48 protein-coding genes, 3 tRNA genes and 2 pseudogenes (1 of these 53 running past the window's edge) are annotated in these 56,336 nt (G+C 71.1%); 21 read left to right on the top strand and 32 right to left on the bottom strand.

What is annotated here, in order from left to right:
• Together ACWDR0_RS15335 and ACWDR0_RS15330 are read right to left on the bottom strand one after the other, a co-directional pair.
• Positions 1 to 2,743 carry the 5' portion of a PAS domain-containing protein gene (locus ACWDR0_RS15335; RefSeq protein ID WP_456352155.1) on the bottom strand. 1,493 nt of this gene lie to the left of the window's left edge, so the window shows 2,743 of its 4,236 coding nt (coding positions 1-2,743); it begins with the start codon at positions 2,741 to 2,743; its stop codon lies off the left edge, out of view.
• Between the two features lie 199 nt (positions 2,744 to 2,942).
• Positions 2,943 to 3,416, bottom strand: coding sequence for an SSI family serine proteinase inhibitor (locus ACWDR0_RS15330; RefSeq protein WP_456352154.1), 474 nt, complete (start codon positions 3,414 to 3,416; stop codon positions 2,943 to 2,945).
• Positions 3,417 to 3,751: 335 nt separating this feature from the next.
• On the opposite strand from ACWDR0_RS15330, the gene ACWDR0_RS15325 reads away from it, so the two are divergent.
• Both ACWDR0_RS15325 and ACWDR0_RS15320 read left to right on the top strand, forming a co-directional pair.
• Positions 3,752 to 3,842: transfer RNA gene (locus tag ACWDR0_RS15325), tRNA-Ser, on the top strand.
• Between the two features lie 234 nt (positions 3,843 to 4,076).
• Positions 4,077 to 4,149 (top strand) — tRNA-Arg (locus ACWDR0_RS15320).
• Positions 4,150 to 4,354: 205 nt separating this feature from the next.
• Here ACWDR0_RS15320 and ACWDR0_RS15315 read toward each other — a convergent pair.
• Positions 4,355 to 5,555: pseudogene (locus tag ACWDR0_RS15315) on the bottom strand (protein-L-isoaspartate(D-aspartate) O-methyltransferase).
• 626 nt (positions 5,556 to 6,181) lie between these two features.
• Here ACWDR0_RS15315 and ACWDR0_RS15310 point away from each other — a divergent pair.
• Positions 6,182 to 7,438: a transcriptional regulator gene (locus ACWDR0_RS15310; protein ID WP_456352182.1), complete on the top strand. Its 1,257-nt coding sequence runs from the start codon at positions 6,182 to 6,184 to the stop codon at positions 7,436 to 7,438.
• Here the strand turns inward: ACWDR0_RS15310 and ACWDR0_RS15305 are convergent.
• On the bottom strand, positions 7,419 to 8,081 hold the full coding sequence (locus tag ACWDR0_RS15305) for an HAD family hydrolase (protein ID WP_456352153.1): 663 nt from the start codon (positions 8,079 to 8,081) through the stop codon (positions 7,419 to 7,421). The two genes, ACWDR0_RS15310 and ACWDR0_RS15305, sit on opposite strands and share 20 nt — an antisense overlap.
• 122 nt (positions 8,082 to 8,203) lie before the next feature.
• On the opposite strand from ACWDR0_RS15305, the gene ACWDR0_RS15300 reads away from it, so the two are divergent.
• Complete coding sequence (locus tag ACWDR0_RS15300) at positions 8,204 to 8,677, top strand: NUDIX hydrolase (RefSeq protein ID WP_456352152.1); 474 nt, start codon at positions 8,204 to 8,206, stop codon at positions 8,675 to 8,677.
• Here ACWDR0_RS15300 and ACWDR0_RS15295 read toward each other — a convergent pair.
• Positions 8,665 to 9,234 carry an HD domain-containing protein gene (locus tag ACWDR0_RS15295; RefSeq protein WP_456352181.1) on the bottom strand — a complete coding sequence of 190 codons (570 nt, stop codon included), beginning with the start codon at positions 9,232 to 9,234 and terminating at the stop codon, positions 8,665 to 8,667. The two genes, ACWDR0_RS15300 and ACWDR0_RS15295, sit on opposite strands and share 13 nt — an antisense overlap.
• 201 nt (positions 9,235 to 9,435) lie before the next feature.
• On the opposite strand from ACWDR0_RS15295, the gene ACWDR0_RS15290 reads away from it, so the two are divergent.
• Positions 9,436 to 10,914, top strand: a complete 1,479-nt coding sequence (locus ACWDR0_RS15290) for an RNA-directed DNA polymerase (RefSeq protein WP_456352151.1) — start codon at positions 9,436 to 9,438, stop codon at positions 10,912 to 10,914.
• A gap of 9 nt (positions 10,915 to 10,923) precedes the next feature.
• A complete protein-coding gene (locus ACWDR0_RS15285) occupies positions 10,924 to 11,403 on the top strand; it encodes a hypothetical protein (RefSeq protein WP_456352150.1) in 480 nt (159 codons plus the stop codon).
• A 333-nt stretch (positions 11,404 to 11,736) separates the two neighbouring features.
• On the opposite strand, the gene ACWDR0_RS15280 is transcribed toward ACWDR0_RS15285, so the two are convergent.
• The 4 genes from ACWDR0_RS15280 to ACWDR0_RS15265 all read right to left on the bottom strand — a co-directional run bounded on the left by ACWDR0_RS15280 (position 11,737) and on the right by ACWDR0_RS15265 (position 17,174).
• Entirely contained in the window at positions 11,737 to 13,005 is a 1,269-nt protein-coding gene (locus ACWDR0_RS15280) for a hypothetical protein (RefSeq protein WP_456352149.1), read from the bottom strand.
• The gene (locus tag ACWDR0_RS15275) at positions 13,002 to 14,981 is read right to left on the bottom strand and encodes a hypothetical protein (protein WP_456352148.1); all 1,980 of its coding nucleotides are present in this window, start codon (positions 14,979 to 14,981) and stop codon (positions 13,002 to 13,004) included. The genes ACWDR0_RS15280 and ACWDR0_RS15275 overlap by 4 nt, the downstream gene beginning before the upstream one ends.
• On the bottom strand, positions 14,978 to 15,808 hold the full coding sequence (locus tag ACWDR0_RS15270; protein ID WP_456352147.1) for a toll/interleukin-1 receptor domain-containing protein: 831 nt from the start codon (positions 15,806 to 15,808) through the stop codon (positions 14,978 to 14,980). Before ACWDR0_RS15270 ends, ACWDR0_RS15275 begins: the two co-directional genes overlap by 4 nt.
• Positions 15,809 to 15,959: 151 nt before the next feature.
• Positions 15,960 to 17,174 (bottom strand): helix-turn-helix domain-containing protein, encoded by a 1,215-nt coding sequence (locus tag ACWDR0_RS15265; protein WP_456352146.1) that lies wholly within the window; start codon positions 17,172 to 17,174, stop codon positions 15,960 to 15,962.
• Positions 17,175 to 17,582: 408 nt separating this feature from the next.
• Here ACWDR0_RS15265 and ACWDR0_RS15260 point away from each other — a divergent pair, with 408 nt between their 5' ends.
• The 4 genes and pseudogenes from ACWDR0_RS15260 (at position 17,583) to ACWDR0_RS15245 (ending at position 21,890) form a co-directional block, all read left to right on the top strand.
• Entirely contained in the window at positions 17,583 to 18,458 is an 876-nt protein-coding gene (locus tag ACWDR0_RS15260; RefSeq protein WP_456352145.1) for a DUF2797 domain-containing protein, read from the top strand.
• 276 nt (positions 18,459 to 18,734) lie between these two features.
• Positions 18,735 to 19,049: pseudogene (locus tag ACWDR0_RS15255) on the top strand (winged helix-turn-helix domain-containing protein); the annotation flags it as partial.
• Positions 19,050 to 19,175: 126 nt separating this feature from the next.
• Positions 19,176 to 20,747 (top strand): MFS transporter, encoded by a 1,572-nt coding sequence (locus ACWDR0_RS15250; RefSeq protein ID WP_456352144.1) that lies wholly within the window; start codon positions 19,176 to 19,178, stop codon positions 20,745 to 20,747.
• 399 nt (positions 20,748 to 21,146) lie between these two features.
• Positions 21,147 to 21,890, top strand: coding sequence for a TetR/AcrR family transcriptional regulator (locus tag ACWDR0_RS15245; protein WP_456352143.1), 744 nt, complete (start codon positions 21,147 to 21,149; stop codon positions 21,888 to 21,890).
• A 34-nt stretch (positions 21,891 to 21,924) separates the two neighbouring features.
• On the opposite strand, the gene ACWDR0_RS15240 is transcribed toward ACWDR0_RS15245, so the two are convergent.
• Together ACWDR0_RS15240 and ACWDR0_RS15235 are read right to left on the bottom strand one after the other, a co-directional pair.
• A complete protein-coding gene (locus ACWDR0_RS15240) occupies positions 21,925 to 23,556 on the bottom strand; it encodes an MDR family MFS transporter (protein ID WP_456352180.1) in 1,632 nt (543 codons plus the stop codon).
• 146 nt (positions 23,557 to 23,702) lie between these two features.
• Positions 23,703 to 24,275 carry a MarR family winged helix-turn-helix transcriptional regulator gene (locus tag ACWDR0_RS15235; protein WP_456352142.1) on the bottom strand — a complete coding sequence of 191 codons (573 nt, stop codon included), beginning with the start codon at positions 24,273 to 24,275 and terminating at the stop codon, positions 23,703 to 23,705.
• A gap of 188 nt (positions 24,276 to 24,463) precedes the next feature.
• On the opposite strand from ACWDR0_RS15235, the gene ACWDR0_RS15230 reads away from it, so the two are divergent.
• Positions 24,464 to 24,706 (top strand): hypothetical protein, encoded by a 243-nt coding sequence (locus tag ACWDR0_RS15230; protein ID WP_456352141.1) that lies wholly within the window; start codon positions 24,464 to 24,466, stop codon positions 24,704 to 24,706.
• A 204-nt stretch (positions 24,707 to 24,910) separates the two neighbouring features.
• Here the strand turns inward: ACWDR0_RS15230 and ACWDR0_RS15225 are convergent, their stop codons facing one another.
• From ACWDR0_RS15225 to ACWDR0_RS15175, 11 genes are all read right to left on the bottom strand, one after another.
• The gene (locus ACWDR0_RS15225) at positions 24,911 to 25,249 is read right to left on the bottom strand and encodes a hypothetical protein (RefSeq protein WP_456352140.1); all 339 of its coding nucleotides are present in this window, start codon (positions 25,247 to 25,249) and stop codon (positions 24,911 to 24,913) included.
• 575 nt (positions 25,250 to 25,824) lie between these two features.
• The gene (locus ACWDR0_RS15220) at positions 25,825 to 26,850 is read right to left on the bottom strand and encodes an RNA polymerase sigma factor SigF (RefSeq protein WP_456352139.1); all 1,026 of its coding nucleotides are present in this window, start codon (positions 26,848 to 26,850) and stop codon (positions 25,825 to 25,827) included.
• 235 nt (positions 26,851 to 27,085) lie between these two features.
• Positions 27,086 to 28,153, bottom strand: coding sequence for an RNA polymerase sigma factor SigF (locus tag ACWDR0_RS15215; protein WP_456352138.1), 1,068 nt, complete (start codon positions 28,151 to 28,153; stop codon positions 27,086 to 27,088).
• Between the two features lie 216 nt (positions 28,154 to 28,369).
• On the bottom strand, positions 28,370 to 28,663 hold the full coding sequence (locus tag ACWDR0_RS15210; protein ID WP_456352137.1) for a Dabb family protein: 294 nt from the start codon (positions 28,661 to 28,663) through the stop codon (positions 28,370 to 28,372).
• Between the two features lie 55 nt (positions 28,664 to 28,718).
• Positions 28,719 to 28,883, bottom strand: coding sequence for a hypothetical protein (locus ACWDR0_RS15205; RefSeq protein ID WP_456352136.1), 165 nt, complete (start codon positions 28,881 to 28,883; stop codon positions 28,719 to 28,721).
• A gap of 343 nt (positions 28,884 to 29,226) precedes the next feature.
• A complete protein-coding gene (locus ACWDR0_RS15200) occupies positions 29,227 to 29,535 on the bottom strand; it encodes a hypothetical protein (RefSeq protein WP_456352135.1) in 309 nt (102 codons plus the stop codon).
• A 236-nt stretch (positions 29,536 to 29,771) separates the two neighbouring features.
• Positions 29,772 to 31,277 (bottom strand): ATP-binding protein, encoded by a 1,506-nt coding sequence (locus ACWDR0_RS15195; protein WP_456352134.1) that lies wholly within the window; start codon positions 31,275 to 31,277, stop codon positions 29,772 to 29,774.
• 252 nt (positions 31,278 to 31,529) lie between these two features.
• Positions 31,530 to 31,614, bottom strand: a tRNA-Ser gene (locus ACWDR0_RS15190).
• 79 nt (positions 31,615 to 31,693) lie between these two features.
• Entirely contained in the window at positions 31,694 to 32,122 is a 429-nt protein-coding gene (tadA, locus tag ACWDR0_RS15185; RefSeq protein WP_456352133.1) for a tRNA adenosine(34) deaminase TadA, read from the bottom strand.
• Between the two features lie 134 nt (positions 32,123 to 32,256).
• Positions 32,257 to 32,775 carry a tRNA adenosine deaminase-associated protein gene (locus ACWDR0_RS15180; protein ID WP_456352132.1) on the bottom strand — a complete coding sequence of 173 codons (519 nt, stop codon included), beginning with the start codon at positions 32,773 to 32,775 and terminating at the stop codon, positions 32,257 to 32,259.
• 181 nt (positions 32,776 to 32,956) lie between these two features.
• On the bottom strand, positions 32,957 to 33,268 hold the full coding sequence (locus ACWDR0_RS15175) for a hypothetical protein (protein ID WP_456352131.1): 312 nt from the start codon (positions 33,266 to 33,268) through the stop codon (positions 32,957 to 32,959).
• A gap of 48 nt (positions 33,269 to 33,316) precedes the next feature.
• Between ACWDR0_RS15175 and upp the strand changes: the two genes are divergently transcribed.
• Complete coding sequence (upp, locus tag ACWDR0_RS15170) at positions 33,317 to 33,952, top strand: uracil phosphoribosyltransferase (RefSeq protein WP_456352130.1); 636 nt, start codon at positions 33,317 to 33,319, stop codon at positions 33,950 to 33,952.
• A 165-nt stretch (positions 33,953 to 34,117) separates the two neighbouring features.
• Here upp and ACWDR0_RS15165 read toward each other — a convergent pair whose 3' ends face one another.
• Together ACWDR0_RS15165 and ACWDR0_RS15160 are read right to left on the bottom strand one after the other, a co-directional pair.
• Entirely contained in the window at positions 34,118 to 34,753 is a 636-nt protein-coding gene (locus ACWDR0_RS15165; protein ID WP_456352129.1) for a LytR C-terminal domain-containing protein, read from the bottom strand.
• 157 nt (positions 34,754 to 34,910) lie between these two features.
• Positions 34,911 to 35,207, bottom strand: a complete 297-nt coding sequence (locus tag ACWDR0_RS15160) for a type II toxin-antitoxin system VapB family antitoxin (protein ID WP_003955420.1) — start codon at positions 35,205 to 35,207, stop codon at positions 34,911 to 34,913.
• A 108-nt stretch (positions 35,208 to 35,315) separates the two neighbouring features.
• On the opposite strand from ACWDR0_RS15160, the gene ACWDR0_RS15155 reads away from it, so the two are divergent.
• Entirely contained in the window at positions 35,316 to 36,926 is a 1,611-nt protein-coding gene (locus ACWDR0_RS15155) for a helicase HerA-like domain-containing protein (protein WP_456352128.1), read from the top strand.
• A gap of 101 nt (positions 36,927 to 37,027) precedes the next feature.
• On the opposite strand, the gene ACWDR0_RS15150 is transcribed toward ACWDR0_RS15155, so the two are convergent.
• From ACWDR0_RS15150 to ACWDR0_RS15135, 4 genes are all read right to left on the bottom strand, one after another.
• Complete coding sequence (locus ACWDR0_RS15150; RefSeq protein WP_456352179.1) at positions 37,028 to 38,557, bottom strand: M28 family metallopeptidase; 1,530 nt, start codon at positions 38,555 to 38,557, stop codon at positions 37,028 to 37,030.
• A 326-nt stretch (positions 38,558 to 38,883) separates the two neighbouring features.
• Entirely contained in the window at positions 38,884 to 39,483 is a 600-nt protein-coding gene (locus ACWDR0_RS15145) for an HhH-GPD-type base excision DNA repair protein (protein ID WP_456352127.1), read from the bottom strand.
• Positions 39,484 to 39,662: 179 nt separating this feature from the next.
• Complete coding sequence (locus ACWDR0_RS15140) at positions 39,663 to 39,941, bottom strand: hypothetical protein (RefSeq protein WP_456352126.1); 279 nt, start codon at positions 39,939 to 39,941, stop codon at positions 39,663 to 39,665.
• 158 nt (positions 39,942 to 40,099) lie between these two features.
• On the bottom strand, positions 40,100 to 40,846 hold the full coding sequence (locus tag ACWDR0_RS15135; protein WP_456352125.1) for an HNH endonuclease: 747 nt from the start codon (positions 40,844 to 40,846) through the stop codon (positions 40,100 to 40,102).
• Positions 40,847 to 41,226: 380 nt separating this feature from the next.
• On the opposite strand from ACWDR0_RS15135, the gene ACWDR0_RS15130 reads away from it, so the two are divergent.
• Together ACWDR0_RS15130 and ACWDR0_RS15125 are read left to right on the top strand one after the other, a co-directional pair.
• Positions 41,227 to 41,841 (top strand): helix-turn-helix domain-containing protein, encoded by a 615-nt coding sequence (locus ACWDR0_RS15130; protein WP_456352124.1) that lies wholly within the window; start codon positions 41,227 to 41,229, stop codon positions 41,839 to 41,841.
• An 11-nt stretch (positions 41,842 to 41,852) separates the two neighbouring features.
• Complete coding sequence (locus ACWDR0_RS15125) at positions 41,853 to 43,094, top strand: MFS transporter (protein ID WP_456352123.1); 1,242 nt, start codon at positions 41,853 to 41,855, stop codon at positions 43,092 to 43,094.
• A gap of 244 nt (positions 43,095 to 43,338) precedes the next feature.
• Here the strand turns inward: ACWDR0_RS15125 and ACWDR0_RS15120 are convergent, their stop codons facing one another.
• Complete coding sequence (locus tag ACWDR0_RS15120) at positions 43,339 to 45,693, bottom strand: glycosyl hydrolase family 18 protein (protein WP_456352122.1); 2,355 nt, start codon at positions 45,691 to 45,693, stop codon at positions 43,339 to 43,341.
• A gap of 192 nt (positions 45,694 to 45,885) precedes the next feature.
• On the opposite strand from ACWDR0_RS15120, the gene ACWDR0_RS15115 reads away from it, so the two are divergent.
• A complete protein-coding gene (locus ACWDR0_RS15115) occupies positions 45,886 to 47,076 on the top strand; it encodes a LuxR C-terminal-related transcriptional regulator (RefSeq protein ID WP_456352121.1) in 1,191 nt (396 codons plus the stop codon).
• Positions 47,077 to 47,115: 39 nt separating this feature from the next.
• On the opposite strand, the gene ACWDR0_RS15110 is transcribed toward ACWDR0_RS15115, so the two are convergent.
• The gene (locus tag ACWDR0_RS15110) at positions 47,116 to 48,306 is read right to left on the bottom strand and encodes a DUF418 domain-containing protein (protein WP_456352120.1); all 1,191 of its coding nucleotides are present in this window, start codon (positions 48,304 to 48,306) and stop codon (positions 47,116 to 47,118) included.
• Between the two features lie 354 nt (positions 48,307 to 48,660).
• Between ACWDR0_RS15110 and ACWDR0_RS15105 the strand changes: the two genes are divergently transcribed.
• The 3 genes from ACWDR0_RS15105 to ACWDR0_RS15095 all read left to right on the top strand — a co-directional run bounded on the left by ACWDR0_RS15105 (position 48,661) and on the right by ACWDR0_RS15095 (position 52,097).
• Positions 48,661 to 49,485 carry a class I SAM-dependent methyltransferase gene (locus ACWDR0_RS15105; RefSeq protein ID WP_456352119.1) on the top strand — a complete coding sequence of 275 codons (825 nt, stop codon included), beginning with the start codon at positions 48,661 to 48,663 and terminating at the stop codon, positions 49,483 to 49,485.
• Between the two features lie 270 nt (positions 49,486 to 49,755).
• Positions 49,756 to 51,303, top strand: coding sequence for an MBL fold metallo-hydrolase (locus ACWDR0_RS15100; protein ID WP_456352118.1), 1,548 nt, complete (start codon positions 49,756 to 49,758; stop codon positions 51,301 to 51,303).
• A complete protein-coding gene (locus ACWDR0_RS15095) occupies positions 51,300 to 52,097 on the top strand; it encodes a TSUP family transporter (protein ID WP_456352117.1) in 798 nt (265 codons plus the stop codon). Before ACWDR0_RS15100 ends, ACWDR0_RS15095 begins: the two co-directional genes overlap by 4 nt.
• Positions 52,098 to 52,220: 123 nt before the next feature.
• On the opposite strand, the gene ACWDR0_RS15090 is transcribed toward ACWDR0_RS15095, so the two are convergent.
• Entirely contained in the window at positions 52,221 to 52,514 is a 294-nt protein-coding gene (locus ACWDR0_RS15090) for a metal-sensitive transcriptional regulator (protein ID WP_456352116.1), read from the bottom strand.
• 86 nt (positions 52,515 to 52,600) lie between these two features.
• On the opposite strand from ACWDR0_RS15090, the gene ACWDR0_RS15085 reads away from it, so the two are divergent.
• Complete coding sequence (locus ACWDR0_RS15085; protein WP_456352115.1) at positions 52,601 to 53,314, top strand: rhodanese-like domain-containing protein; 714 nt, start codon at positions 52,601 to 52,603, stop codon at positions 53,312 to 53,314.
• A gap of 195 nt (positions 53,315 to 53,509) precedes the next feature.
• Here the strand turns inward: ACWDR0_RS15085 and ACWDR0_RS15080 are convergent, their stop codons facing one another.
• Positions 53,510 to 54,289 (bottom strand): TetR/AcrR family transcriptional regulator C-terminal domain-containing protein, encoded by a 780-nt coding sequence (locus tag ACWDR0_RS15080; protein WP_456352114.1) that lies wholly within the window; start codon positions 54,287 to 54,289, stop codon positions 53,510 to 53,512.
• 245 nt (positions 54,290 to 54,534) lie between these two features.
• Here ACWDR0_RS15080 and ACWDR0_RS15075 point away from each other — a divergent pair, with 245 nt between their 5' ends.
• The gene (locus tag ACWDR0_RS15075; protein WP_456352113.1) at positions 54,535 to 56,205 is read left to right on the top strand and encodes an MFS transporter; all 1,671 of its coding nucleotides are present in this window, start codon (positions 54,535 to 54,537) and stop codon (positions 56,203 to 56,205) included.
• Positions 56,206 to 56,336 lie beyond the last annotated feature (131 nt).

The raw sequence follows: 56,336 nt of genomic DNA, 5'->3' as shown, positions 1-56,336 counted from the left end.
CGGCCGTCTCGTCGGCCGTTCCGTGCTCGGGACGGCCCCTGCGGCGCCCGGTCGGCGCCGGAACCTGCCCCTCCGCGCCCATTCGCCCGGCGCCCGGAACCGCGCCCGGGGACGGGGACGGGGACGGGGACGTACCCGGCACCACGCCCGGGAGAGGGTGCGGCTGCGGCGGGGTGTGCTGGTCGGCGCCCGGGCCGAGCCGGTGGTGGCCGGTGTCCCCGGCACCCGTACCCCCGCCGCCGAGGACGAACGGCGCACGGTCCGCTTCGGCGGGCGGGAGTGCGAAGGCCGTACGCGCCTGCGGATCCGCGCTCTCCACCGGCGCGGGCGCCAGCGCACGCCGGGCGCGCCGCCCTCCGGCCGGGACCGCCTGTCCTACGCCCTGTCCGACGCCCTGCGCGGGCACCGGCACGGGCCCGGGCGCACCACCGGGTACAACACCCGGCGCACCGCCCGGTCCCACCGCCGGAACCAGTCCGGGGGCCTCCGGCACCGGAGGAGCCGCGGGCCCCACCGGAAGCTCGGGCACACCACCGTGCCGTGCCCGGCGCCCCGACGGGACCTCCACCGGCACACCCTGCGGCGGTACGGCCGTTCCGGGCGCGGGCCGCCCGGCCGCAGCGGCGCCCTCGGCGGCGGTCACGACCGCGCCCTCCGCGGGGCTGGGCCGTCCGCGCCGCCGCCCGGTGCCGCCTCCGGCACCCTCGTCCGCGTCGCCGGCGGGCGCCGTACCGTCCTGCGCCCCGCTCCCAGGCCCGCCCGCCGGACCGCCCGCCGATCCGCTCACCGGACCACCCGCCGAACCGTCCGCCGATCCGCTGTCCGCCGCGCGCTCCGCCGCCAGCGGGCTTTCCAGGAAGGCATCCGTCGACCCGCGGCGGGCCCGCCGCCGGCCGCCCAGGGTCTCGCCCGACGCCTGCTCCGGCAGCGCCAGGGCCTGCCCGGGCCCGCCGTCCGTACCGTCACCGGAACCGGCACCCGTACCGTCGTCCCCACCGACACCGACACCGACACCGGCACCGGCACCGGCACCGACACCAGCACCGGCACCGGCAGTGGGCTCCGGGGCGGTCACCGCGCCCGAACCCCCGCCGAGCGGCACCTCCAGGACGTACGCGCTCCCGGCCGCGCCGGGCACCTCGTGCGTCTGCACCACTCCGCCGTGCGCCGTCACGATCCCGCGGACGATCGGCTGGTGCACCGCGTCGCCCCCGGTGAACGGCCCCCGGACCTCGATCCGTACGACCTCGCCGCGCTGCGCGGCGGCCACCACGATCGTGGAGTCCGCGTATCCGGCCGGACCGCCGGCCGCCGCCGACTGCCGGGTCTTCCCGGTCGCGTCGACCCCGGCGACATCGGCGATCAGATGCGCCAGCGCCGTCGCCAGCCGCACCCCGTCGACCTCGGCCTCGATGGGCGGCGCATGGACGGCGAACTGCGCCCGACCGGGCCCGATCAGCTCGACCGCGCCCTCGACGCCGGCCGTGACGACCGCGTCGAGCAGGGTGTTCGCCTTGTGGAGCCGCTCCTCGCCGGTGTCCAGCCGCTGATAGGCGAGGACGTTGTCGATGAGGGTGGTCATCCGGGCGTACCCGGCGGCGAGATGGTGCAGGATCTGGTTCGCCTCCGGCCACAGCTGCCCGGCGGGATCGGCGGCCAGCGTGCCCAGTTCCGTACGCAGCTCCTCCAGCGGCCCGCGTAGCGCGTCGCCGAGCACCGCCGTCAGCTGCCCGTGCCGCCCCGCCAGCTCCCGGTGGCGCTCGTCGCGGGCCTCGATGTCGGCGGTGTAGCGCTCGGTCTTGTCCGCGAGTTCGGCGGCGTACTCCTCCTTGGTCCGCTCGTGCTCGGCGGTCAGCTTCTCGGCCGTCTCGGTCAGCTCCGCCGAATGCCGGGCGGTGAGCGTGCTGAGCGCGGTCGTGTGCTGCGAGGTGAGCTTCTCGACCGGCCGGCGGTCGGTGAAGGTCATCACCGCGCCGACCAGCTGGTCCCCGTCCCGTACCGGCGCGGTGGTCAGGTCCACCGGCACCCGCGAGCCGTCCTTCGCCCAGAGCACCTGCCCCCGGACCCGGTGCTTCCGGCCCGACCTGAGGGTGTCCGCGAGCGGTGACTCGGCGTACGGGAACGGCTTGCCGTCCTCGCGCGAGTGCAGCACCAGCGGGTGCAGCTCACGGCCGCCGAGGTCGCTGGCGCGGAAGCCGAGGATCTGTGCCGCGGCCGGATTGACCAGGACGACGCGGCCCTCGGTATCCGTACCGACGACGCCCTCGGCGGCCGCGCGCAGGATCATTTCGGTCTGTCGCTGCGAACGCGCCAGCTCCGCCTCGGTGTCCACGGTCCCCGACAGATCCCGTACCACCAGCATCAGCAGCTCGTCGCCCGTGAAGTGGGAGTGCTGCGATTCGTACGCCTCGCGCCCGTCCTCCAGGCTGGCGCTCGTCACTTCCACGGGGAACTCGCTGCCGTCCGTGCGGCGGGCCGTCATCCGGGTCGGCTTGGTACGGCCGCGGACGTCGGCGCCTTCCGGACGCCGCATCGACCCCGGAATCAGCCGGGAGTCGAAGGCGGGCAGCAGATCGAGCAGCCCGCGGCCGACGAGTGCGGTGCCGGGAGTCTCGAAGAGTCCGAGGGCAATGGTGTTGGCGTTGACGACGGTGCCGTTGCAGTTGACGAGCACCAGACCGTCGGGGAGTGCGTCGAGTATGGCTGCGAGGCGAGCAGCGCCTCGGGATGGCCTGCTGCTCACGACGACGGTTCCTCCTGAACTACGGACATCAGCCTGTCACTGGAGGGAGTCTAGGGCAGGGGGTCTGCGGGAGCGGGGGACGAGGGGCACCTCGCGTACCGGGGGTGTGGGGGACCGGTGCACCCCTTGTGACCATTTGGGGTACGCACCGGCCCGCCCCGACCGTCTTCCGCCCGCCTTCCGGCCGTCTTCCGCCCGGCTACGCCCCGGCGCTGGGCAGTACGGGAGTGAGGTTGTTCCAGCGGTGGATCTCGCAGCCGTTCTGCCGGGAGAAGACGGCGTCGACCGGGCGGCCCTGCCAGGTGCCGGTGACCCGGGCGGTGGCGGGGCCGCCGGCCTGCTGGGTGCAGAAGACGTCCCGGTCGACCGGAGCGAACGGGTCCGCCCCTTCCCGCGCCAGCTCGTCGAGCCGGGCACACGCCCCCTCGGCCGCCGGATGGGTCCCGCCCGGGGTCCCCTCGGGCCCGGCGGGGCCGCACTCCAGCTCGTACCGCCCGTCGGTCCGGGCGTTCCCCGTCTCCGACACCACCACCGTCAGCCGGTCCTCGGCCTCCCCGAGCAGCGGCGGCAGCGGCACCGGCAGCAGGGAGACGGGGGCCGCGGTCGCGACCCCGGCGAAGGCGGCGACGGCGGCGGCGGACGCGGTGGCGGTGAGGGCGATACGGCGCAGCATGGGCGCTCCTGTTCTGCTCGTACGGACGACCTGGGGAACCGCCCCCGGCCCCCGCCCGCACACGGCGGCCGGACCGGGAGCCCCCACCGCTGTCTAACGCGCCCGCCCCCCGGGCGTTGCGCCCGGCCCTTCCACCGCCCTGCCCCCGGGCGTTGCGCCCCGCCCCGGCCACTGCCCCGCCACCCGTACCTTCGGCCCCCGCCGGGCCTCCCCGCGGCGGCGCCTTTTGTGCTTTGCCCTCGGCCCCGCGTGCCTAGTACCGTGGACGGCGATTGGTGACACGCCGCGTGACTGTGTCATCATCTGCACACCACTCGCGCCTGCGCGATGGTGCTGGAGGCGTCGCCTAGTCCGGTCTATGGCGCCGCACTGCTAATGCGGTTTGGGCTTTACCGCCCATCGAGGGTTCAAATCCCTCCGCCTCCGCCCTCAAGATCACCTGAGCCCCGGCCCCCGGCCGGGGCTCAGGTGTTTCCGTCCGGTGCCGCAGGGCTCCCCTTGCCTCACCCGTCCGGGGGATCCCCCGGCCCCCTCCCCTGAGGGTATCTACGCAGGTCAGAAGGGGTGCGGCTAATGGATTTCGCGTGACGGCGCAGGTCATGTAATGTTGTTCCCGCAACGCCGACCGGGAAGAAAAGCCCGAAACGCCGAGCAAAGCAAGCACTCGTAGCTTAACGGATAGAGCATCTGACTACGGATCAGAAGGTTGCAGGTTCGAATCCTGCCGAGTGCACATAGCCGAGAGGCCCCGGACGAAAGTCCGGGGCCTCTTGCGTTGCGCGATACAGCAGCGGAGTACGGCAACCGCGCCCATCACCGTCAGCTCCCGACGCCACCCACGGCGGCGGACAGCCGGCCGAAGCACGTCCCGCACCTCCCCCTCGTTCGCCTCGGCGGCTGTGGCCGCTCCCTGCTGGTGCTGCTCGTGCGTCAGCCCTTCACACCGGGGATCGGCACGGCGTCGCCGGGTCGTCCAGCCAGACGGTCTCCCCTTCCTCGGTGACCGTGAGTCCGAAGCGGTCGAAGCCGGGGCAGCCGTGGGCGTGCCACCAGTGGAGGGCCTCTTCGACCTCGGTCCACAGCCGCCGGGGTCCGGCTTGGCGGACGGTTGCGAGGCCGGTGGTGCCGCGGAACATCACGGCGGCCCAGGAGTGATCGGTGAGGCTGTAGAACCAGACGGGCTGTACGCCGTCGCGCTCGGTCCCGGCCGCGTGGACGCAGTCGGGGACCCGTACCCCGACGGCGAAGCGTGCGGCGTCGAAGCGCCCGGGGCCCAGCTCGGCGGCGGTGGTCGCGGTCAGGGACGCCGACGCCTTGTTGAAGGGATGCCGGGCGAGGTAGCCGTGGTGCTTGGGCGGCGCCAGCCGGTGGGCCCGGAGCTTGGTGAACTCCAGGGGCCCGAGGAAGCGGCCCGAGGCGTACTGGCCATCGCGGTCCACGGTGAGCAGGACGTTCACGTCCATGGGCGTGTAGTGGGTGCCCCACGGGACGAGGATCAGCCCGCCGCCGCAGGACTGCCGGATCCAGGCGTACGGAATCTTGCGCACCCCGCAGGTGGCGATGATCCGGTCGTACGGAGCCCCGGCCGGATGGCCGACCAGGCCGTCGGTTCCGATGACCGGGACCGGGAGTCCGATCCGCCCGAGACGGGCCCGCGCGGGCGGCGACGGAGGCGTCCACCTCCACACTGACCACATGGGACCGGCCGAGCCGGTGAGCGAGCAGGCCGGCCGACCAGCCGGTGCCCGTACCGATCTCCAGCACCCGCGAACCGGCTTCGACGTCCAGGTCGCGGAGCATGGAGGGGGTGATGCTGGGCATGGTCGACGAACTGGTCGGCTCGGTCAGCGGGGTGTGGGTGTCGCTGTTTTCGTCCCACTGCGTGACGACGGGGACGTCGGTGTCGGCGTACGCCTGCCACCGGGCGGGGTCGTCGACGCGGGAGACGTGGACGTGATCACCGCGGACGGGGTCGTACGGCCAGATGTCGTCGGGCAGGAACGCCGACCGGGGCACGGCGGCGAAGGCGGGCACCCAGTCCGAGGTCAGATCACCCCGAGCGAACAGGGCCTGCCCCAGATCCGCCCACCGGCCATCAGCGAGAACCGCTGCCTGGGCGTACTGACGCCGGGTGCTCATGCCTCCGCCTCCGCACCGTGATTCGCAAGGTTGGCACGGCAACGCGGACACCGGCAGGGCGGGTACTTCAGGGGCTCTGTCGGGAGATCTATGGCTTCTGTATCGCGTACGACCGTAGTCGGGCCCCACGTGCGGCCAGAGTCTCGGGATACTCGCAGGGTCATCCGTGTACGGCCCTCGTCTTCCGGGACCGCGTTGGGGGAGAACACCATCACTCGGGCCGTCCCATCTGTGCCTTGGGCAGCTTGTGTGTGAGGTTCCGTTGCTCGCAGGCGGGGTAACGCGGCCGGATCAGGGGCTCAGAGGCGTTGCCGAACGAAGGTAAGAACATGAGAGTTCCGGGGGAGCTCATCACGGCGGGTGCCATGACGGGTTGGTGGCGACCTAATGATTTGAGCTCCAGGAACCGGAAGATCCGGATGCAATGATCGCGCAGCGGCACGTCAGGACTCCTTCAGTCAGGAGGCGGGGTGTTACAGACTGACGGGCGCAACGGTCGCTTACGAGGGCTTCTATAGGGCTCCAGAGGTCACTGGAGAGGGCTTTCTCTCCCTACAAAGAGGGAAGGGCTAACAAAGGAGGACATGCTGTGGGACCTTCGTGTCACAACACGACTGGAGGTGTCCATGTCCCATCCGAGCGGGAACATCCGCTTGAAGAGCGCTCGTGTCGCTGCTGGATACGCCTCTCAACAGCGACTTGCTGAGGCCATGACTGCCACAGCAGCGGAGTTGGGGATCCGCGGACTGTCCGTGGGGGTACGCCAGGTACGCCGCTGGGAGTCGGCCGCCCCTCCGTGGCCACACCCGGACCACCGGAGGCTGCTCGCCCATTTGCTCCGACAGGACATGGAGCAGCTTGGCTTTACCCCGCCCCACGACCAGGGCGCAGAGCACCGCGCGGTGGTCATAGCCGGAGCGGCAGTGGGTCTTTCGCCGGTGCCGCGCCTGACGATGACACAAACCCAGCCCGATTCGGTGGGCGACGACTACGAGGCTGTGACACGGTCACATAGGCACCTGTACTGGAGCGTGGCCCCCGCGATTCTGCATCCGGTCGTCATGGCGCACGCAACGATGGGAATCGCCCTGCTGCCTGAGACCGCTGGGGCGACCCGTCACCGTGTGGCGGCGGCCCTGGCGGAGTCGTGCCTGCTCGCAGCCCGCATGGAGTTCTTCGATATGCGGCAGCCGGTGGCCGCCAACGACACATTGGTGAAGGCGCTCCAGGCGGCCGGTGAGGCGGACCACGCCCTTCTTGGCTCGGCGATCCTTGCCCACTCGGCGTTCATCCCGGGGTGGGGCGGACGCCGGGACGAGGCGCTTGAACGGATGGTTGCAGCAAGGACGTACGCCCGGCGCGGCCCCGCGTCGACGCAGTTCCTGGCGTGGCTGGACGCGGTCGAAGCCGAGTGCGAGACGCGATGCGGCGAGACCCGCACGGCGTTGAACCTGATCACGCATGCGGAGGACGTGCTGTCCATGGAGTCGGAGCACTCGAATCCACCGTGGATGGACTGGTTCAGCCCGGTGCGGCTTGCCGCATTCAAGGGGAACACCCAGCTCAAGGCCGGTCACCTGCCGCAGGCCCGGGAGACCCTGACCAAGGTCTTGGATGAGTTGCCCGAGTCCGACAACAAGCAGCGCACGGTGATCCTGGGCGATCTCGCGGCCGTTGAGGCAGCGGATGAGCGCCCGGAGGCCGCGTGCGAGTACGCGCTCCAGGCACTCGATCTCCTCGCGACGACGTGGTACGCGACCGGCATGGACCGGGTACGCGACGTACGGAGGACGCTCGCCCCTTGGCAGAACGAGCGGTGCGTTCGCGACTTGGACGATCGGCTCTACGGGTGGTCGACGACGCTCAGCGCTCTGACGCGTTGAACTTGGCAATCCGCTCCGGGAGTTCCAAGAGGCTGCTGATCCTCAGGGTCGGCAGCCTCTGTGCGTCGGGGGTGTTCCACTGGATGTTGGCCCAGGGCCCGCGGCGGATGAGCGCGGTGGGCATGCCGGCCGAGACGGCGGGACGGATGTCGTTGTCCACCCGGTCCCCGACGTACAGGATCTCCGCGGGAGCGTAGGGAACGGCCGCTGCGACGCGCTCGAAGAACGCGCTGTCCGGCTTGGAGGCGCCCCAGTCGTCGCTGGTGCCGATCAGATCCACGTCATCGGTGAACAGCCCACGCAGCAGCCCACCGGCCCGCACGGTCTGGTTCCCCGCGATCCCGAGCCAGAGCCCGTCCGCACGGAGCTGCGCCAGCGCGGGCCGCACGTCGTCGTACAGATCCTCTTCCCCGAAGTGTTCGGGCTGCCCCGCTGCTGCCCGCCGCTCGCGCTCCTGGTCCAGGTCGAAGCCGGGACGGACTTCTTGGAAGGTGTCGCGGTAGTCGCGTCCTTGGGCGATGACCGCGCCGAACACGGCGGCGAAGGTATGCCGGGGGATCCTCAGCCAGTCCGCCCAAGTGCCGTACTCGCGCGTCTCGTCCACGAGACATTCGCCGACATCGAAGACCACGGCACGAATCATGGAACCGATCCTACGGGGCGGAGGGATGGCTGGATGCTCGACTCGTACGCCGAGAGCATCGAGCGGGTGTGGGAGTCGGCCCGGCCGATCTCGTCGCCCAGCGACCTGGGAGGACTTCAGACATGAGCCGGATCGACTACTTCCGTGATCCCGAGGCCCCGGTGGCCAACTCGGTGGTCCCGTCGGTGACGGCAGTCGTCCAGGACGACGACGGACGGCTTCTGGTCATCCACCGTACCGACAACGACCTGTGGGCCCTGCCCGGAGGCGGACACGACATCGGCGAACGCATCGGCGAGACGGCGGTGCGGGAGGTGGAGGAGGAGACGGGGATCCGGGTCGAGGTCGACGGCATCGTCGGTCTCTACACCGACCCTGACCATGTGCTCGCATACGACGATGGCGAGGTCCGGCAGCAGTTCTCCATCTGCTTCCGCGCCCACCCGGTGGGAGGGACGCTGCGCACCAGCAGCGAGTCCAAAGAGGTCCGGTGGATCGACCCCGCGGAGTTGGACGGTCTCGACATCCACCCGTCGATGCTGCTGCGCATCCGGCACGGGCTGGACGCGTCGCGCCGGGAGCCCTACATCGGCTGATGGCCGCCCGCTGCCTCGGCCAGGCGGCGTTCGACCCGTGCGACAGCGGCGTGGATCTCCGGTGCGGCCCGCTGGATGAACCGGCCGACGATCGTGTCCGGCCCGTACCGGCTGATGATCTCCTCCAGGCGGGCGTCCGGAGTCGTCCGGCGGCCGTCCGGGGTGGTCGTCATATCGCAGAAGACCAGGGCGTCCCGGAGGTCCGGCCGTTCCTGGGCGAACTCCGCTTCCAGGTCGGTACGGAGGCCGCGCTCCTCGGCCTCCAGGACGGCGTACGAGTGGTGGGCGACGAGGCTGATGACGCGTTCGTCGGCCCGCTCCTTGTGCCGGAGGAAACGGGCCCCGTCGAGCGGATGGAAGCCCGTGGTGGCGATGGTCGGCGCGTACCCGATGTCGTGCAGCACGGCGGCGGACTCCAGCAGCGCGGCGTCCTCACCGAGGACCGGTGCGAGTGACCTGGCCCGCTCGGCCACCCCGAGGGAGTGCGCCCAGCGGCGCGGGAGCGGCTCGGACAGCGTTGATTCGGCGAGCGCATACGCCCACTGGGCCAGCTCCATGAGGATCAAGGCTACGGCGTTGGACGCGAGCGTGCGTTTCATCGTGGAGCGGAAGATGATGCTTCGATCGTTGACGACGGGCTGATTGCTATGGCTGGATCAGCGGTAGGGGCATCACGAAGTTGCCTCTGAGTGGTAGTTGGCTGATTTCTAGAGTTCCGTGGGTTTCGTCGCCAGCGACCGCAAAAAGGGGGAGGGCTGTTGGAGAACCTTTCAGTGCATCTCGATACCGCACTTAGACTTTTGATTTCTGGGCAAGAATTTTCTGAGATTCCTGATGTGGCGACCTATGCCGAGATCAAAGATCAGTGGAGTGTCGGGTGCAGAGATTCCCTTGAGGCGACAATTAGAGACGGCGACTATGGTCCCCAGCATACGGAGATCGTCGATTACCCGAAGAATGCTATAGCCGTTCGCCCGCTAACTCGCTTTTCGGCGCGGGATAGATTGATTTATGACTCCTTGGTGTTTGATCTAGCATCGGATATTGACAAGTGCAGAAATCGCTCTGTCTATAGCTATCGATGGAATCACAAAGCTGGAGAGCCTCTATTTTGGAGCCATTCATGGAGCCTCATGCGTCACAGGGCTCTGTCCACCCTGTCAGGCAATCGAAGACTTCTAATGGCTACACTTGATGTCTCGTCATTTTATGAACATGTTGACGTCGAGCTCCTTTCTGAAGACTTGTACATGATGGCGAAGAATGAGGCGCATGTGCAAAAGGTCTCGAACTTTCTTCGCAGGTTCCAGAACATCAATCACGCCTGGGGTCTTCCTCAAGGTTCTGATGCCTCCGGAATATTGGCGAACGCCTATCTTGCTTCGGTAGACCAGTTCTTGACACAGCAACGATTGCCGTTCGTTCGATACTCAGATGACATCATGATTTTTGATGAAAGTTGGAACTCTTTGCGGGATGTGCTTGTCAGCGTGAACAGGATCTTCCGGGCTAGGAAGCTTTCCATGGCGGGCCATAAGACTTCCATACTGGGACATGAGGAGGCGCTAAATCGCTTGAGGAGTGCCGAAGAGGCCTCTATTGATTACGGGGTCAAAGTGGGGGACCCTAAAGCCCGCCTTAGCGCCCGGACCTACTTTTATGACACCTGCGCGTCCGAAGTCATCAGTTCTAGGCGCCTCAAGTTCTCCCTGAACAGGCTCCGGAGGCTGGGTGATGACTACGCAGTGAGCTGGTGCTTGGACAACATTCGGTACATAGCTGATGCGGCAAAGGAGATTTTTGCCTACTTCGCCGCGTGTGAGCATCGTTTGCCTGAGATTGAATCCAAGCTTACCGCATTCATGTGCTCATCTGAGAGTAAAAGTTACCCGTATATTGAGCAGCGAATTCTCCGATACTTTGTGAGACTTCGGGTTTCTAATGAACGGATGAAGGAATCGGCATGGAAAATTCTTGATGATAGAAACCGTGAGGAGTTTCCGAGAGAGTTTGCCGCTCGCTATCTCGGGCGATGTTCCTCCGTTGCTGATGCGCAACTGTTGCGCCACAAATTCGAAGGGGAGGCCGGAGGGGGAATGCGTCGCGCCTTGATGATTGCACTCTATGAGTCTGGGTATCTCTCAAATAGATACCGGCGCGACGTCGAGTGCTCCATTCCTAATCTGAGATGGCTTTGTTCGTACCTAGAGAAGAATCCAAAAATACCGGTTTCGTAAGGGATGGGCGTGAATCAAGAGCAGTTTGAATCGGTCAGGGGCGAGTTGGAACGCCTATCGGAGAGCTGTCTTTACAGTGCGCAGGCTTACTTTGAAGCCGCGAAGCGTGCTGAATTTTGGGGGCGCCTCATGATATTCCTTCCGGCGTGCATTTCCGCTGTCGCAGGCTTTATGTCGGCGCTGCGTAAGGAGGAGGTGTGGGGTGCCGTATCTGCGGTTGCTGGCTCTGTTGCGGCCACTGCTGCTTTTCTCGGTACGACTAAGAAAGCGGCAGATTTTCAATTGTCGGCTCGCAGTTATACGATATTGAGGCATCGATTGATTCTGGAGTCAAGAATTCTATCAGTTGGGGATGATCTTCAAGAGTCCCAAGAAAAGCTTCGATCTTTGGGTGATGCATACATGCAAATCGTGGCCAATGATGTTCCCGTTCCAAATAGGTCCTTTTCCCTTGCCCGGAAAAGGATCCACCAGGGGCTGGCCTCCTGAAGTCGTTGGGGCTTGACGGCAACGCTGACGGCAACGACGAGGCACAGAGGCCCATGCGTGCAGCTTTGAGCGATCACGGTAGGCGATTGCTGCGGGTCCTCGTGAGGCGCTGCCCGATCCTACGGATCAGAAGGTTGCAGGTTCGAATCCTGCCGAGTGCACACAGCTGAGAGGCCCCGGACGAAAGTTCGGGGCCTCTCTCGTTGTCGTTCAGTAGCGGAGTAGGGCAACCACGTCGGTCTCCGTCAGCCGTCGGCGTTTCCACCACGGTGGGCATTTGGCCGGCTGGGGAAGGCGTACATGTGGGCGGGAATCATGGGACAGGCACCGCGGTCATCCGGAAGGTTCCCCCGAGCTGTCGGTACGGGCCCACTCGGGCGGTCCCCACGGGGACGGAAGACCGTCGTTCCCGTCCTGGTCATGGGGATCACTCGGATACGACGGCTCGAACGGATCGACCGGCATGTGATCCGCGGAGACCCTGGCGGGGGGTGACGTGGTGGCATCGGATGGACTCGATGCGTTCGCAGGAGAGACGGCTGTGGCGTCGGTGAGCAGATCCCGGCGGAGACCGTCTGCGGTTTGCGGACTGCCGGACGCTTCAGACAGGCGGGCCAGACGATCCACGAATACCGTACGGTCGGCCGACCCTTCGGGCAGCCCCATTTCGTCGAGCAGCGCCGAGACGTAGTGGCTGGGGGCGGCTCGGTGGCGGGACGAGGCAGGTGTCTCCGAGGTGCCGGAGCCGGAGTTCCCATCGGGACCCGGGTCGTCGGAGCCGCCTTCGGGGCCGGAGCCGGCAAGCGGATCCGGAGGCAGGCAGAGATGGCGGAAGGCCGTCGGCACTTCCCGGTCGTTGGCCGCCGCCGAGAGGCAGGTGAGGGGACCGATCATCTCTACCGCTCGTTCGATGTCGTTCTCGTGGCGGGAAAGCCACCAAACCAGTGCACTGCCGGGGGTACGGAGAACGTCTTCGCCCAGGTAGGTCCGGCGGTCGAGCTCGTGCTGCCGTCCGCTCTCCCATAGCCCCCGTGACTTGTGCGCCTCGTCGATCTGGTCCAGCCGCTGCTGATCGGTCGGCCGCAGGGTCAGCCGTACTCCAGTGGCGAAGGCAGTGACCAGGCCCGATTCATCCGTGGTGGGCATGCCCAGCAGCCCGTCCAGCCAGGGCGACAGATAGCCGCAGCGGCTCGGCTGCTCGGCCGCGACGGCGTGTTGGGCGCGCTGGATCACCGAGCTGACGGCCAGGCCCGGTGGGTTGTTGTGCGATGCCGGAGAGAAGTCGGCAGTGGTTCGCCACCAGACGGTTGCCGAGAACAGGAAGGGATAGCCGGGCACCGTGCTCGGCAGCGGCACCTGTGCCAGGACGCTCTCCCGGTACGGCGGCTCCTGCGGTGGCTCGGAGGTGGCAGAGGCTGCACCGCCTAAGGAAGCGGGTTCATGGCTGCCCGGCTGCCCCAGAGTCGCGAGGAACACGCCGGCCACCAGGGCCGGCAGAAGAAACCACACCCAGTCGGGCCATGCCTGTGCCGCTCCGATGCCGAGGACGGGTGCGACGACCAGCAGGACGAGGAGCAGACGAGTTTTACTGCGGGGACTCATACACCCTCCCGGGGGTTATGGCTGTCCGGGCCGGGACCCGGCGCTTCCACGCCCTGCAGCACATCGATTCTGCGGCAGAGCTGTTCGGCGACGCGCAGGCGGGCGTACGGCCCGGCCTGCGGTTCTGTCGGCTGGTCGAGGGGCGGAGCGGCAGCCCATTCACGGGTGGCCGCATAGAGAAGGGTCAAAAGAGCGGGATCGGCCATGGCCGCGATGACGAGGACATTCAGGCCGGTCACTGCATTGCTTCCGCTGGCTGCCTGGGTGAGCCAGCGCTGTGCCACTGGTGACCAGTCCGAAGCGGTTGTCGCGACCATCACGGCACGCCAGGCCAGGGTGAGCTCCTGCCACGGGGGCCGGAAACGGGTTCCTGGTTCGAGCAGTCCGAGAAGTACGTCCGTCGCGGTCCCGGTCAGCGGGGTGACCCTCATGAGCTGGTTGATCAGCCGTGTCATCAGCCGTCGGTTTCCCCGGGCCACCTGGACGAGGGCCGCCGCTGCGGCAGCCCCTGCCGCACCGCTCTGGCGCAGTGCGAGATGCCGCAGCCTGACCAGGGCCTGGTCGGGATGGGTCACGACCATGACCTGTCGGCAGACGTCGGTCAGGACGTGCACCAGATCCGGCGCCAGGCCGGCAGACGTTGCCCAGCCGTAGACCCGGGCACGCAGGCGTGCGCCGTGTTCGTCATGGCTGAGCCCCAGCTCCAGCATGGCCGCGGCCTCGGCCCTGAGCCGACGGCTTCCCGAGGGCTGCCGTGTCCACTGCTCCACAAGAACGCACAGGTCTTCCGGACGGTCCGAGTCCAGTGCTTGTTCGGCGAATCGGGCTACGAGGCGCATCCGATCCTCGCGGCCGAGTTCCGGAAGCTGGATGCACTGTCCGGCCCAGTCCCGGAAAGCCTCCCGGAGGTCGGGGTAGTTCCGCCAGTAGTGGCGCCTCACGGCCTCGTCGTAAGCGAGCCGGGCAAAGGAGACTCGTCCGTCCTCCCCCCGGGTTATCTCCAGCTTGGCCAGTTGCTCGCCGAGATCGTCCTGTGCGAGCCGGGGGGTCCCGTCGAGTTCGTGCCGCAGATGTTCGAGCAGACAGCGGGCGCCCGCCAGCACTGCCTCCGCCCGGGCGCCACTGACCATGGCTGTCGTGAACAGCAGCGCCCGGGCCATGACATCACGGTGGTCGCGCAACTGCTGCGAGACCTGTTCGGACCAGTTCATCGCCGCTTCGAGCGCAACCGCGAGCCAGTGGGAGAACTCGGTTCCGTACTGCCCGCTCGCCCGGGCCTGCGACACCAGATCGGCCAGCCGGGCCAGTTCGCGCATCGGCGAGGTGATGAACATAGTGGCCAGGTCGCGGCTGTTCAGCTCTTCCGGCGTACATTCGATGCCGCTGACCCGCAGATACCGGAGGAACACCGTCTTGCCCTGCGGACGCTCCAGCCGGACCACGGCGGCGAGCAGCTCGGTGTTGAGCATCCAGTCCAGGCCGTTCGGCAGGACCGCGACCATACGGGCGCCGCACCGCTCGACCATGGAGCGGTAGCGGATCAGCGCACGTTGTGCCTCCGGGTAATCGCCATCGGTGACATGGGACAGGTCGAGGAGGTACCGGTCGTCGCCGGATGCCTCCAGAGCATCCTCCTCCCCGTTGACGGGCAGTTCTTCGATAGGGTTCGCCGCCGTCGACGTCCCTTCCAGAAGCATGGTTGCGGCGGCCCGCCGGCCACTGCCAGGAGGACCGTCGATCAGGACTACCCCGCCCGGATCCCGAAGCCGCTCGGCAGCCGTTCCATAGAACCGGGGGTGGACGAAGCACCGGGCCAGAAGGCGACGGTGTTCCCGCACGACGTGCAGACGGGGAGTTCCGGTCCGGACCAGGCGCTCATTCGCGCTGAACCAGTTGACGACGTACTGGTTGCCGCTGCCCGTATGGGTCGATCCCCGGGGGTCGTGGACGTACGTCGGACCGGTCGGCGTGGTCACCGCTCCCCGTCCTCGGGGGGCAGGCCTCGACCGGAGCTGTTGCGCGCCGTACCGTTGTTGTCACCGGCGATGTAGTTGACGTTCTGCCCCTCGCCGTTGAAATTCGGGGCGAAATGCTGGTCACGGCCTTGGTACAGGTGGCCGCTTCCGGTGTGGACAGGGCCCTGCGGCTTGTCGACGAACGTTCCGGAGAAGCCACCGTGGACATCACCGATGCCGCCGTTCTGGCCGGACTTGTCTACCCTCGGCGTTTGTCGCCGGTCCAGGTCGGCATCTCCGTCCCCGGACCTCTCCGGCTGTCCCGCGGTTGTTCCGGTACCAGAGGCGCTCCGTTCGTCGCCGTACCGCTTTTCGGCGGGGATCAGTTCCGGTACTCGGGCCACCAGATGATCCACGAGCCGCTCCAGGTCGGTGGCCGCGCTGCGATGGTTGAACCGGAGGTACTGGCAGTCCGCGAGCTCTCCGATATCGTCCGGAAGGTCCTCGTGACGGAGCCTGCCGACTTTCCCGATCAGTAGCGGAATGACGACAGCAGCAGTCTCGAAAGCCTCGCGGATTTCCTTCCGTGTCCAGTCGTCGGGGCTTTCCAGCGCGGGACGACCGGTGGACGAGGTCACCTCGTGCCAGCGGGTTCCGATCACTGCGAGCAGGACCCGGCTGCGACGTACCGCGGTGAGCAACTCCTGCTGGAAGTGAGCGCCGGGGGTGATGGACTTGCTCGCCCGGAAGACGTTCTCCTCTCCGAACCGCCGGGACAGCTCCCGGTCGATAAGGGTCGCGGTGCCCTCCTCGTCGCCGGTTCGGTAGTTCACAAAGACCAACGGCATGACGAATTTCCCTTTCGCGCATTCGGAATGAGAGGGATGAGCAGCGGCTCTCCAGGGGACAGCCGTGCTGGGCCGCTGGAGAGCGTGAGTGCCTCCGGCATGGTGTGACGGCGCCACACCGCGGCCGGAGGGAAAGGAGTGGAGGAAAAGGTCAGCCGGCGGGGCCGGCGACGGCCCGCGCGAGCAAAGGCTGGAGATCGCGCACGGCGTGCTGGGCGCGGAAGCGCGACAGTTCCCGGTCGAGCCGACGGACATCCGTGCGAATCGTGGCGGAGGGCGCTGTCTCCATCAGGGGAAGCAGTTCTCCTGCAAGTTCACAGGAGCGCTCGACCTCACCGGCGGCGGCGTGTGCCAGGGCTCTGCGCAGGCCGTATCGAGTCCGGGTACGGATCGCGCGGACCGGAATCCGCTCGCATTCGCGGTCCAGGGCGGCCGATGCTTCCCTGGGCCGTCCCAGGTCGTACAGGCACCATCCGGTCACCATGGCCGCCGGGTCGCTGAGATGGGACGGTCCCAGAACGGAGGTTTCCGGCCCGGCTTCCGAATCGTCGAAGAGCGCCCGGGCCCGGTCGAGCGCGCGCAGACAGGCGGTCTCGTCGCCGGCGAGAGCATGGCCCTGTGCTTCGCGCTGTGCCGCGAGCGCCCTGATGCGGGGCGGAACCGAGCCCTCCTGCGCTCTTCGGGCGAGGGCGACAGTCTCCGCCGCTGCGCCGTTGTAGAAGGTGATCAGGGCTCTGCGGACCAGGGCGTAGACGGCCAGGTGGCGGTCCTCACCGGCTCGGGCGAGATTGACCGCATCGGCCGTCCATCGCAGTGCCCCCGCGTCGTCACCTGCCTCCTGCGCCTGCCAACCTGCGTATTCGGCGAGACGCGCTGCCGCGAGGAACAGAGGGGCGCGTTCGGGACCGCCGGCCCTGGTTGCGCAGGCGATCGCCAGGGCTACCTGGTCGCCGAGTACAGGCAGGAGATCCGACGGGGAACTGTTCTGGCCGAGCCGCCTCATGCTCTCCAACTGCCGTGTGAGCAGGTGGAGCGGTGAGGGACTGTCGCCCGTCCAGTGACCGGGGCCCCCGGTCGCCGGAAGTCCCGCACTGATCAGGGTGCCGACTCCGGCGCCGATCACCTCCCGGCGGGCCACCGCGGCAGGGCCTTGGTCCGCTTCCGCGGCCTTCGCCAGGCGGCCTCTCGCGGAGAAGTACGCATCACACCGCCGGGCCAGGGACAACGGCGGCCGCTTTCCACCTCTTTCGATCTTGCTGAGGTGGCCTTTGCTGTAGTTCATTTCCCGGGCAAGCTGCTCCAGAGTCATTCCGGCCTGTAGGCGCAGGCGCCGCAGCTGGGCTCCGAACGGTAAGGGTCCGTCCATAACTCCCCCTCCTACTGATCACGGCTATAAGGTCTGCCCGCAGACCGGCCGCTTGTGGGGTGAGTCTGGCATGCGGGACGACGTGTTCGGTGTGCCGCCGACAGGTTTCCTGTTTCCTCTTCTTCGCTCTTGCACAGGTCTTGATGGTCACCTTGCTCGCGGTGTAACGCATGGGGTGGAGGTGCCGTTCGCAGGGAAGGGTTTCGGACACGGCAGGCGTCCGGGTGTTCGGGGCTGACGTGGGCGGGTAGGGGGTGGGTGGGCGTTCCGGGGCGGCCGGAATGTGGTGGGCGGAGCCGGGGGAGTCGGTTGCCTCGGGTACCCTCTGCGCTTTCGTCCCTGTGTTCGTGCGGGGCCTTTTGGTCTTTTTGGTCGTTCTGGTCGTGACAGTGTGCGCCGGAGGTGCGTATGACGTGGCGGTGCACCGGGGTTGCCTGGCCGCCCGAGGCGCGGATAGCGGTGCTGCGGTGGGAGGGCGGGCGGATCAGCCCGCTCACGCCGGGCAAGCGGCTGGGGTTCCGGGCCGACGGGGAGCGGATGTGTACGGGGGCCCGCGGGAATCCCTGTCCGCTGCGGGCGCCGGTGCCCGGGCGGGCGACGCGGGCGCTGTGCCGGGAGTGTGCGCGGCTGGACCGGGTGGGGTCGGTGGCCGCCGACGGGGTGCCCGACGATCCGCGGACGTACCGGGTGTATCTGGCCTGGTTCGGGCCGGGTCTGGTCAAGGTCGGGATCACCGCCGAGGAGCGCGGTCCGGCCCGGCTGCTGGAGCAGGGCGCCGTGGTCTTCAGCTGGCTGGGGCGCGGGCCCCTGATGGCCGCGCGGCGCACGGAGGAGGTGCTGCGGAGCGCGCTGGGGGTGCCGGACCGGGTTCCGTACGCCGAGAAGCGCGCCGTACGCACCGGCCTGCCCGCCGATGCCGCCGGACGCGCCGCCGAGGTCGAGGCGCTGCACCGGCTGGCCCTCGGGGTCGGGGGCTGGGCGGAGACGCTCCGGCCGCTGCCGTACGAGCCGGTCGACCACGCCGCCGAGTTCGGGCTCGACCGGCTGCTGCCGGACGCGCCCGTGGTCCGGCAGCTCGTCGACGGCGGGGCCGTCGGCGGGACCCTCGTCGCCGTCGCCGGGCCGGATCTCCATCTGCTGGTCGGCGAGGACCGGCAGATCGTCCTCGACACCCGGCTGCTGGCCGGCTGGTCCCTGGTCGGGGCCGATCCGGCGGGCGGGGTCTCGGTGCCCCTCGCCGATGCCGCGGTCCGCGGCGGCGGTCTGCAGGACGGGCTGTTCTGACGGTCCGGTTCCGGTGGTGCGGTTCCGGTGGTTCGTTCCGGTGGTGAGGTTCCGGAGGACCTGTTTCGGAGGCCCTGTTCCGGCGGTTCGGTTCCGGAGCCTGGTTCCGGTGACTTCGGTTCCGGCGGTCCGGCGGGTTTCTCAGGGAATTCCCATGCTCCGGCAAGACCCTTCTGAGCGGTGCCGCCTAGCGTCGCGTCCATGACGCCGACAACGCACCAGACCCTCGGCCGCCGCGCATCGGGCGGCCCCTCGCAGAATCCGTCCGTGGAGCGGCTCGTGGTCGGTGACCTGGTCCTCGACGAGGGCAGCCGGCAGGCGTGGCGCGCCGGGGACCCCATCAGACTGACGGCGACCGAGTTCGCGCTGCTGCGGTATCTGATGCGCAACCCCCGGCGGGTGCTCAGCAAGGCGCAGATCCTCGACCGCGTCTGGTCGTACGACTTCGGCGGCCAGGCCAACATCGTCGAGCTGTACGTCTCCTATCTCCGGAAGAAGATCGACGCGGGCCGCCCGCCGATGATCCACACCCGGCGCGGCTCCGGGTATCTGATCCGGCCGGGGGAGCCCGGGGAGCAGCCCGGCGGGTAGTCCTCCCGGCGCCGGGTTCCGGGAGGGAGCCCCCGGGGTTCTCCGACAAATGAATTATACGGCGTACGAGAGTTCTTGTACGGTGTACGGGAAACGCTCCCCTACACCGTACAAGGAGGTGCCCGTATGGCCGCTCCCACCACCGCGTCCGGGCCCGGCTCCACCCTCCAGCCGTCCGGCGGACACCCCCAGCGCTGGCTGATCCTCGGCGTGATCTGCCTGGCCCAGCTGGTCGTCCTCATCGACAACACCGTGCTCAGCGTCGCCATCCCCTCCCTCACCCGGGAGCTGGACGCCTCCACCTCCGACATCCAGTGGATGATCAACGCCTACTCGCTGGTCCAGTCGGGGCTGCTGCTCACCGCGGGCAATGCCGCCGACCGCTACGGCCGCAAGAAGATGCTGCTCTCCGGCCTGGTCCTGTTCGGTCTTGGATCCCTGGCGGCCGGGCTCGCCCAGACCTCCGCCCAGCTCATCGCCGCCCGCGCCGGAATGGGCATCGGCGGGGCGCTGCTGCTCACCACCACCCTCGCCGTCATCGTCCAGATCTTCGACGAGGGCGAGCGGCTGAAGGCCATCGGCATCTGGTCGACCGTCAGCTCCCTCGGCTTCGCCGGCGGTCCGCTGCTCGGTGGCTTCATGCTGGACCACTTCTGGTGGGGGGCCATCTTCCTGATCAACCTCCCCGTGGTGGCGCTCGGGCTGTTCGCCGTGGCCACCCTGGTCCCGGAGTCCCGGAATCCGCAGGGCGACCGGCCCGACCTGGTGGGCGCGGTGCTCTCCACCATCGGTATGACCGCCGTCGTCTACGCGATCATCTCCGGCCCCGACCACGGCTGGACCTCGCCCGAGGTGCTGGTCTCCGCGGCCGTCGGGATCGCCGTCATGGCGGCGTTCGTCCGGTGGGAACTGAGCATTCCGTACCCGATGCTCGATATGCACTTCTTCCGCAACCGGCGCTTCGTCGGGGCGGTCGCGGGCGCCATCCTGGTCGCCTTCGGGATGACCGGGTCCCTCTTCCTGCTCACCCAGCACCTCCAGTTCGTGCTCGGCTACGACCCGCTGGACGCCGGACTGCGTACGGCTCCGCTCGCCCTCGCGATCGTCGCCGTCAACCTCAGCGGGGCCGGTGCCCGGCTGGTACTGAAGATCGGTACGCCGGTGGCCATCGCCACCGGAATGACCCTGGTCTCGGCCGGACTCGCCGCCATCGCCCTGCTGGGCGGGGACGGCTACGGCGGAATGCTGCTGGGCCTGGTCGTCATGGGCACCGGCGTCGCCCTGTCGATGCCCGCCATGGCCAACGCCATCATGAGCGCCATCCCGCCGGAGAAGGCCGGTGTCGGCGCCGGGATCAACGGAACCCTCGCCGAGTTCGGCAACGGCCTCGGGGTCGCCGTCCTCGGCGCCGTACTCAACGCCCGGTTCGCCGCGCTCGTCCCGGCCGCGGTGGGAGCGGCCTCCCTCCCCGCCGCGCTTGCCGCCGCCGACGGCGACGCCGAACGCGCCGCGGTCTCCGACGCCTTCGCCTCCGGTCTGGAGACCAGCCAGCTCGTGGGCGCGGTGGCCGTACTTCTGGGCGGTCTGCTGGCGGCCCTCCTGCTGTGGCGCGCGGAGCGCCGCGACGCGGTGGTGGGGCAGGCGGAGCCGGCAGGGGCGGAGAAGGAGCAGGCAGTGGAGGCGGGGACGGAGAAGTAGGCGGGGAAGGGAGAAGCGGGGCACGGGCCCGGCGCGTGGTGGGCACCCCGCCGCGCCCCGTCCCCGGCGCATAACATCGAAGGAGGCGGGGCGGGCAGTGGACCGCACCGCCGCCGGGGCACCGGTTTCCGGTGGCGGCCCCGGTGGTGGGCGCGGTGGAGAGCAAGGAGCGGCACGATGGCGAGCGCGGCCGACCGTACGGAGAATCCCGGGCGTTCCGGGCAGCCGGCGGCATCCGGAGAGCGGGCCGGGGCGCCCGCCGGGGGTGCCGGTGACACGGGGGCGAAGGGCGGCGGTGCCACCCGGGCCGCCGGGGGTCCCGGAAACAGTGCCGGTAGTGGTGCCGGTAGTGGTGCCGGAAGCAGTGCCGGTGGCGGTGCGGCCGGCGTACGGACCAGTGTGTGGCAGGCCGGCGGGCGGCCCGAGCGCGGCCGCCGCTCCGCGCAGCAGCCCGCCGCCCTCGACCGCCGGAAGATCGTCGACACGGCGGTACGGCTGCTGGACGCCGAGGGCTCCGCCAAGTTCTCCATGCGGAAGCTCGCCGCCGAGCTGGATGTCACGGCCATGTCGGTCTACTGGTACGTCGACAACAAGGACGACCTCCTCGAATACGCCCTCGACGCGGTCTACGGCGGCATCCGGATCCCCGACGTCTCCGACCCCGACCGGTGGCGCGAACAACTGCGCGCCCTCGCCACCGAGTACCGGGGCCTGCTGGTCCGCCACCCCTGGACCGCCGGTCTCGTCGGCCACTTCCTGAACATCGGGCCGAACTCGGTGTCCTTCGTCCTCGCCGCCCACCAGGCCATCCGGAACGCCGGGCTGCCGCCCGAGGGCCAGATCGGCGGGATGGCCGCGATCTACCAGTTCGTCTACGGCTTCGGCACCATCGAGGGGCAGTTCGTCGCCCACTGCGCCGCCGCCGGGATCTCCCAGGACGCGTACATCGCCCGGGCCATGGGCACCGTCAACACCCTTCCGCAGCTGAGCGAGTACGCCGAGGCGGCGAACCGGATGATGGACGCGCGCGGCGGCGACACGGTCGCCGAGATGCGGGACCGCGACTTCGAATACGCCCTGGATCTGATGGTGGCGGGCGTCGAGGCGATGGTGGCCCGGGCCCGCACCGACGCCCGGGGGTGACGGCCCGGCGCCGGTGCGGCGGGTGAGGTACGGCTCAGCGCCGCCGTACGGCCGCCGCCGCCGCCGTGGCCGCCGACGGCTCCGGCTCCGGCTCCGGAACGCCGCCTTCGCTGCCGGTGCCGGTGCCGGTGCCGCCGTCGGTGTCGGCGGCGGTGTCGGTGACGACCGTACGGGTCTTCAGCGGCACCTCCTTGATGAACACCGTCACCACCAGGGCCAGCAGCGCGAACGGCGCCGAGTAGAGGAAGACGTCCGCGACACCGTGTCCGTACGCGCTCTCCAGCACCGACCTGACCGGCTCCGGCACCAGCGCCAGGTCGGGAATGCCGCCCCCGGCCGTGGCCCGCTGCCCGGCCGCCGCGCCCTCGGGGCCCAGAGCCCGCAGTCCGTCCTCCACATAGTGGGTGACCCGGGTGCCGAGGAGCGCACCCAGCGCGGAGACCCCGATCGCGCCGCCGAGGGAGCGGAAGAAGGTGACCACCGAGGAAGCCGCGCCGAGATCCGCCGCGGTGACCTGGTTCTGGGTGCAGAGCACGAGGTTCTGCATCGTCATACCGATACCCAGACCGAGAACGGCCATGAAGAGCGCCGTATGCCAGTAGGGGGTGTCATAGCGGATCGTGCCCAGCAGACCGAGCCCGGCCGTCGTCAGCACACCGCCCGCCAGCAGCCACCCCTTCCACCGGCCGGTGCGGGTGATCAGCTTTCCGGAGACGGTGGACGAGAGGAACAGGCCGGCGATCATCGGGATCGTGGCCACGCCCGACATCGTCGGTGACAGCCCGCGGGCCAGCTGGAAGTACTGGCTGAAGAAGACCGTGCCCGCGAACATCGCGACACCGACGAAGAGAGAGGCGCCGGACGCCAGGGAGATGGTCCGGTTGCGGAAGAGCCGGAGCGGGATGACCGGCTCGCTCGCCCGGGACTCCACATACAGGAACAGCACGGTCAGCAGTGCCGTACCGCCGAGCATCGCGTACGTCTGCCAGGACGCCCAGGCATAGCTGTCACCGGCGAAGGTGACCCAGATCAGCAGCAGCGACACCGCCGCGCTGATCAGCGACGCGCCCGCCCAGTCGACCTTCACGTCCCGCTTCACCACGGGCAGCCGCAGGGTCTTCTGGAGGACGACCAGGGCGAGCAGCGCGAAGGGCACCCCGACGTAGAAGCACCAGCGCCAGCCGAGCCACTCGGTGTCCGTGATCACCCCGCCCAGCAGCGGACCGCCGACCGTGGCGCTCGCGAAGGTTGCGCCGAGATAGCCGCTGTAGCGGCCGCGCTCCCGGGGCGCGATCATCGCGGCCATGATGATCTGGGCCAGGGCGCTCAGTCCGCCGACACCGACGCCCTGCACCACCCGGCAGGCGATCAGCGCACCGGTGCTGGTGGCGAGGCCGGCCAGTACGGAGCCCGCTATCCAGATCAGCAGGGCTATCTGGACCAGCAGCTTCTTGCTGACCAGATCGGCGAGCTTGCCCCAGAGCGGGGTGGTCGCCGTCATCGAGAGCAGGGCCGCGGTGACCACCCAGGTATAGGCGCTCTGGCCGCCGCCGAGGTCCGTGATGATCTGCGGGAGCGCATTGGAGATGATCGTCGACGACAGGATGGCGACGAACATGCCGATCAGCAGTCCGGAGAGCGCCTCCATGATCTGCCGGTGGGTCATCGGCGCGCTGCCGCCGGTCTCCGATCCGGCCTGCCGAGCGGCCGCAGCCGAGTCCGAGTCCGGGTCCGCAGTCGAGTCCGCAGCCATGTCCGTCCTGGTCCGTCCTTTGATGGGGTGGGTGGGGGTCGTGCCGCCGGGGCCGGTGGTCATACGCGGGCGGGCGGCCGGGTTTCCGGCTGCGGGGGTACGAGGGCGTGGGCCGGAAGCGCCGCCGGGGCCGCGGCCCGCTCCGGAGCAAGCTCCCGGGTCCGCTCGGGGCCCTGCTCCGGCGTCCGCCCGGGGATCCGCTCGGGCTCCCCGGTGAACGAGCACCGCAGCTTCTCCAGCATCGCGATCAGCGCGCCGATCTCCTCGTCCGTCCACTCCGCCAGCTGCCGCGACAGCAGCGCCGCGCTCCGCTCGTGCAGCTCGCCCAGCTTGGCGGTGCCCGCGGGGGTGAGCCGGAGCAGCCGGGAGCGCCGGTCACCCGGGTCGGGGGCCCGCTCCACCCAGCCGCGGTCCGCGGTGTGGGCCACATGCCGGCTGGTCACCGACATATCGACGGCCAGCAGCTCGCAGAGCGCGGTCATCCGCATCTCGCCGTGGCGGTGGAGCAGGGCGAGCGTCGCCGCGGGCCCCGACGGGCAGTCGGCGGGCAGCGCCCGCAGCAGGCCGCGCCGGAGCGCTCCGATGGAGTTCAACTGGCGGGCCAGCTCCGCGTACAGGGTCCGAGCGGCCATCGCCAGGGTCCTCCCCCAATAGTTGTTGCTTAGAGCAACCATAGAATGGATGGTTGCTCAAGGCAAATGAAAAGCGGCATGCGGGAGTAAAGGGACGCTCAAGGATCGCCCGGGTGAGGGCCGGGCGAGGGGCCGGCCGCCGGGGCGGGGCTTGGGGTGTTCGAAACCGTTCGCTAGGGTCGGGGTCCATGGCACACAACCCCCAAGTTCCCCACGGCCAGGGCCCCGAGGGCGGGCACGACCCCGCGGGCAGCACCCAGATGTTCCGCGCCTTCGTGGACGAGGAGGCGCCCGGCGGCAGCGGCGGCGGCAGCGGCGGTGGCCGCCGGTCCGCCCGGGCCGAACGCTCCGGGCCGCCGGTCGGGCTGATCGCCGGTGTGGTGATCGGCCTCCTTGTCCTCGGCGGCGTCGTCTGGCTCGCTCTCGCCTGAGCGCCTGAGCGCCTGAGCGCCTGAGCGCCTGAGCGCCTGAGCGCCTGAGCGCCTGAGCGCCTGAGCGCCTGAGCGCCTGAGCGTCCGATAGGCCGATCGTTTGCGGGGCCGCGGGGCCGCGGGGCCGGGCGCCTGAGGGGCGGGGCCTCCGGTCGCCCGGCCGTCCGAGCGGCAAGGCGTCCGCGGGCCCGGGCGCTCGCGGGCCTATGCCCAGTCGGCCCGGACGTCCCGTGTCTCGATCCGCATCCCGAGCGGCACCCGCCACGCCTCCACGCACACCGTGTACGTCTCCGCCCTGACCGCGCCCGCCGCGATCGGCGCCGGAAGGGCATGGCGGGTGCTGACGGTCGCCCAGTCGACACCGAGCGCGCCGATGACGTGCGTACCGAAGGTGACCGTGCCCGAGACCGCGGCCCTGCCGCCGGTGTTCCGGAGCTCGACCGTCACCTTCTCGCACCACCGGCGGTCCAGGGGCGCCCGGACCGGGGCGCCGACCGTGATCACCGCCGGGCCCCCGGGCGGCTTCGCGCCGGGTGGCTTCACGGGCGGTTCTCCGGCGGGCGGTGTGCCCGGCGGGCGGGACGCCGGGGGTTCCGGAGCGCCGGAGCCCGGGCCCTCGGGTGTGGTCGGGGCGCCGGTGACCGGAGCCGTACCGCCACCCGTACCGCCATCCGAACCGCCGCTCGTACCGCCGGACACGGAACCCGGCCCCGGAGACGACGGCGCGGACGAAGCTCCCGGCCCGGGGGCGACCGGTCCGCCGCCGGAGGGCGGCGACGGAGGGGCCGCGGACCGGGCGGCGCCGGACGGAACCGGCGGTTCCAGCGGGGCGAGACTCACTCGGCCCTTCGGTGGGACCACGCCCTTCGCGGTGCCGGACGCGCCGTCCGGTCCGACGGGACCGACCGCCGCGTAACCGCCACCGCCACCGTCTCCGCTTCCGCACGCGGTGAGCGCCCCGCCCAGACAGAGCGCCGTCGCCGCGAGGACTGCACGCCGGCCTCGTCGTCGCATCGCGCCAGTGTGTCTGACGCACCGTCAATAAGGAACCCCGCGGGACCGGGCCCGGCACGGACGGCCGGGACCCGACGGCTCCGGATGAGGGTGCGCGGCCGCGGTCAGTCGGCCGTCAGGCCCTGCCGCAGCTGGGCGAGCGTACGGGTCAGCAGCCGGGAGACGTGCATCTGCGAGATCCCGACCTCCTCGCCGATCTGCGACTGCGTCATATTGGCGAAGAAGCGCAGCATGATGATCTGCCGCTCGCGGGGCGGTAGTTTGGCCAGCAGCGGCTTCAGCGACTCCCGGTACTCCACGCCCTCCAGCGCCGAGTCCTCGTAGCCCAGGCGGTCGGCGAGCGAGCCCTCGCCGCCGTCGTCCTCGGGGGACGGCGAGTCCAGCGAGGACGCGGTGTAGGCGTTGCCCACGGCGAGGCCGTCGACGACCTCCTCCTCCGACACCCCGAGCACCGCGGCCAGTTCGGGGACGGTCGGGGAGCGGTCCAGCCGCTGGGACAGCTCGTCGCTCGCCTTGGTCAGCGCCAGCCGCAGCTCCTGGAGCCGCCGGGGCACCCGGACCGACCACGAGGTGTCGCGGAAGAAGCGCTTGATCTCGCCGACGACGGTCGGCATCGCGAACGTCGGGAACTCCACACCGCGTTCGCAGTCGAAACGGTCGATCGCCTTGATCAGCCCGATGGTGCCGACCTGGACGATGTCCTCCATCGGTTCGTTACGGCTGCGGAAGCGGGCCGCCGCGTACCGGACGAGGGGGAGGTTCAGCTCGATGAGGGTGTCCCGGACGTAGGTCCGTTCGGGGCTCTCACCGGTGCCCTGGTTGTCGAGGGCGCGCAGCCGCAGGAACAGGGAGCGGGACAGCGTACGGGTGTCGATGGCGTCCGAGCCGGTCGTACCGGTGGTGCTCTCCGGTGCGTCGGCGGGGGCGGTGTCCGCCGCCTCGGGGGCCGTGGCGCCGAACTCGGCGGCCGCCTCGGGGGCGGAGCCGGCGGGCGTGTCCGGGGCCGGTGCCGCCAGTTGCGTCAGTCCGGCGAGGTCCGTGAGCGCCACCGGCATCGGCGCCGTGGTCGCTTCCGACGTGGACGCGGGCGTGAGCGTGAGCACCTTCGAGCTGCCCTGTTCTGCGGACATGCCACCCCCTTGAGGTCGCGGTCGGTCGCGGCGGCCGCGACCAACGGAGGAACGCAGCCTGCCCCTGAGATACCGGCGGGAAGGCTGCGGCAAACGCGTCTCCCGCAGAATGTCACATGTCGGCAACGCGCTGAAGTGACAAGTCGACAAGTAAGAAACGAATCGGCGCAGGAAGCAGGGGGTGCGCGGACGGTGATCCGCGGGGTGACTTCCGTACGGTCTCTACCCGTTCCGGCTAGCTCTCGATCCTGTTTGCGGATCGCAATCGGGCGAAGCTCCGGGCGAGGAGTCTTGACACGTGCATCTGCGAGACTCCCAGCTCCTGGCTGATCTGGGACTGCGTCAGATTGCTGTAATAACGGAGCATCAGGATCCGCTGCTCCCGCTCGGGCAGCTGCACCAGCAGATGCCGGACGAGATCGCGGTGCTCGACACCCGTCAGCGCCGGGTCCTCGTACCCGAGCCGGTCCAGCAGCCCGGGGAGTCCGTCGCCCTCCTGGGCGGCCTCCAGGGAGGTCGCGTGGTACGAGCGGCCCGCCTCGATACAGGCCAGCACCTCGTCCTCGCCGATCTTCAGCCGTTCGGCGATCTCGGCGGTGGTGGGGGTACGGCCGTGGGCGGTGGTCAGGTCCTCGGTGGCACCGTTGACCTGCACCCACAGCTCGTGCAGCCGCCGGGGGACGTGCACCGTGCGGACGTTGTCCCGGAAGTATCGTTTGATCTCGCCGACGACGGTCGGCATGGCGAAGGTGGGGAACTGCACCCCCCGGTCCGGGTCGAACCGGTCGATCGCGTTGATCAGTCCGATGGTGCCGACCTGGACGACGTCCTCCATCGGTTCGTTACGGCTCCGGAAGCGGGCCGCCGCGTACCGCACGAGCGGCAGGTTCGCCTCGATGAGCGCACCCCGGACGCGGGCGTGCTCGGGGGTCCCGGGGAGGAGGGCCTTCAGCTCGCCGAAGAGCACCTGGGTGAGGGCGCGGGTGTCGGCGCCCCGACTGCTCCCGGAGGTGGCGGCGCCGGTGCCGTTGCCGCCGTCCGGGGTGCGGTCCTCCGGGGCGCCGTCCGGGGCGCGGTCCTCCGGGGTGTCGTCCGCACCGCTCGTGCCGGTGGCTTCCCCGGCCGGGGCGCTCCGGGCCGCCGGTGCGGCCGCCGGGCCGCTCCCCGCGCCCCGCGCGGGCCCCGACGGGAGGGCTGCCGGAGGGGCGGCGGGGGAGGGTGGCGCGGAAGGGGCCGGGGCCGGGGGAGGGGCCGCGGACGGGGGCTGGGGCGGCGCCTGACGAGGCGCGGTACTGGCCGGCACGATGACGCCACCCCTTCGCGGTCAACTACGGTCAACTCATCCGTCAAAAGCGGTCATAGCATCACAAGACATGTCCACTGTGTGCAAGCACCTGATAAAGCCGTGTTGAAGGCAAGTTGGGGCTCAAACCTCAAAAAGCCCCTTGCCTCGGAGGCAAGGGGCGGTGGAGCGACCGGCCGGGGGACGCGCCGGGACCGGCGGGGGCCGGGCCGCGGCTCAGATCTCGTAGTCGGCGATCACCCAGGTGGCGAACTCGCGCCACTGGGCCGCGGCGGCCTGGTGCGCCGGGTGCTCCAGATACCGCTGGAGCGCATCCCGGTCGGCCACGGCGCAGTTGATGGCGTAGTCGTACGCGATCGGGCGGTCCGAGAAGTTCCAGGCGCACTCCCACTGCGCGATCTCCGGCACCTGCCCGTCCAGCGCCTCGAAGGCCGCCGCCCCGGCTTCGACCCGCGGCTCGGTCCGCTCGACGCCCTCGTTCAGCTTGAACAGCACCAGATGACGGATCACGGCGACGGCTCCTCGGTCGTGCTCGGTGGTGGCGGTCGGCCGGTCCGCCGCCGGCTCAGTTGACCAGCTCGGTCATGAAGTCGCCGACGGCCTGGGCCGAGTCCGATATGGCCTCGAAGCCTATCTGGACCAGGTCCGCGGCCTTCTCCGGGTCGGTAATGATCGTGTACAGCACGAATACGATGACGAGATAGAACGCGATCTTCTGTACCTGCGCCATTCGCTCCGCCTCCCCGGACCCGGACCGTTCCCGTACACGGTCGCGGAAGTCTAACCGAGCATTTATGGACCAAGGGCCCTGCGATGCGGGCCCTTTGCCGACCGGATCCGGGCCCTGTGGGGTGGAGGATGGCGGGGACCCGTACGGATCTGGCAGGAATCCGCACGGGAGCGCGACCGGTCCGCACTGCGGGCGCCCGCGCCGCTGCTTCCCCCCGATCGCGGCGCGCGGCCCCGGCACACAGGGCGCTCCGGTCCCCGCCGGGGGGAGCGGCTCTCCCCCGATGCCGCTTCCCCCGACCTTCCCGCCGGGCGGCCTGTACCCGTACCGCCCGCACCCCGGCTCAGTGCCGGAAGATCTCCGTCCGACGCGCCGTACGGCGGATGTGCCCGGCTTCTTCCAGCAGGGCCTTGGCCCGGTCGGCATCGGTGGCGTCCCGTGCCTCGTCCTCCAAGCGGTGCACCCGCTCTTCCAGAAGCGGATCGCGCGCAATGGCGTACTCGCCCCACCAGCGGGCCATGAACGCGGGAACGGGTGCGATGTCGTACGCGTCGGCGACGGCTCGCTTCCAGTGGGCGTCGAAATCGGCGAGCAGTTGCGGGGCGTGCTGGGAGATGGCTTCGCGCAGCGCTTTGGGTGTTCGCTCGGGCATGGGCGGAGGGCACGGTCCGCCCAGGGCGGCAGGCGTCATGGAACACGCTCCTCGTCGGGCCGCCGGCCCGCTCCGTGCGGCGTTTCTCGGGCCAGCGTATCGCCGCCGGACGGCTTCCGGTCCGCTTTGACGGCCTACCGGCACCGGCCTCCGGCACAGCACCCCCTGCTCCACGTTTCCGGCTCCGCCCGGCTTCAGCGGCCCGCTGGATCACTGCCGCAGAGGCGTGCTGTGCTTCACCCTCCGTAGAGAGCGGGCAGATCGACGAGGAGGACGTCGTCACGCCGGGCGGCGAGCTGGGACAGGTCGGGGTAGAAGCCGTGCAGGGAGTACAGAGCCAGAGTGGCGCCGTCGACGTCGTACCCCTGTTCGGCGAGGAGCGCCCGGATGTGTTCCAGGCGCTGGAGATCGCCGGTTCCCCGGCGGGCGGCGGTCGCCTTGGCCTCGCCGAGGAGGGCGATCCTCGCCCGGGGCGTCTGTGGGCGCTCGCCGGCGGCCAGGGCGATGACGTCGACCTCGTGCTTCGTCCGGGCGGCCTGGTCGGCGACCTCGGTCGTGCCCACCGGGCCGGTCAGCCCGTCGGGCAGCAGGGTATGGGCGTAACGGCGGGTGAAGTCGCGGGCCAGGTCCTCGAAGTGCGGGCCGAGGATTTTGGAGTTGAAGGTCGGAGCGGCCTGCTGCCACACCTGCTCGGCGAAGCCCTGTTCCACGGCGGCTGCCTGCGGCAGGGTGATCAGTTGATTGAAGCGGATGACCGGGTCGGCGAGGGTGATGACCGGGTGCCGGGCGCGGAGGACGTCCTGTTCCCGCTGGATGTACCCGGTGGACTCCAGTACACCCAGCGGGTGTGCGACGGCATTGCGCGGGCGCTCCAGAGCCGCACCGATCCTGCTGGGGGTGGTGGCCCCGTTCGCGATCGCGGTGAGGATGTCGTAGTAGAGCGTGTGCTGGGTGATCCTCGGATCCTCGCGCAGCAGGTACTCGGTCTCGGCGCGTGAGTACACCGCCCGGCCCGGGTCGAGGAGTGTCCGCGCAAGCCAGGCGCCGAACCCGTCGTCGGGGTGCGGGCGGGCGGCCACCGGCCGGTAGCCGGGCGCCCCGCCGAGGACCGCGTGCACCTTCAGCGCGGTCAGCGGGTCCTCGATCTGCCAGAAGTCCCGGCTGGCCCGGTAGTCGAAGGGGCCGAGCCGCAGGTCGACGACGGCCCGGCCGCGCAGCGGTTTCGTACCCGAGAGCAGCTCGTGCATGACGCTCATCGCGGAACCGCACAGGATCAGGCGCGGGCCCGGTCCGGTCCCGGGCCGGGCGCCGCGCTGACGCTCGTCGTAGAGCTGCTGGAGCAGCCCTGGGATCTCGGGTGAGTGCTGGAGCAGATACGGCAGCTCGTCGATCACCAGGAGAGGATGCGGCGAGCGGGCTGTCACATCGAGGGCATTGGAGAGCACGTCATGCCAGTCCGTCAGGTGCAGGCTGCCCGGCCGCAGGCCGGCGTGGGTGGCGACCGCGTCACTGAACCGCTGGATCGCGGGCAGTCTCCCCTCTTCCCGGACCGCCGTCACATAGAGACCGCCGACCTGCTCGGACAGGGCCTGAAGCAGGTATGACTTTCCATGCCGTCGCCTCCCGGACATGATGCCGAGCCGCATCGCGGGATCCGGATCAGTGAGGAACTCTGTGAGAAGACCCCACTCCCGGCTCCGGTCCACCACATCATCCGGTTTGGTCAGCAAGACGCTCTTCACTGGGCCTCCAGCACATTGACTGCGACGGATTCCGTCTAAGTCTACTTAGACGGAATCCGTCGCACTGGATTCTTCGAGCCTGCCCCGAGCCGGTGCAAGAGGATCGCCTGACGCGGGGCGACCGGACAGGCATCGGTCCGAGCGCCCAGGGCCTGCCAGGGAAGACAGAGGGGTGGATGGTCGGTGCGCCGGCGCGTCACAACGCAAAACACCCCCTGGCCTGCGTTTCCGCAGATCAGGGGGTGTGAGAAGCGGTAGCGGAGGGATTTGAACCCTCGGTGACTTGCGCCACACTCGCTTTCGAGGCGAGCTCCTTCGGCCGCTCGGACACGCTACCGGGAGAGAGCTTAGCCCAAGGTGTGCCCTGCGCCGAAATCGATTCCCGGGAAGGGGGCGCGGGCACCCGTCGGCGGGGGTCAGCGGGTGCGGAAGAACTCCGTCAGGAGCGCCGCGCACTCGTCCTCCAGGACGCCCGTGATCACCTCGGGGCGGTGGTTGAGCCGGCGGTCGCGTACGACGTCCCAGAGGGAGCCCGCCGCGCCCGCCTTCTCGTCGCGGGCGCCGTACACCACCCGGTCCAGCCGGGACTGGGTGATCGCCCCCGCGCACATCGTGCACGGCTCCAGCGTCACCACCAGGGTGCAGCCGGTCAGCCGCCAGCCCGGGCGGCCCTCGGCGGCGCGGCGGATCGCCAGCACCTCGGCATGGGCGGTGGGGTCGCCGGTCAGTTCGCGCTCGTTGTGGCCGGTGGCCAGGGTGCGGCCGTCGGCGTCCAGGACCAGCGCGCCGACCGGGACATCGCCCGAGAGCGCGGCGCGCGCGGCCTCGTCGAGGGCGAGACGCATCGGCGCCTCCCAGGGGGCCCGCACCGGATCGTGCGGCGGTTCGTGCGCCGGATCGCGTACGGGATCACGTACCGGGTCGTGCAACGGAGCCCGTACCCGATCGTGTACGGGCTCCCGCTCTGCCGGAGCCGCCACTAACGGACGCCCTCCAGCACCTCACCGGCGCCGAGCGCCTCCGCGATCTCGTTGAGGGCGTCCGACTCCAGGCCCAGCAGTTCGCGCTCGGGCACGCCGAAGTCCTCCAGCAGCCGGCCGTCGCCGACCGGGCCGGACGGGGTCGCACCGTCGCCGGACTCGCCGTCGTCCGCGGACTCGGGCTCGCCCTCCTCGGTGCCGTCCAGGTCGAGGGCGTCGAGGTCCTCGTCCGCGTCGTCGCCGGCGCCGAGCACCTCCTTGGTCAGGATCTCCCCGTACGAGGAGCGGGCGGCCGCGGCCGCGTTCGAGACATAGACCCGGGGGTCGTCCTCGCCGTCGACGCGCACGAGGCCGAACCAGGCGCCTTCCTGCTCGATGAAGACGATCACCGTCTCGTCGTCGATGGTGGCCTCACGGGCAAGATCGGCCAGGTCGGACAGGGTCTCCACATCGTCGAGCTCTGTGTCGCTCGCTTCCCACCCGTCTTGAGTGCGCGCGAGCAGTGCGGCGAAGTACACCGTGACTCTCCCACTGTTCGGAGGTGTGACGACCGGTGGCGCGGCTTGGTGCCCCGCCCCATCGGAATCGTGGCAGAAACCCGGGCCCGGCGAGAGGTCTTCCGTCGTTGCGTCGGCCACCAGTTCTTTTTGCGCGCGGCATCGGAGTTACCCGGCGACCGTCCGGCCCAGCGGGACGGGCTCACCAGCGGAAGGTCCGCATCCGCATCTGCTGGCGCATCCGGGCGGCCCGGGCCCGACGGGGCTGGACCCGGTCCCGCAAGGCTTTCGCCTCGTTCAGCTCCCGCAGGAAAGCGGCGCGGCGGCGACGGCGGGCGTCTTCCGATTCGCTGTCCTCGGGGCAGCCTCCGGCACTCTCCTCCCGGCCTTCCCACGGCGCGCCGGGCTCGTTCACCTCTTTTCTCGTGTCGTGCTTCTCACACGGTGTCGCGCGTCCTTCGCGACCTGGCTCCGGCACGGGCCTCACCACCAATGGGTCTGCGTATGGCTCCACCTTCCCTCGCTCACCTCGATTGATGCGAGCCGGGCTACTGTGGAAGGCATGCGGATCCACGTTGTCGACCACCCCCTGGTGGCGCACAAGCTCACCACGCTGCGCGACAGGCGCACCGACTCCCCCACCTTCCGGCGGCTCGCCGACGAGCTGGTCACCCTGCTCGCCTACGAGGCGACGCGTGACGTGCGGACGGAGCAGGTCGACATCGACACCCCCGTCACCACGACGACCGGGGTCAAGCTCTCCCACCCCCGGCCGCTGGTGGTGCCCATCCTCCGGGCCGGTCTCGGCATGCTCGACGGCATGGTCCGGCTGCTGCCGACCGCCGAGGTGGGCTTCCTCGGGATGATCCGCAACGAGGAGACCCTGGAGGCGTCGACGTACGCCACGCGGATGCCGGAGGACCTGTCCGGCCGCCAGGTGTACGTCCTCGACCCGATGCTGGCCACCGGCGGCACGCTGGTCGCGGCGATCCGCGAGCTGATCGAGCGGGGCGCGGACGATGTCACCGCGGTGGTGCTGCTGGCGGCGCCGGAGGGCGTCGAGGTGATGGAGCGCGAGCTGGCGGGCGCCCCGGTGACGGTCGTCACCGCCGCGGTCGACGAGCGGCTCAACGAGAACGGGTACATCGTGCCGGGCCTGGGCGACGCGGGCGACCGGATGTACGGCTCGGCGGAGTAGCAGTAGCGGAGTAAGAGGAGTGGCCCGGCGGGGCCGGCCGCCGGTCACGGTGGCGGGCCCCGGAGCCCGGCCGGCCCCCGAGGCGGACCGCGCCCCGAGGGCGACCGGCCCCGGGGAAACGGCTGACCGGCCCCGGCGGGCGACCGGCCCCCTGGTGACCCGGCTTCAGCAGACCGGCGGGCGGACCGGGTTCGCCAGGACCGTCAGCGCCTTGTCGGCCGCCGGGCGCGGGGCGAGCGCCGTGAAGGCCGTGCCCAGGATCAGGTCCACATCGCCGGTGGTCCGGGTGTCCGTCCTGGCCGGGGCGGCCGGGAGCTGGGTGGCCAGGACCGGGAAGGGACCCTTCAGCGCGCCGGGCGCGCCCAGCAGGATGCCGGGGCCGGGGACCTTCTTGTCGTAGTCGGCGGTGGCGTTGCCGACCTTGCCGATGGTGAAGCCGCGGGCCTTCAGTTCCTCGGCCGCCGCCTTGGCCAGACCGCCGCGCGGGGTGGCGTTGTAGACGTTGACGGTGACCTGCGCCGGTTTGAGGGTGACGGGCGGCCGGGGGGCCGGAGCCTTGGCCGCGCCCTTCTTCGCCGGAGTGCAGCCGGGTTTGCCGGCGGCCGCGGTCTCCTTCCCGGAATCGCCGCCGAAGGCGTCGATGAGCTGGACCGTCCCCCAGCCCGCGAGCCCGAGGGTAACCACCGCGGCGACGGCCGCCGTGATGATCCTGCGGCGGTACGGGGGGCGGCGCATCCGGGGGTACTTGTCGCCCGTGATGCGGTACTTTCCCCCCATCCCGGGAGGAGTCAGCATGCTCATGGGCGCAGCGTAGTGCGGTCGGGACGCCGTGCCTACAAGATGATCAACGGGTTGCGCCCGTACGGCCCCGGAAAGGGCCCGAAAGGCTCAAAGGAACCACCACGATCGGCCCCGTACAAGAGGCTCCGACCGGGAGCGGAGCGGCCCGGCGCGGGCGTCAGCCCAGTTCGAGGACGCGCGCGTGCAGCACCTGGCGCTGCTGGAGCGCCGCGCGGACCGCGCGGTGCAGACCGTCCTCCAGATAGAGATCGCCCTGCCACTTCACGACATGCGCGAAGAGGTCGCCGTAGAACGTCGAATCCTCGGCGAGCAGCGTCTCCAGGTCGAGCTGACCCTTGGTGGTGACGAGCTGGTCCAGGCGGACCGGGCGCGGGGCGACGTCCGCCCACTGCCGGGTGGATTCCCGGCCATGGTCGGGGTAAGGCCGTCCGTTTCCGATGCGCTTGAAGATCACACGGAAAGCCTACCGGTCAAGCCCCTCCGGGCGCAGCCATGGCGGGCCGGTGCGATCCTGGGCGAAGGCTGACAAAGCAGAAATCCGGCGTGGAAATCGGGGTGCGAGATGGCCGTGAGCGGTACGGAGCCGGACCCCGATCCCGTACGGGCCATCGCCGAGGGGTACGCCGTGGCGGGCCCCGCGCTGGAACTGGGCGCGCTGCTCTGGGACGGTGTGCCGCGCCCGGACGCGCCCGTCCGGCTGCCGCTCGCGACGCTCAACCGGCACGGTCTGGTCGCGGGTGCCACCGGCACCGGCAAGACGAAGACCCTCCAGCTGATCGCGGAACAGCTCTCGGCCAACGGCGTGCCGGTCTTCCTCGCCGACATCAAGGGGGACGTCTCGGGGATCTCCGCCCCGGGCGAGCCCGGCGACAAGGTCCGCGACCGGGCCGCCGCGGTCGGCCAGGAGTGGCAGGCGCGGGGCTTCCCCGTGGAGTTCTACGGACTCGGCGGCGTCGGCCCCGGCATTCCGGTCCGGGCCACGGTCACCGGCTTCGGGCCGGTGCTGCTCGCCAAGGTGCTCGGGCTCAACCGGACCCAGGAGCAGTCCCTCGGCCTGGTCTTCCACTATGCCGACGCCAAGGGCCTGGAGCTGGACGACCTCAAGGACCTGCGGGCGGTGGTCGGCTTCCTCCTCTCGGACGAGGGCCGGGCCGAGCTGAAGACCGTCGGCGGCCTCTCCGCGGCGACCGCCGGGGTGATCCTGCGGGCGGTGACCGTCTTCGAGCAGCAGGGCGCGGCCGGTTTCTTCGGGCGGCCCGCGTTCGGAACGGGCGAACTGCTGCGGACCGCGCCCGACGGGCGGGGCGTCGTCTCCGTACTGGAGCTGGCGGCCGTCCGGGACCGGCCGCAGCTCTTCTCGACCTTCCTGATGTGGCTGCTGGCCGACCTCTTCCACGAGCTGCCGGAGGTCGGCGACCAGGAGCGGCCGAAGCTGGTGTTCTTCCTCGACGAGGCACATCTGCTCTTCACCGACGCGTCGAAGGCCTTTCTGGAGGCGATCACGCAGACCGTGAAGCTGATCCGCTCCAAGGGCGTCGGCGTCTTCTTCGTCACCCAGACCCCGAAGGACGTACCGGCGGACGTACTGGCGCAGCTCGGGAACCGGGTGCAGCACGCGCTGCGCGCTTTCACCCCGGAGGACGCCACGGCGCTGAAGGCGACGGTCCGGACCTTCCCGAAGTCGCCGTACGACCTGGCGGAAGTGCTGACCGGGCTGGGGACGGGCGAGGCGGTGGTGACCGTGCTGGGGGAGTCGGGGGCGCCGACGCCGGTGGCGGTCACCCGGCTGCGGGCGCCGGAGTCGCTGATGGGCCCGGTGGATCCGGCGGCGCTGGACGCGGCGGTGGCGGCGTCGCCGCTGTACGGGACGTATGCCCGGGCGGTCGACCGGGAGTCGGCGTACGAGAAGCTGAGCGGGCGGCCCGCGCCGGGGGCGGCGGACGGCGGGACGGGGGCGGTGACGGAGCCCGGGTCCGGACCGGAGGCGGCGGGCAGCGGGCCGGAGGCGGATCGCGGGGCCGCTGAGGAACCCGTTCCGCGGCGCGAGCAGGAGTCGCTGGTCGCGCAGGTCATGGGGAGCGGCGCCTTCAAGTCGCTGGCCCGCTCGGTGGGGACGCAGCTGGGGCGGGAGATCACCCGCTCCCTCTTCGGCACCTCCCGGCGGAGACGCTGAACTCCGCGTCTCCGCCGGGACTGCCCGGCGGGCCGGGGCCGGGCGTACCCGGCCGGGGTGTCGCTCCGTGGTGTCACACCGCCGGCGTGACACCGCAGGTGTTACTCCGTCACGGCCTCGTGGCCGTCGCGCAGTCCGCCGCTGCCGGACTGGCCGCCGCCGGGGGCGGCCGGGGTGACCGGCTTGGAGATCGAGCTGATGTCGTGCGCGTAGGTGCCGACCGCGTTGGCGATGATGCCGATGTTGATCCCGAACGCCTTCATGCTGACGTTGGAGAGGTTGTCCCCGGCGCCGTGGTAGTTCGGGTCGTACGCGATTCCGGCGGTACCGCCGAACTTGGCCGCCTGGGCCTCGGTCTTCTTCACCTCGGCGCCCGTGAAGGTGCCGCCGGCCGGGATGCCGATCTCGATGAACGGGCCGTAGTCGGAGCGGCCGGAGAAGTCGGTGCCCTCGTGCGGGGTGCCCCGCTTGTCGAGGAACTTCTGCATGTCGCGCTCCAGCTGGGCCGAGCCCTCGGGGCCGGGGCCCGCGCCGACGCCGTCGGAGTTGTCGCCGTCGTAGAGGAAGATGCCGTAGTTCGGCGAGGCGATCATGTCGAAGTTGAGGTACGCCTTGATCTCCTTCTTGCCGAGGGAGGTCAGGCTCGCGACATACGCCTCGGAGCCGAGCAGGCCGTTCTCCTCGGCGCCCCACCAGGCGAAGCGGATCTTGTTGGCGGGCCGCTTCTCGGCCTTCGCCAGCTGCTCGGCGACCTCCAGCAGACCGGCCGAGCCGGAGCCGTTGTCGTTGATCCCGGCACCCTCGGAGACGCTGTCGAGGTGGGCACCGAACACCACCGTGTTGGCGGCGTTGCCGTGCTTGGTCTCGGCGATCACATTGCGGGTGGTACGGGTCTCCTGGAGCTGCCGCACGTCCATGGTGACGCGGACCGGGCCGCTCGCCAGCTCGGCGACGAGCTTCTCGCCCTCGGTCAGCACGATGCCGCCGGTGGGGATCTTCACCCCGGCGGGGTCGCCCAGGGTGCCGCCCATGGAGCCGTCGATGTTGTTGTAGATCAGGGCGCCGATGGCACCGGCGTCGGCGGCGGTGGCCTGCTTCTGCGCGAAGGTGCAGCCGCCGCGCTTGATCAGGGCGATCTTGCCGGTGAAGGTGCCCGAGGCGTAGTCCGCGGGCTCACAGCCGGTGGTGGCGTCGGCCGGGACGGCGGCGATATCGGCGGTGAGGCCGCCGACCGGGGTGGACTTGGTGTAGTCCATCGCCACGACCCCGACGGAGCGGGGCGTGGGCGAGACGACGGCGAGCGACTCCGCCTGCGTCTCGATGTAGGGGAACGTGAACGGCTGGTACGACACGTTGTAGCCGTACTTCTTCAACTCCTTGAACACATACGCCGCGGAGGCGTCGTATCCCAGGGTTCCGGCGGCACGGTTACCGGTGGTGTCTGATATCTGCTGGAATTTCTCCAGGTGGTCGAAGGCATCGTCCGCGGACGACTTCTTGACCAGCTTGGCCGCCAGCTTTGCGGCGTTCGCCGCGTCCCGCTCCGCGGGGGTGTGGCGGTCGGCCGAGGCGGGGGACGCGGAGGCCAGCAGCAGCGGGGTGGCGAGTGCGGCGGCGGCCAGGGTGGCCACGGCTCTGCGACGGGTTGCCTTCACAGAGTTCCTTCCCGTAATGAACATGTCGAACGGGAAGCTAGCGGGGAGTTGGTGCCTCTGGGAACGCCTGTGCCCCAACTCACTTCCCATGTCACGGCATTGCCATACTTCTCCTTTCCCGGAATGGCTTGTTCCTTGTGTCCGGGCCGGGATAGTTCGCCCGAGTGGGTGCCTGTGAGTCCCGGAAACGGGCGGTCGGGTCCGCCCATTCCGTCGGAATCGTCCCGTCGAAAGGGTCGCCTCACTCCACGTTTTTGTCCGGAATTCCACCCCGGCCCGCCGGGCAGGGCCCGTTCGCCTGCTCAGGCCCCCTTTGCCGCCCGCTTCATTTCCTGTTTGTGCGCCCGCACCTTCGCCAGCGAATCCGGCCCCGTGATGTCGGCCGCCGAACGGTAGGAGCCCGCCTCGCCGTAGTCCCCGGCCGCCTCGCGCCAGCCCCGGGGCCGGACGCCGAGCTGCTTGCCCAGCAGGGCCAGGAAGATCTTCGCCTTCTGCTCGCCGAATCCGGGCAGCGCCTTCAGCCTGGCCAGCAGCGCGGCCCCGTCCGCGACGCCCTCCCACAGGGCGGTGACATCGCCGCCGTACTCCTCGACGAGATACCGGCAGAGGGTCTGGATGCGCTGGGCCATGCTGCCCGGATAACGGTGTACGGCCGGTTTCTCCTTCAGCAGCGCGGCGAAGGCCTCGGGGTCGTACGCGGCGATCTCGGCGGCGTCGAGATCGTCCCGGCCCATCCGGACGGCGATGGTGTACGGACCGGAGAAGGCCCACTCCATCGGGACCTGCTGGTCGAGCAGCATGCCGACGAGGGTGGCGAGCGGGCTGCGGCTCAGCAGCGCGTCGGCCTCGGTCTGCTGGGCGAGGTGCAGCTCGGGGGCGGGGGTGTCGCTCCGGGGACTCATGGTTCCGATGGTCACCCGGGCGGCGGCGGGCCGCCAGCGGCGCGCCGGGGGCGGGGGCCGCGGGCTGCGGACCGCTGGGCTCGGGGCGGGAGCGGTGCGGTACGGCACCGGGGCCCCGCCGCCGTGTACGGCAGGGCCCCGGTGGTCCCTGGTGGCCGGGCGGGGTCCGCCCGGCGTCCTCAGTGGTAGTGGTGGTGGTTGGTCGGCAGGAGCTGCGCGTTCTTGAGGATGACCGCGTTCTCCAGGACGTCCTCGGCCGGATCGTCGATCTGACCGATGGAGACCAGCGTCAGCTGGTGCCCGGTCCGGGTCTCGTCGGCGGCCGCCTGCTGGGCCGGGACGGTGCCCGCCAGCGCCGTCGCGCCCAGCGCGGTCAGCAGCAGCCGGGCCCGCCGGGTCCGGCCGCCGCGGTCCTCCTGCCGGTCCTCCCGCCCTGTACGACGTGTCGCCCTGGTCATCTCGCCTCCGGCTCGGTTCGCCCGTCTCGGTCCGTTCGTGGGGTGTATCCACCGGACGCCCCTCCAGGTCACGGCGTACTAGCAGGCGAGCACACAATTCACTCGTTCGGCGGTAGGAAAAATGGGGGCGCTCAGGGTTGAGGAGGGGCGGATAGTGATCAGGCGGGCGCCGGGCGATAAATGACCCAGACGGACTCGCAGGGATCGTTGTCCGCCAGCGCCTTCAGCGCCTCGTTCTCGTTCTTGTCCACGTTCAGGCCCCAGCGGAGTTTGGTCGCCACCCAGTCCTTCGCGTAGCGGCAGAGGGCGCCGTCGGACGGCGGATGCCAGTGGTTGAGGTTCTGGTTGTCGCGCTCGCGGGCGGTCCTGGCCAGCACCACGTTCAGACTGCCGGTCGCCCCCTGGTCGTTGGCGTACGCCTCCCGCCGCTCGGCCGTCCAGTTCCGCGCGCCCGAACCCCAGGCCTCGGGGAGCGGTACGGCGTGGACCACCGCCAGGTCCCGCAGCGAGGAGGTGGACTGGTTGTCGTAGTACGAGTGCCACCTGCCCCCGCTCAGGGTGCAGCCCGGGGAGATGTCCGGCGCCTCCAGTGCCTCGGCCAGCAGCACTTCGCGCCGGGTGTCGCAGAGGTCCTCCGGGTCCCGCCCCGCGTTCCAGTGCGGGAAGGCGGCGGGGGTGTAGCCGGTCCGGTCCTCGTCCGCCTCGACGAGCAGCGAGATGGCGTCCTCCAGCTGGTACATCTCGTACGAGGACAGGGGGGCGGCGGCGGGAGCGGCGGGAGCGGTGCGCGCCGCGCCGGCCGCGGGGGCGGCGCCGGCCGGACCTGCGGAGAGCGGGGCCGGCGCGAGTACCAGCGCGAGCGCCGCGGCCGCGCCACGGATGCGGTTCTTCCGGTGAGGGGTCATGGCACGTTGATAGCGGGGCGCGGGGCGTCCGGCCCGCGGCGCCGGGCCCCAACCCACCCGTCCGGGTGGAAAGTCCCGTCGCCGCGGGCCGGCGGCGCCCGTACGCACACCCGAGGCCCGTACACGTACGCCGTGCGACGCCGATACCGGGCTTGCGCAGGCCGGACACGATCGCCATGAGGTCCTGGACGGAGCGGCCGAGCCGGTCCGGTGACAGGACCCGTTTCATGGACACGATCCGGTGCTGATCCCGCCGCGCGCCGCCGCTTGCCGACCTTGCTCATCAATCGGTCGATTTCTGAACGCAAGGGGCTGCGCCGGGACTTGGACGCTTCACAACAACTCTTTTGAAACAACTGTTGTAGGTCTACGCTCTGCGCATGGTCGCTTCCTCTGCTTCAGCCCCCGATTCCTCGGGACGGGACATCGAGCTCGACACCGCCTCCCTGCGCGTGCTCGCTCACCCGTTGCGCTTGAACGTGCTCACCCTGCTGCGTGAGCGTGGTCCGTCCACTGCCACCCGGGTCTCCGGCGAACTCGGCATCAACCCCGGCGCGGCGAGCTATCACCTGCGTCGACTCGCCTCGGGCGGGCTCATCGTGGAGGACCCGGACCGCGGCACCGGTCGCGAGCGGTGGTGGAAGTCTGCCCATCGCCAGTCGATCCACGATCCCGCGGCCGCGCCTGCGGAGCAGCGCGAGGCCGGACGCGCATACACACACGCGGTCGCCCTTGCCGCTGCGGATCGTCTGCGCAGGGCCGCGCACGAGGTGCCGCTGCTTCCTCAGGAGTGGCTCGATGTCACTGCCTACGGCGACTTCCTTCTGTATCTGACCCCGGGCGACGTGGACCGGATGCGGGCCGAGATCTTCGAGGTCGTCTCGCGATATCGGCAGGACGAGAGCGAGGCGCCTGAAGGGTCCTCTCCAGTAGCGCTGCAGGTGCAGGCGTTTCCGGTGCCCGGCACAGTGCTGCCGTTGGCCGGCGAAGCGTGAACGCGCACGGCATGGCCGCGTCCGCGCGGCCCGCCTACCGGGACGTCAACGTTCTGCGCTGGCTTACCGCGTACACGGCCTCGGTCACCGGCGACGTCGTCTACTTCCTCGCCCTGTCCTGGGCGGCCGCCCGCACCGGCGGGCCGTCGCAGGTGGGCCTGGTGGTCGCTGCCGGTGCTCTTCCCCGTGCTGTGCTCATGCTCGGTGGCGGTGTGGTGGCCGACCGGTTCGGGCCGCGCCGGGTTGCTGTCGTCAGCGACGTGGTTCGCTGCATGGTGATCCTCGTCGCCGCCGCGGCAGTCGTGCTGGCGTCCCCGGGCGTGTGGCTGCTGGCCGCGGTCGCGTTGGTCTTCGGCGCGGTGGACGCGGTGTTCATGCCGGCGGTGGGTGCGCTCCCGCCACGTATCACGACACCTGAGCAGCTCGCCCGGGTCCAGGGGATGCGCGGGTTGTCGATCCGGCTGAGCAATGCCGTGGGCCCCCTCCTGGCGGGCGCCGTGCTGGTGATCGGCGGTACGGCCGGTGCGTTCACAGCCGCTGCCGCTCTCTTCGCCCTCTCGCTCGTCACTCTGCTGACCGTGCGGACCACGCCTTTGACGGAGGTATCCCAGCGCGGCTCCGCCTGGCATGAACTCCGTGACGGTCTGCGATACGTCCGCCGCCACCGGATGCTCGCCCCGCTGGTCACGATGATCGGACTGAGCGAGATGTGCTTCAGCGGCCCGGTCGCGACCGGCCTGGTCCTCCTGGCCGACGAACGCGGCTGGGGCGCCTCGGGCATGGGGTGGATCGCGAGTGCATTCAGCGCCGGCGCCGCGGCTTCGGCCTTGCTGCTCACCGTCTCGACCCGGATACCGCGCGCCGGGTCGGCGATGTGTGGCGCGCTGCTCGTCACCGCCGCGGGAGCGGTCGCCCTGGGGCACGCCCCCTCACTGCCCATAGCCGTCACGCTCGGCTTCTCCATCGGACTGACCAGCGGGTTCACGACGACCGTGACCGGAGCGTTCGTCCAGACGGAGACGGACCCCCGCTATCTCGGACGGGTCACCTCGGTCACGACTCTCTGCACGCTGGGCCTTGCACCCGTGCTCTTCCCTGCCGTCGGCATCACGGTGGCCCTGTGGGGAGCGGAGGCGTTCTTCATCGGGTGCGGTGCGATCTGCCTGCTTGCCGCAGCGCTCGGCTTTTCCGTGCCAGTGGTACGACGCGCCGAACTCTCCCCGCCCGGGCCCGTATCGCCGGCGGGCCGGTGACGGGACCGGACCTGCTCACGCGTCCGAACAGATCACCGCCGCTTCCGGCTGGTGACAGCGTTCTTATCGGGGCACCCCTGCACGTACGGTACGCCGTGCGCACTCCTGCACGTACGCCGTACGCCGTGCGCACACCGGTACGGCGGTGTGCGCACGGCGCCTGGACGTGCGACGTGCGACGCGTGGTGCATCGCGCGGTGCTCGGCGCGTGACGGGTCACGCGCTACCGCGGGCCGTCAGCGGATCACGGCAGTCCGGCGTGCAGGGCGCTCATCAGCGCGCCGTTCGGGGTGTCGCCGGACATCTCCCAGATCATGCCGCCGAGCAGCCCCTTCGATTTGATCCACTCGGCCTTCTTCCCGATGGACCAGGCGTCGTCGAAGCTCCACCAGGTGCCGCCGGGGCCGGTGTATCCGTAGGTCGAGATGGACTGGGTGTCGTGGTACACGGTCATATTCGGATAGCTGGTGATCATGTTCTGGTAGCCGCGGATACCGGCTTCCTCGGGGAACTGCCCGGGTGCCGCGCCGTTAGCGGTCTGCCACTCGCCGTTGACGCCCGCCGCGCCCGCCGCCACGTCCTTCCAGCCGCGGCCGTAGAACGGGAAGCCGACGGTCAGCTTCCGCGGGTTGACCCCGGCGTCGAGATAGGTCTGGACGGCCTTCTCGATGCTGAATTCGAAGGGGTACGGGTCCTGGGCGTCCCGGTACAGGTTCGCCTGGTGTCCGGTGCGGTTGGGCTCCCACGAGTTGTCGCTGCCCGCGCCGTGGAAGTCGTACCCCTGGACGTTCGCGAAGTCGAGATAGTCGAAGATCTTCGTGAGGTCCCAGCCGGCCGCGATCTTCGCGGGGTCGGCGGGAGTGAAGGCGGTCAGCAGCTTGTGCTCGCCGCCGAGGGCGTCGAGCTGCCTGCGGAACTCGGCGAGCAGGGCCGTCAGATTGTCCTTGTCCTGCGGGCCCCAGCGGTTGCCCGCGTGTCCTTCGGCACCGGGCCACTCCCAGTCGATGTCGATGCCGTCGAAGACCCCGAGGCCGGTGCCGGGGCCGCCCGCGCCGTTGTAGACCGGCAGATTGCCCTTGATCCAGATGTCCACGCAGGAGCGGACGAACTTCTCGCGGGACGCGGGGGTGGCCGCGGCGTCGGAGAAGAACTTGGAGAAGGTCCAGCCGCCGAGCGAGACGACGAACTTGAGGTGCGGGTGCTTGGCCTTCAGCTTTTTGATCTGGTTGAAGTTGCCGCGGAGCTTGCCCCAGCCGTCGTCGGCGACGCCGTCCACGGACTGGGCGGCGGAGAAGGGCCGTCCGTAGTCGGCGTCGGCGTCACCGGCGCCGGTGCCCTCGTCCGGGTCCTGCGGATTGCCGGAGATGCCCTTGGTGACCCCGGCCTGGCAGGTCAGATTGACCGGGTCGATGTTCTCGAAGGCGTAGTTGACGACGTCCAGCTTGGCGGCGGCGCCGGAGGTGTCGAGGTTCTTGACGAAGTACTGGCGCCCGTAGAGGCCCCACTGGATGAAGTAGCCGACCTTGTAGTAGTTGCCGGGCCCGGCGACGTCGTCGGTGCTGACGGCGAGGGTGTTGGAGGCGGGGGAGGAGTTCTCGGCCAGGTCGCGCGCCTTCACGGTGAAGGTGTACGCGGTGGCGGGCGACAGGCCGGTGATGGTGGCCGAGGTGGTGGTGACCGTCTTGACCGGTGTCGTACCGGTGCCGCGGTAGATGTCGTACCCGGCGACGGAGACGTTGTCGGTCGACGGGTTCCAGGCCAGGTTCACCGTGGTGGCGGTCTTCGCGGTGGTGCGCAGATTGCCCGGCGCGGTGGGTGGCACGGGATCGTTCGCCGGGTTGTACGTACGGACGGTGAGCGGTGGACCGAGCGGACCGTTGTTGCCGCGGGTGTCCTTCGCCCGCACGGTGACGACGTACTCGGTGTTCGGCATCAGCCCGCCGACGGTGGCGCTGGTCGTGGTGGTGTTCTCCTTGAGGACACCGCTGACGAAGACGTCGTACGAGGCGACCGGGTAGTCGCCCTGGGCGGACGCGGGCCAGGCGAGCGTCATGGTCCGGGCGGTGACCGTGGTGACGGTCGGCGCGCCGGGCGCGGTCGGCGGTACGTCGGGGGTGCCGTCGCACTTGTCGCCGTTGACCGTGCAGCCGGTGGGCGTGCCGACGGGCCCGTTGCCGATGAACCAGTAGCTCCAGGGGTTGGTGGTGCCGCCGGCCGGGACGGTGGCGTTGTAGTGGGCGTTCTTCACGGTGACGCGGTTGCCGCTGACGGTGGCGTCGCCGTGGTAGTGGCCGGTGACGGTGACCCCGGCGGGCAGGTCGAACTGGAGGGTCCAGCCGTTGACCGCCGTGGTGCCGCTGTTGCGGATGGTGTAGATGCCGCGCCACCAGGAGCCGTTGTTCTCGGTGGTGAAGGTGGCGGTGAGGGTCCCGGCGGCCTGCGCGGGGGAGGCGGAGAGGCCGGTGAGCCCGGCGAGGGGCAGGACCAGGGCGGCGAGGAGCGCCGCGAAGCGGTTGCGGAGGGTCCGGTGGGGGTGCTTCGTTCTGCGGGGGCGTGGGTGGGGGGGTTGGTGGGGGGATCTGCGGATTTTCATGAACATGGCTCTCCCTGGGGTAAGGGGGTGCATGGCCGTGCTCAGGACGATCAACCCCTCAAACTACTTGGTCTGGACCAGTGCGGAACTGCCCGGGAGCGGCGGCTTTCCGTCACTGTCGGCATTCCGCCGCCGATGGGTAGTGGCGGCGCCAAGTGGTCTGTACCTTTCCGTGCGTACCGGCGCGGAGGAGGCGCGATGGCGGGGGCGGGTGAGCGGCGGCGGCCCGGTGCCGGGACGGGCGGGGGCGGTGAGCGGGAGCCCGGTGCGGGCGCGGGTGCGGCGGCGGGCGCGGGTGGTGAGCGGGAGCCCCGGGCGGGGGCGGTCCGCGGGCTCGGCGCGCTCGGTGTTCCCGCGGCCGAGGAGACTCTCTACCGCGCGGCGCTGGCCTTCCCCGGGGCGACGGTCGCCCAGTTGGCCGCCGCCACCGGCTGGGACCGGGACCGGGTACGCCGCCGGGCCCTGACGCTGGAGGGCCGGGGGCTGCTGGTCCGGCTGCCGGGCCGCCCCGCGCGGTACTGTCCGGCCCCGCCCGGCCCCGCCCTGGAGGCGCTGGCCCTGCGGCGGCGGGAGGAGATCGAACGCGCCAGGCTGGTCGCCGCCGCCCTGACCGACGGGTTCCGGTCGGGCGGGCGGCCGGTGGTGGAGACCCTCGCGGGCGGCCCGGAGGCGGCCGACCGGTTCGCCGCCCGGCTCCAGGGCGCGGCCCGCCGGGAGGTGCTGGTGCTGGGGGCGCCCCCGGCCGCGGCGGCGCCCGGCGCGGTGCGGGCGGTCCGGCGGCGGGCGGTCTACGACCACCGGTGGCTGGACTCGCCGGAACGGCTGGCCGCGGCCCGGGAGGCGGGCGAGGCACTGGGGGAGCGGAGCCGGGTACTGGCCGAGGTGCCGCTGGTGCTGCTGGCGGTGGACGGTACGACGGCGCTGGTACGGGACGGCGCCACCGCGCTGGTCCTCCGGCCGTCGGGGCTGCTGGACGGGGTGCTGGCGCTCGGCGAACTGCTCTGGGAGCGGGCCGTACCCCTGGTCCCGGCGGCCGGGGACGGATACGGCCTCTCCGGCGAGGACGGCCGCTTGCTGGCCCTGTCCGCGTCCGGTCTGACGGACCGGGCGATCGCCCGCCGGCTGGGGGTGGCGCAGCGCACGGTGGAGCGCCGGATGCGCCGGATCATGAACGTCCTGGGGGCGCGGACCCGGCTCCAGGCCGGGCTGCGGGCGGCCCAGCTGACCCGGGACGCGGCCGCCCCGGCCCGGCCCGGAGGCGCGGATCAGGGTGGGGGCGCGGATCAGGGTGGGGGCGGGGACCGGCGCGGCGGCACGGATCAGGGCGGGGGCGGGGGCGGGGACCGGGACGGAGACGCGGAGGTGGACCGGGGCGGACCCGGCCGCTGAGGACCCCGGTGGCTTCCGGGGCCCGGCGTCCCGGGGCCGTCAGCGGCGCAGTGCCCACCGCTGGACCTGCTCCAGCGGGCCGTGCGAGAAGCGGCGGAGCCAGAGGGAGGAGCCGATCATCAGGATCGCGCAGACCGCCGTCCAGAGGGCGATCACCCACCACGGGTGCCAGTCGTCGCCGAGGCGTTCCGTGAGGCCGAGGCCGATTCCGTACGCGGCCAGCATGCAGAGCACGTTCTGGAGGACATAGCCGGAGAGGGCCGTACGGCCGACGGAGGTCAGACCGTTCAGCAGGGGGCCCGGGCGGCGGACGCGGTCCAGCAGCAGCCCGATCAGTCCGATGTAGCCCAGCGCCGTCAGCGGGCCGCCCACGTAACGGTCCAGCAGGAAGAGATCGGAGCCCGCGACGGAGGAGAGCACGCTGATCGGCAGGCCGAGGCCCAGTCCCCAGGTCAGCAGCCGGCCCCGGATCCGCCGGCCCGTCTCGTCACCGCCGAACGCGCCCGCCCGGAAGAGCCGTACACCCAGCAGAAACAGGAACACCAGCAGCGGGAAGGTGAGGATCGGCTCCATCCGCAGGGCCAGGGCGTTCTCCAGCCGGAAGACGATCTGCTCGCCCCAGCTGCCGTGCGCGTACACGTCCCGTACATCGTCTTCGAGCGCGGGCTGGCTGCCGCTGCCGGTGTCCGCCATGACGAAGGCGGTGGCCACGAGCATCAGCGTCAGATGGAAACCGCCGAGCCACCACATCACCCGGTTCTGCGCCCGTATCGACCGGGTCAGCAGCCGGGCGACGAGCAGCGCGGTGACGGCGTACCCCATCAGCACGTCCCAGGCGAAGACCAGGACGAAGTGGACGGTCCCCTCGAAGAACAGGAAGAGCGCCCGCCACCGGTAACGCCCGGGCCACGGTTGGCCCCGCCGCTCGGCGGAGGCGTACTGGATGGCAAGGCCGACCCCGAACAGCACGGTCAGCAGCGCCAGGAACTTGCCGTTCGCCAGCAGCCGCATGACGGTCTCGACCGCGTGCGGGAAGGAGTCGAAGGAGGGAGCGCCCGTTGCGCCCGTCAGTACGCCCCACTCCGAACCCGGCGCGGCGAAGATCCACACATTGGTCATCAGGGTGCCGAGGATCGCCGCGCCGCGCAGGACGTCGAGCAGCGGAAGCCGGCTCCCGGCGGCGGCTGTTCCGGCCGCGCGGGGCGAGTGGGGCAGGGTCTGAGTGGTCACGTATTCATGGTCCCGGCGGCCCCGGGCCGGATCGTCGTAGCGGAAGACGAAAGCGGGCTGCACCGAAGGATGTAGCGGGGCTCCTCCCGCGGGTAGAGAGGCCCGTCGATTTCCGGCCGGGGGCACAATGGGGCTGCCGGAGAAGGTTGTTCGGGGCAACGGACGCCGTACCGCCGGACGCCGTACCGCCGGACGCCGTACCGCCGGACGCCGGGCGCTGCCCGCTGTACCGCCTGTGCGCTGTACGGCCGGTGTGTACGGGCCGCTGTGCATCCGTACCGCGGTGTGCTCGCCCCGCGGTGGCTCCTCCGTACCCGATGTGCGCCGCCGCCCGGACGAACCTATGGTCGACCTATGGGAGACGTACGGGGCTTCCGCCTCACCGACCGCGCTCCCGAGCGGTACGAGCGTTACGCCGCGCCCGTCATGGCGCCCTTCGTCGCCGCTCTGCTCGACGCGGTCGCGCCGGTGCCCGGCGGCGCGCTGCTCGACATCGCCTGCGGGACGGGCTTCGTCGCCCGGACCGCCGCCGCGCGGACGGCGGGCACCAATGCCCGGACCGTCGGTGTCGACCTGGTCCCCGGCATGCTGGAGACCGCCGCCGACCGCGCCGCCGCCGAAGGTCTCGTCATCGAGTGGCAGGAGGCGGAGGCGGGCGATCTCCCCTATGCGAGCGGGACCTTCGACGCCGTCGTCTGCCAGCAGGGCGTGCAGTTCTTCCCCGACCGGGCCGCCGCGATCGCCGAGGCCGTCCGGGTCACCCGCCCCGGCGGCGGCCGGTTCGCCGCCACGGTCTGGGCGCCCCTCGACCGGTCGCCCCTCTTCGCCGCACAGCAGCGGGCCTTCGAGGAGATCGGCGGCCCCGGGATCACCGACTGGTACGCCTCCGCGTTCAGTTGCGGTGCCGACGAGCTGACAGGCCTGCTGCGGGACGCGGGGCTGGCCGAGGTCACCGCGCACGAGGTCGTCGCCGATATCGGCCTGCCGCCGCTGACCGCGTTCGTCCCCGGCTTTCTGACCGTGACCCCCTGGGGACAGGCGCTCGTCGAGGCCGACCCCGAGAACCTCGGCCGTACGGCGGACCGGGTCCGCGAGCTGCTGGCGCCGTGGACGACGGGGGACGGGTCGGCGCAGGTGGAGTTTGTCTCGTACCTGGTCACGGGGGTACGGCAGGGCTGAATCCGGGTCCGTGCCGCCACCCGCCACCCGGGCCCCTGGCCGTGTCCGTACCCGTATCGCCTGCCCCCTGCCTCTGCTGTCCCGCGCTCTGCCTTGCCCCGCCCTGCCGGGCCCGCTCTCGTGTTCCCGCGCTCCCGCTCCTCCCCTCCCGCCCGTCCCTCCCCGCCGGGCCCGGCATGAGGTCCTTCACACCCGCTTGTATACCCCCCGGGGTAATTTGGTACGGTCCTTCGTATACCCCGGGGGGTAATCAGAGCGAAGGGACCCACCGTGTTTTTCATCGACACCATCGACGTGCCCGGGCTCGGCAACCGCGGCTATCTCGCGGGCGGCGCCCGTACCGCCGTCGTCGTCGATCCGCCCCGGGACATCGACCGTGTCCTCGACCTCGCCGCCCGGCGGGGCGTGCGCATCGCGCACGTCGTCGAGACGCACGTCCACAACGACTACGTGACCGGCGGTCTGGAGCTGGCCCGGCTGAGCGGCGCGGCCTACCATGTACCGGCCGGGGCCCGGGTCTCGTACACCCGGGTGCCCGTCGCCGACGGTGACCGCGCGGACATCGACACGGACCTCGTACTGCGTGCCGTCGCCACCCCCGGGCACACCCCGCACCACACCGCCTATGTCCTGGAGGAGGCGGGCACACCCGTGGCCGCCTTCACCGGCGGATCGCTGCTGATCGGCACCGTCGGCCGCCCCGACCTGGTCGAACCCCGGCTCACCGAGGACCTCGCCCGTGCCCAGCACGCCTCCGCGCACCGGCTCGCCGGGGAACTGCCCGACTCCACCGCCGTGCTGCCCACCCACGGCTTCGGCAGCTTCTGCTCCTCGGGCCCCGGCGCCGCCGGTACGGCCGGCAGCACCATCGGGGCCGAACGGCGCAGCAACGGCGCGCTGCTCCAGGACGCCGACGCTTTCGTCGCCGGGCTCCTCGCCTCCCTCGACGACATCCCCGCCTACTACGTCCACATGGGCCCGCTGAACGCCCGCGGCCCCGCGCCCGTCGATCTCACCCCGCCCGCCCTCGCCGACGCCGCGGAGATCGCGGAGCGGCTCGCTGAAGGGGAGTGGGTGGTCGACCTGCGCAGCCGGGTGGCGTACGCCGCCGGGCATGTCGCGGGCACGGTCAACGTCGAGGCGGACGGACAGCTCGCGACGTATCTCGCCTGGCTGGTGCCGTGGGGCAGGCCGGTCACGCTGCTCGCCGAGTCCCCCGGGCAGCTGGCCGCGGCCCAGCGCGAGCTGGTCCGGGTCGGGATCGACCGGCCCGCCGCGGCGGCGACCGGCGAGGTCGGGGACTGGCTGCGGGACGGCGACCGGGCCCGTACCTTCCGCCGCGCGGCCTTCGCCGATCTGGCGGCGGCCGCGGCCGGCGACGTCGGCCGTCCTGTGGTCGTGGTGGATGTGCGCCGGGCCTCGGAGCGCGCCGGCCAGGGCTGGATAGCGGGCTCCGTCGGCGTACCGCTGCACGAACTGCGATCGCGGCTCGGCGAGATACCGCCCGGGACCGTCTGGGTGCACTGCGCGGGCGGGCTGCGGGCCGCGATCGGCGCGTCCCTGCTGGACGCGGCGGGGCGCGAGGTGGTGGCCGTGGACGACGGATTCGCCTCGGCGCGGGCGGCGGGGCTGCCGGTCAGGGGCGGCGACCCGGCCGGGGTCCCGGCCGGGGACGGACCCGGCGACACGGCCGCGGACGGTACGGGCAGCACGGACGGCGTGGACGGTACGGAAACGGCCGGGCCCGGCGCCTCTCCCGGTACTTGCGCCGCCGCCCCCGGTGCCGGTTCTCCCGGCGCCTGTTCCTCCGGCGCATGAGCGGCGCCGTGCTGCTCGCGCTCGTCGCGGGCGCGGTCGTGGGGATCGCCCTGGGCGCGCTCGGCGGGGGCGGCAGCGTGCTCGCCGTCCCCGCGCTGATCTACCTCCTCGGTTTCGACACGGCCGCGGCGACCACCGCGAGCCTGGTGATCGTCGCGCTCACCTCGGCCTCCGCGCTGTACGCGCATGCCCGCGACGGACATGTCCGGTGGCGTACGGGTGCCCTCTTCGCGGCTGCCGGGGTGGTGCCCGCGGCCCTCGGGGGAGCGGCGGCGGCGAAACTGCCCGATGCGGTGCTGACCGGCGCGTTCGCGGTCATCGCCGCGGTCGTGGCAGTGGGCATGCTCCGGTCCGGCGGTCCCGGTTCCGGCGGCGGCCCCGACCCTGGCTCCGGCTCCCGAGCCGGGAGCGGGGCGGGCCCGCGGGGGGCGGGCGCGGCGGCCGGTACGGGGGCCGGGCTCGGCGCGCTGACCGGTGTCCTCGGGGTGGGCGGCGGCTTCCTCGTCGTACCGGCCCTGAACAGGACCCTCGGCCTCGGGATGCGCGCGGCCGTCGGCACCGGGCTGCTGGTGATCGGCGTCAACGCGGTAGCCGCGCTGGCGACCCGCTCGGGCACCGCCCAGGGGCTGGAGTGGGGCCTGATCGCGCCCTTCGCGGGCGCGGCGGTACTGGGCGCGCGGGACGGCAAACGCCTCGCGGACCGGGTTTCGTCCGGGACGCTGCGGAAGGTCTTCGCCTGGTCACTGGTCGCGGTCGCGGTGGCGATGGCGGCCGACGCGGCGGGGGCGGTGTGACGCGGACACGGACACGGGCCGGGGCCGTTTCCGCAGGCTCGGCCGCCCGGGCTCGGCCGCCCGGGCTCGTATCCCCGGTCCCGTATCCGAAGTCCCGTATCCGTGGGCCCGCGCCCGCCCCGCTCACGCCAGCGACAGGAAGAGCTTCTCCAGCCTGGCCCGCATCTTCTCCGGGTCCTCTTTGAGTCCGCCCTCGCCGTCCGCGTCCGGACCGGTCAGGCACTGCTGGAGGCCCGAGGCGATGATCGCGAAACCGGCCCGGTCGAGGGCCCGGGACGCGGCGGCGAGCTGGGTCACGACCTCCTCGCAGTCCCGGCCCTCCTCGATCATCCGGATCACCCCGGCGATCTGACCCTGGGCCCGGCGCAGCCGGTTCAGCACGGCCTTCATCTCGGCGGCCGCAAGATCCAACTCCACGACATCCACTCCTCTCCCGTACCCCACCCACCCATATACCCCTGGGGGTAATTTACCCCCTTCGCCCCCCGAAGGAGGCATCACCGATGCACCGGAACACCCACTCCGAGAACCCCGCCTACGAACTGCGCGGCCCCGACGACGTCCGGCCCCGCCTGGCATCGCTGACCGTCATCGACGTCCGGACACCGGGCGAGTACGCGTCCGGGCATGTCCCGGGCGCCGTCAACATCCCGCTCGACCGGGTGCGGCAGGCGCTCCCCGAGATAGCCGGGGCCGCCGGGCGCGGGGAGGTGCTGGTCGTCTGCGCGTCGGGTGCGCGGTCGGGCAGCGCCTGCGCCCTGCTGGCCGGGCAGGGCGTGCGGGCGGCGAGCCTCGAAGGCGGCACCCGGGCGTGGGAACGGCAGGGCCACCCCCTGGAGCGGCCCACGGCCGGGGGACCGGGCGCCTGCGCCGTACCGAAGGGGGGCTGGGCGATGGAGCGCCAGGTCCGGTTCACGGCGGGTGTCCTTGTTCTGCTGGGTACGGTCCTCGGGGCCGTACTGCACCCGGCCTGGCTGCTGCTGTCCGGGGGCATCGCGGGCGGGCTGGTCTTCTCGGCCCTCACGGACACCTGCGGGATGGCCGCGATGCTGGCGAAGCTGCCGCACAACCGGCCCGCGCGCGCCGATCTGGAGACGGCGCTGGCGCGGCTGCGACCGGCCGGTCCCGAAGCCGGGGCCGGAGCCCGGGCCGCGACCGGTTCCGGTTCCGGCACCGGCACCGGCGACGCCACCGGGGCGGCCGCGGACCGGCGGTAGGCCGGATCACGGTAGGCCGGTTCATGCGGGGGCGGCCGCGGCGGGTCCGGGAGCCCGGCCGGGGAGGCCCGCCCACGCCCTGACCGCGCCCCCGGCCACGCCCCCGGCCCGGCCCCCGCGGCCGGGCCGCAGGGCGCACCCGCCCCGAAGCCCGGCCGCCGGGTTCACCCGCCCCACCCCCGCCCGGCAGCCGGTTCACCCGCCCCGCAGCCGGGCCGCGATGCCGTCGATCACACAGGCCAGCCCCTGGTCGAACGCCGATCCGCGGGTGCTCGGCCCCTCCGCCGAGGCCAGGTCCGCGTACCGCTTCCGCAGCCGGGGGAACGGCTCCGCCGCCGCCACCGCCGCGGGCCAGATGCTCGCCACCCACTCCTCCTCGGTCCGGCCGCTGCGGGCCAGGGTGGTGAGATAGGCCGCCTCGGTGAGCGCGGTGCCGAGGACGAACGCGATGAGCGTGCTGCCGAGCACGTCCGCCGTCTCGGCGTCCTCCTCGCCCGCGGCCTCGAAGATGCCGAGCATCCGGTCCGAGAGCCGCATCATGTTCGGCCCGAGGTACGACATCCCGACCTCGCCCAGCACCGACGCCATCCACGGGTGCCGCAGGATCGTCGCCCGGAAGTCGTGCGCGAAGGACTCCAGCGCGGACCGCCACTCGTCCGGCCCGGCCGGCTCGGGGACCTCGATTTCGCCGAAGACCTCGTCGACGACGAGTTCGATCAGCTCTTCCTTGTTCGCGACGTGCGAGTACAGGGAGGTGGCGCCCGCCTTCAGCCGGGCGCCCAGCTTCCGCATGCTCAGGGCCTCCAGGCCCTCGCCGTCCAGCAGCGCCAGCGCCTCGGCGACGATGTGCTCCCTGCTCAGCGCGGGCTGTTCCCGCCTGCGCCGCTGCGGGCGGGTCCAGACGGAGGGGAATCCCTCGTCCGCCGCCCGCCCCTGCGCTCCCGCGGCTGCGGTGGTGCCTTCCTCGACCGTCATCTCTCCGGCTCCTCTCCCGCGGCGGCCCGCGGCGGCCCGCGGCATCTCACGGCATCTCCCGGATCTCCCGGCAATCCCCTTGCGCCGTTGCCCGGTTCGTCCCCACCCTAACGCAGATTCCGAACGCCGTACGTGGTTGCGAACACTGTGCGGCCTCCGTACAGTGTTCGGCAGGACGCACGCCGTACGGCAGAGCGTTCGGAGCGTGCAGAACGCCGTACGACACGACCTTTCGGAGGGGAACCATGGAGCGCGAGCCGCATGGAAGCGACAAGGGAACCGGGACGGGGAACGCCCCCGGGCACGGGTCCGAGGCCGGTACCGGGTACGGGTCCGAGGCCGGATCCGGGGCGCCCGCCCGCAACCCCCGGCGCTGGTGGATCCTGGTCGTGCTCTGCCTGAGCACCCTGGTCCTGGTGATCGACAACATGGTGCTGACGGTGGCGGTCCCCGCGATCACCGACGACCTCGGGGCCGGCACCACCGACGTTCAGTGGATCATCGAGTCGTACATCCTCGTCTTCGCCGGGCTGCTGCTCACCGCCGGAAGCCTCTCCGACCGGTTCGGCAGGCGGAAGGTGATGATCCTCGGGCTTGCGCTCTTCGGCGCCGCCTCACTGGTCGCGACCTATGCGGGCAGCCCCGAGACGCTGATCGCCGCCCGGACGCTGATGGGCATCGGCGGCGCGCTGGTCATGCCGAGCACGCTCTCCATCCTGATCACCGTCTTCGACGAGGACGAGCGCCCGAAGGCGATCGCCGCCTGGTCCGCGGTCGCGATGGTCGGCCTGGTCGGCGGCCCGGTCCTCGGCGGCGCGCTGATCTCCGACTTCTGGTGGGGTGCCGTCTTCCTGATCAACGTGCCGATCGCCGCGCTCGCCATCGGTTCCGCGCTGCTGCTGATGCCCGAGTCCAAGGGCCCGTGGCGCAAGCCGGACTTCCCCGGCATGGTCCTCTCCATGACCGGTATGACCGCCCTGGTCTGGACGATCATCGAGGCGCCCAAGACCGGTCTGGGCGACCCCGTCACGCTGACCGCCGCCATCGCCGCCGCCGTCTCCCTGGTCGCCTTCGCCGTCTGGGAGGCCCGGACCGACTCGCCGATGGTCCCGGTCGAGCTGTTCCGCAACAAGGTCTTCACCGGCGCCAGCTTCTCGCTCGTCCTGCTGACCTTCGCCAACGGCGGTCTGATGCTGGTGCTGACCCAGTACCTCCAGTTCGTCCTCGGCTACAGCGCCACCGAGACCGGCCTCGCCTTCGCGCCGATGGCCGTCGCCGTCATCGCCTTCAACGGCATCGGCGCCGCTCTCCTCCCGCGGACCGGCAACCGGGTGATGGCCGTCGCCGGACTCCTCACCATCGCGGCCGGGTTCGGCGCGCTGGCCACCCTCTCCGAGGGCGACGGCTGGGGTCTGCTGTCGGTGGCCATGCTGCTGATGGGCGCCGGTGGCGGACTGGCGATGCCCGCCGCGATCGCCGCGCTGATGGGCGCCGTCCCGGAGGAGCACGCCGGGGTCGGCTCGGCCCTCAACGACACCATCCAGCAGGCGGGTGCGGCCCTCGGTGTCGCGATCCTCGGCGCGGTGCTCTCCGGCACGTACCGGAACGAACTGCCGGGAGAGGCCCCGGAGGCCGCGAAGGAGTCGGTGGCGGTGGCGCTGAAGCTGCCCCATCTGGCGGACGCCGCACGGGACGCCTTCACCCAGGCCATGTCGAACAGCTTTGTGGCGGGCGGTGCCGGAGTGGTGGTCGCGGCGGTCCTGGCCGGGCTGCTGCTCCAGGGCCGGGAGACCGTGAAGGGCGGGGCGGCCGTGAAGGGCGGGGCGGCCGTGAACGGAGGAGCGGCCGAGAACGGAGGGGCGGCCGGGGAGCCGACCGCCGCCGCCGCCGAGCCGCAGAAGTCCGCCGCGCACTGAGCCGGGCCACCCGCCCGCAAGGCGGTACGGGGCCGGGGGGGGGGCCCCCCCCCCCGCCCCCCCCCCCCCCCCCCCCGGGGGGGCCCCCCCCCCCCCCCCCACCCCCCCCCCCCCCCCCCCCCCCCCCACAC

The sequence above is a fragment of the Streptomyces sp. NPDC003691 genome, from assembly GCF_053981115.1.
This window is presented reverse-complemented; position numbering and strand designations above follow the sequence as displayed.

Coding starts and splice junctions, on each gene's coding strand:
- ACWDR0_RS15080 (WP_456352114.1), bottom strand. CDS start 54,289: ATGACGGTCGAGGAAGGCACCACCGCAGCCGCGGGAGCGCAGGGGCGG.
- ACWDR0_RS15165 (WP_456352129.1), bottom strand. CDS start 34,753: ATGAGCATGCTGACTCCTCCCGGGATGGGGGGAAAGTACCGCATCACG.
- ACWDR0_RS15330 (WP_456352154.1), bottom strand. CDS start 3,416: ATGCTGCGCCGTATCGCCCTCACCGCCACCGCGTCCGCCGCCGCCGTC.
- ACWDR0_RS15230 (WP_456352141.1), top strand. CDS start 24,464: ATGGCACACAACCCCCAAGTTCCCCACGGCCAGGGCCCCGAGGGCGGG.
- ACWDR0_RS15240 (WP_456352180.1), bottom strand. CDS start 23,556: ATGACCCACCGGCAGATCATGGAGGCGCTCTCCGGACTGCTGATCGGC.
- ACWDR0_RS15095 (WP_456352117.1), top strand. CDS start 51,300: ATGAGCGGCGCCGTGCTGCTCGCGCTCGTCGCGGGCGCGGTCGTGGGG.
- ACWDR0_RS15145 (WP_456352127.1), bottom strand. CDS start 39,483: ATGAGTCCCCGGAGCGACACCCCCGCCCCCGAGCTGCACCTCGCCCAG.
- ACWDR0_RS15310 (WP_456352182.1), top strand. CDS start 6,182: ATGTCCCATCCGAGCGGGAACATCCGCTTGAAGAGCGCTCGTGTCGCT.
- ACWDR0_RS15280 (WP_456352149.1), bottom strand. CDS start 13,005: ATGAGTCCCCGCAGTAAAACTCGTCTGCTCCTCGTCCTGCTGGTCGTC.
- ACWDR0_RS15200 (WP_456352135.1), bottom strand. CDS start 29,535: ATGCCCGAGCGAACACCCAAAGCGCTGCGCGAAGCCATCTCCCAGCAC.
- ACWDR0_RS15205 (WP_456352136.1), bottom strand. CDS start 28,883: ATGGCGCAGGTACAGAAGATCGCGTTCTATCTCGTCATCGTATTCGTG.
- ACWDR0_RS15270 (WP_456352147.1), bottom strand. CDS start 15,808: ATGCCGTTGGTCTTTGTGAACTACCGAACCGGCGACGAGGAGGGCACC.
- tadA (WP_456352133.1), bottom strand. CDS start 32,122: ATGCGTCTCGCCCTCGACGAGGCCGCGCGCGCCGCGCTCTCGGGCGAT.
- ACWDR0_RS15265 (WP_456352146.1), bottom strand. CDS start 17,174: ATGGACGGACCCTTACCGTTCGGAGCCCAGCTGCGGCGCCTGCGCCTA.
- ACWDR0_RS15155 (WP_456352128.1), top strand. CDS start 35,316: ATGGCCGTGAGCGGTACGGAGCCGGACCCCGATCCCGTACGGGCCATC.
- ACWDR0_RS15305 (WP_456352153.1), bottom strand. CDS start 8,081: ATGATTCGTGCCGTGGTCTTCGATGTCGGCGAATGTCTCGTGGACGAG.
- ACWDR0_RS15235 (WP_456352142.1), bottom strand. CDS start 24,275: ATGGCCGCTCGGACCCTGTACGCGGAGCTGGCCCGCCAGTTGAACTCC.
- ACWDR0_RS15300 (WP_456352152.1), top strand. CDS start 8,204: ATGAGCCGGATCGACTACTTCCGTGATCCCGAGGCCCCGGTGGCCAAC.
- upp (WP_456352130.1), top strand. CDS start 33,317: ATGCGGATCCACGTTGTCGACCACCCCCTGGTGGCGCACAAGCTCACC.
- ACWDR0_RS15130 (WP_456352124.1), top strand. CDS start 41,227: ATGGTCGCTTCCTCTGCTTCAGCCCCCGATTCCTCGGGACGGGACATC.
- ACWDR0_RS15140 (WP_456352126.1), bottom strand. CDS start 39,941: ATGACCAGGGCGACACGTCGTACAGGGCGGGAGGACCGGCAGGAGGAC.
- ACWDR0_RS15260 (WP_456352145.1), top strand. CDS start 17,583: ATGACGTGGCGGTGCACCGGGGTTGCCTGGCCGCCCGAGGCGCGGATA.
- ACWDR0_RS15250 (WP_456352144.1), top strand. CDS start 19,176: ATGGCCGCTCCCACCACCGCGTCCGGGCCCGGCTCCACCCTCCAGCCG.
- ACWDR0_RS15220 (WP_456352139.1), bottom strand. CDS start 26,850: ATGTCCGCAGAACAGGGCAGCTCGAAGGTGCTCACGCTCACGCCCGCG.
- ACWDR0_RS15085 (WP_456352115.1), top strand. CDS start 52,601: ATGCACCGGAACACCCACTCCGAGAACCCCGCCTACGAACTGCGCGGC.
- ACWDR0_RS15125 (WP_456352123.1), top strand. CDS start 41,853: ATGGCCGCGTCCGCGCGGCCCGCCTACCGGGACGTCAACGTTCTGCGC.
- ACWDR0_RS15075 (WP_456352113.1), top strand. CDS start 54,535: ATGGAGCGCGAGCCGCATGGAAGCGACAAGGGAACCGGGACGGGGAAC.
- ACWDR0_RS15105 (WP_456352119.1), top strand. CDS start 48,661: ATGGGAGACGTACGGGGCTTCCGCCTCACCGACCGCGCTCCCGAGCGG.
- ACWDR0_RS15120 (WP_456352122.1), bottom strand. CDS start 45,693: ATGTTCATGAAAATCCGCAGATCCCCCCACCAACCCCCCCACCCACGC.
- ACWDR0_RS15295 (WP_456352181.1), bottom strand. CDS start 9,234: ATGGAGCTGGCCCAGTGGGCGTATGCGCTCGCCGAATCAACGCTGTCC.
- ACWDR0_RS15115 (WP_456352121.1), top strand. CDS start 45,886: ATGGCGGGGGCGGGTGAGCGGCGGCGGCCCGGTGCCGGGACGGGCGGG.
- ACWDR0_RS15135 (WP_456352125.1), bottom strand. CDS start 40,846: ATGACCCCTCACCGGAAGAACCGCATCCGTGGCGCGGCCGCGGCGCTC.